General features: G+C 72.1%; 49 protein-coding genes (1 of these 49 running past the window's edge). 26 read left to right on the top strand and 23 right to left on the bottom strand.

Features of this window, described 5'->3' with window-relative positions:
* Positions 1-372, bottom strand: the 5' portion of a protein-coding gene (locus tag AC1DQF_RS04700) for a PaaI family thioesterase (protein WP_477524048.1). It extends 69 nt beyond the left edge of the window; 372 of the gene's 441 nt are visible here — the first part of the coding sequence; its start codon is at positions 370-372; the stop codon falls past the left edge of the window.
* A gap of 100 nt (positions 373-472) precedes the next feature.
* Here AC1DQF_RS04700 and polA point away from each other — a divergent pair, with 100 nt between their 5' ends.
* Positions 473-3172 carry a DNA polymerase I gene (gene polA, locus AC1DQF_RS04695; protein WP_477524047.1) on the top strand — a complete coding sequence of 900 codons (2700 nt, stop codon included), beginning with the start codon at positions 473-475 and terminating at the stop codon, positions 3170-3172.
* 44 nt (positions 3173-3216) lie between these two features.
* Here the strand turns inward: polA and AC1DQF_RS04690 are convergent, their stop codons facing one another.
* Positions 3217-4467 (bottom strand): lipopolysaccharide biosynthesis protein, encoded by a 1251-nt coding sequence (locus tag AC1DQF_RS04690; protein WP_477524046.1) that lies wholly within the window; start codon positions 4465-4467, stop codon positions 3217-3219.
* Between the two features lie 85 nt (positions 4468-4552).
* Between AC1DQF_RS04690 and AC1DQF_RS04685 the strand changes: the two genes are divergently transcribed.
* Positions 4553-6271 carry an MmpA family trehalose lipid delivery protein gene (locus tag AC1DQF_RS04685; RefSeq protein WP_477524045.1) on the top strand — a complete coding sequence of 573 codons (1719 nt, stop codon included), beginning with the start codon at positions 4553-4555 and terminating at the stop codon, positions 6269-6271.
* Positions 6272-6357: 86 nt separating this feature from the next.
* A complete protein-coding gene (locus AC1DQF_RS04680; RefSeq protein ID WP_457208385.1) occupies positions 6358-6516 on the top strand; it encodes a DUF2613 family protein in 159 nt (52 codons plus the stop codon).
* Positions 6517-6582: 66 nt separating this feature from the next.
* Here the strand turns inward: AC1DQF_RS04680 and AC1DQF_RS04675 are convergent, their stop codons facing one another.
* Positions 6583-7740, bottom strand: coding sequence for a glycosyltransferase family 4 protein (locus AC1DQF_RS04675; protein WP_477524044.1), 1158 nt, complete (start codon positions 7738-7740; stop codon positions 6583-6585).
* Between the two features lie 40 nt (positions 7741-7780).
* Between AC1DQF_RS04675 and AC1DQF_RS04670 the strand changes: the two genes are divergently transcribed.
* A complete protein-coding gene (locus AC1DQF_RS04670; RefSeq protein ID WP_477524043.1) occupies positions 7781-8557 on the top strand; it encodes a class I SAM-dependent methyltransferase in 777 nt (258 codons plus the stop codon).
* The gene (locus tag AC1DQF_RS04665) at positions 8524-12645 is read left to right on the top strand and encodes an alpha-(1->3)-arabinofuranosyltransferase domain-containing protein (RefSeq protein WP_477524042.1); all 4122 of its coding nucleotides are present in this window, start codon (positions 8524-8526) and stop codon (positions 12643-12645) included. The genes AC1DQF_RS04670 and AC1DQF_RS04665 overlap by 34 nt, the downstream gene beginning before the upstream one ends.
* On the opposite strand, the gene AC1DQF_RS04660 is transcribed toward AC1DQF_RS04665, so the two are convergent.
* Positions 12537-13745 (bottom strand): acyltransferase family protein, encoded by a 1209-nt coding sequence (locus tag AC1DQF_RS04660; RefSeq protein ID WP_477524041.1) that lies wholly within the window; start codon positions 13743-13745, stop codon positions 12537-12539. The genes AC1DQF_RS04665 and AC1DQF_RS04660 overlap by 109 nt on opposite strands.
* Positions 13746-13762: 17 nt before the next feature.
* Positions 13763-15634 (bottom strand): hypothetical protein, encoded by a 1872-nt coding sequence (locus AC1DQF_RS04655; RefSeq protein ID WP_477524040.1) that lies wholly within the window; start codon positions 15632-15634, stop codon positions 13763-13765.
* Between the two features lie 150 nt (positions 15635-15784).
* Here AC1DQF_RS04655 and AC1DQF_RS04650 point away from each other — a divergent pair, with 150 nt between their 5' ends.
* Positions 15785-16675, top strand: a complete 891-nt coding sequence (locus AC1DQF_RS04650; protein ID WP_477524039.1) for a PorA family protein — start codon at positions 15785-15787, stop codon at positions 16673-16675.
* 76 nt (positions 16676-16751) lie between these two features.
* Here AC1DQF_RS04650 and AC1DQF_RS04645 read toward each other — a convergent pair whose 3' ends face one another.
* Positions 16752-18542, bottom strand: a complete 1791-nt coding sequence (locus tag AC1DQF_RS04645; RefSeq protein WP_477524038.1) for a hypothetical protein — start codon at positions 18540-18542, stop codon at positions 16752-16754.
* 103 nt (positions 18543-18645) lie between these two features.
* Here AC1DQF_RS04645 and AC1DQF_RS04640 point away from each other — a divergent pair, with 103 nt between their 5' ends.
* Positions 18646-20763: an aryl-sulfate sulfotransferase gene (locus AC1DQF_RS04640; RefSeq protein ID WP_477524037.1), complete on the top strand. Its 2118-nt coding sequence runs from the start codon at positions 18646-18648 to the stop codon at positions 20761-20763.
* Positions 20764-20768: 5 nt separating this feature from the next.
* Here the strand turns inward: AC1DQF_RS04640 and AC1DQF_RS04635 are convergent, their stop codons facing one another.
* Positions 20769-21584, bottom strand: coding sequence for a class I SAM-dependent methyltransferase (locus tag AC1DQF_RS04635; protein WP_477524036.1), 816 nt, complete (start codon positions 21582-21584; stop codon positions 20769-20771).
* 191 nt (positions 21585-21775) lie between these two features.
* Here AC1DQF_RS04635 and rpsA point away from each other — a divergent pair, with 191 nt between their 5' ends.
* Positions 21776-23266, top strand: a complete 1491-nt coding sequence (rpsA, locus tag AC1DQF_RS04630) for a 30S ribosomal protein S1 (RefSeq protein ID WP_477524035.1) — start codon at positions 21776-21778, stop codon at positions 23264-23266.
* A 130-nt stretch (positions 23267-23396) separates the two neighbouring features.
* The gene (locus AC1DQF_RS04625) at positions 23397-23948 is read left to right on the top strand and encodes a DUF1707 SHOCT-like domain-containing protein (RefSeq protein WP_477524034.1); all 552 of its coding nucleotides are present in this window, start codon (positions 23397-23399) and stop codon (positions 23946-23948) included.
* A 27-nt stretch (positions 23949-23975) separates the two neighbouring features.
* On the opposite strand, the gene AC1DQF_RS04620 is transcribed toward AC1DQF_RS04625, so the two are convergent.
* A complete protein-coding gene (locus AC1DQF_RS04620; protein ID WP_477524033.1) occupies positions 23976-24137 on the bottom strand; it encodes a hypothetical protein in 162 nt (53 codons plus the stop codon).
* A gap of 82 nt (positions 24138-24219) precedes the next feature.
* Here AC1DQF_RS04620 and AC1DQF_RS04615 point away from each other — a divergent pair, with 82 nt between their 5' ends.
* The 3 genes from AC1DQF_RS04615 to AC1DQF_RS04605 all read left to right on the top strand — a co-directional run bounded on the left by AC1DQF_RS04615 (position 24220) and on the right by AC1DQF_RS04605 (position 27404).
* The gene (locus AC1DQF_RS04615) at positions 24220-25182 is read left to right on the top strand and encodes a helix-turn-helix domain-containing protein (RefSeq protein WP_477524032.1); all 963 of its coding nucleotides are present in this window, start codon (positions 24220-24222) and stop codon (positions 25180-25182) included.
* A 73-nt stretch (positions 25183-25255) separates the two neighbouring features.
* Complete coding sequence (locus AC1DQF_RS04610) at positions 25256-26539, top strand: aspartate aminotransferase type Ic (protein WP_477524031.1); 1284 nt, start codon at positions 25256-25258, stop codon at positions 26537-26539.
* Positions 26532-27404 carry a sulfotransferase domain-containing protein gene (locus AC1DQF_RS04605; RefSeq protein ID WP_477524030.1) on the top strand — a complete coding sequence of 291 codons (873 nt, stop codon included), beginning with the start codon at positions 26532-26534 and terminating at the stop codon, positions 27402-27404. The genes AC1DQF_RS04610 and AC1DQF_RS04605 overlap by 8 nt, the downstream gene beginning before the upstream one ends.
* Positions 27405-27407: 3 nt before the next feature.
* On the opposite strand, the gene AC1DQF_RS04600 is transcribed toward AC1DQF_RS04605, so the two are convergent.
* Positions 27408-29222, bottom strand: coding sequence for an ABC transporter ATP-binding protein (locus AC1DQF_RS04600; protein WP_477524029.1), 1815 nt, complete (start codon positions 29220-29222; stop codon positions 27408-27410).
* Positions 29223-29376: 154 nt separating this feature from the next.
* Here AC1DQF_RS04600 and AC1DQF_RS04595 point away from each other — a divergent pair, with 154 nt between their 5' ends.
* From AC1DQF_RS04595 to AC1DQF_RS04585, 3 genes are read left to right on the top strand one after another with little or no spacing between them, the layout of a single operon-like run.
* On the top strand, positions 29377-29787 hold the full coding sequence (locus AC1DQF_RS04595; RefSeq protein ID WP_477524028.1) for a MarR family winged helix-turn-helix transcriptional regulator: 411 nt from the start codon (positions 29377-29379) through the stop codon (positions 29785-29787).
* Positions 29784-30374 carry a dephospho-CoA kinase gene (gene coaE, locus AC1DQF_RS04590; RefSeq protein ID WP_477524027.1) on the top strand — a complete coding sequence of 197 codons (591 nt, stop codon included), beginning with the start codon at positions 29784-29786 and terminating at the stop codon, positions 30372-30374. The genes AC1DQF_RS04595 and coaE overlap by 4 nt, the downstream gene beginning before the upstream one ends.
* A 10-nt stretch (positions 30375-30384) precedes the next feature.
* Entirely contained in the window at positions 30385-31701 is a 1317-nt protein-coding gene (locus tag AC1DQF_RS04585) for a glycoside hydrolase family 3 N-terminal domain-containing protein (RefSeq protein WP_477524026.1), read from the top strand.
* A 218-nt stretch (positions 31702-31919) separates the two neighbouring features.
* On the opposite strand, the gene AC1DQF_RS04580 is transcribed toward AC1DQF_RS04585, so the two are convergent.
* Positions 31920-32906 (bottom strand): sigma-70 family RNA polymerase sigma factor, encoded by a 987-nt coding sequence (locus AC1DQF_RS04580; protein WP_477524025.1) that lies wholly within the window; start codon positions 32904-32906, stop codon positions 31920-31922.
* A 579-nt stretch (positions 32907-33485) separates the two neighbouring features.
* A complete protein-coding gene (locus AC1DQF_RS04575) occupies positions 33486-34790 on the bottom strand; it encodes a DNA polymerase IV (RefSeq protein ID WP_477524024.1) in 1305 nt (434 codons plus the stop codon).
* 159 nt (positions 34791-34949) lie between these two features.
* On the opposite strand from AC1DQF_RS04575, the gene AC1DQF_RS04570 reads away from it, so the two are divergent.
* The gene (locus AC1DQF_RS04570; protein ID WP_477524023.1) at positions 34950-35912 is read left to right on the top strand and encodes a DUF4192 domain-containing protein; all 963 of its coding nucleotides are present in this window, start codon (positions 34950-34952) and stop codon (positions 35910-35912) included.
* A gap of 76 nt (positions 35913-35988) precedes the next feature.
* Complete coding sequence (locus tag AC1DQF_RS04565) at positions 35989-37455, top strand: glutamate-cysteine ligase family protein (RefSeq protein WP_477524022.1); 1467 nt, start codon at positions 35989-35991, stop codon at positions 37453-37455.
* 16 nt (positions 37456-37471) lie between these two features.
* On the opposite strand, the gene AC1DQF_RS04560 is transcribed toward AC1DQF_RS04565, so the two are convergent.
* Entirely contained in the window at positions 37472-37939 is a 468-nt protein-coding gene (locus AC1DQF_RS04560; protein WP_477524021.1) for a hypothetical protein, read from the bottom strand.
* Positions 37940-38071: 132 nt separating this feature from the next.
* On the opposite strand from AC1DQF_RS04560, the gene AC1DQF_RS04555 reads away from it, so the two are divergent.
* On the top strand, positions 38072-38473 hold the full coding sequence (locus AC1DQF_RS04555) for a universal stress protein (RefSeq protein WP_477524020.1): 402 nt from the start codon (positions 38072-38074) through the stop codon (positions 38471-38473).
* 31 nt (positions 38474-38504) lie between these two features.
* Here AC1DQF_RS04555 and AC1DQF_RS04550 read toward each other — a convergent pair whose 3' ends face one another.
* Together AC1DQF_RS04550 and AC1DQF_RS04545 are read right to left on the bottom strand one after the other, a co-directional pair.
* Positions 38505-39503, bottom strand: a complete 999-nt coding sequence (locus AC1DQF_RS04550) for a zinc-dependent alcohol dehydrogenase family protein (protein WP_477524019.1) — start codon at positions 39501-39503, stop codon at positions 38505-38507.
* 22 nt (positions 39504-39525) lie between these two features.
* Entirely contained in the window at positions 39526-39741 is a 216-nt protein-coding gene (locus AC1DQF_RS04545) for a hypothetical protein (RefSeq protein WP_477524018.1), read from the bottom strand.
* Positions 39742-40125: 384 nt separating this feature from the next.
* Between AC1DQF_RS04545 and AC1DQF_RS04540 the strand changes: the two genes are divergently transcribed.
* From AC1DQF_RS04540 to AC1DQF_RS04530, 3 genes are all read left to right on the top strand, one after another.
* On the top strand, positions 40126-40323 hold the full coding sequence (locus tag AC1DQF_RS04540; RefSeq protein ID WP_477524017.1) for a DUF1918 domain-containing protein: 198 nt from the start codon (positions 40126-40128) through the stop codon (positions 40321-40323).
* 21 nt (positions 40324-40344) lie between these two features.
* A complete protein-coding gene (locus AC1DQF_RS04535; protein ID WP_477524016.1) occupies positions 40345-40917 on the top strand; it encodes an HhH-GPD-type base excision DNA repair protein in 573 nt (190 codons plus the stop codon).
* A 163-nt stretch (positions 40918-41080) separates the two neighbouring features.
* A complete protein-coding gene (locus tag AC1DQF_RS04530) occupies positions 41081-43060 on the top strand; it encodes a hypothetical protein (RefSeq protein ID WP_477524015.1) in 1980 nt (659 codons plus the stop codon).
* A 2-nt stretch (positions 43061-43062) separates the two neighbouring features.
* Here the strand turns inward: AC1DQF_RS04530 and AC1DQF_RS04525 are convergent, their stop codons facing one another.
* Positions 43063-44064, bottom strand: a complete 1002-nt coding sequence (locus AC1DQF_RS04525) for a TerC/Alx family metal homeostasis membrane protein (RefSeq protein ID WP_477524014.1) — start codon at positions 44062-44064, stop codon at positions 43063-43065.
* A gap of 304 nt (positions 44065-44368) precedes the next feature.
* On the opposite strand from AC1DQF_RS04525, the gene AC1DQF_RS04520 reads away from it, so the two are divergent.
* Positions 44369-45865 carry an RNA polymerase sigma factor gene (locus AC1DQF_RS04520; RefSeq protein WP_477524013.1) on the top strand — a complete coding sequence of 499 codons (1497 nt, stop codon included), beginning with the start codon at positions 44369-44371 and terminating at the stop codon, positions 45863-45865.
* A 121-nt stretch (positions 45866-45986) separates the two neighbouring features.
* Positions 45987-46523, top strand: a complete 537-nt coding sequence (locus AC1DQF_RS04515; protein WP_477524012.1) for a hypothetical protein — start codon at positions 45987-45989, stop codon at positions 46521-46523.
* 18 nt (positions 46524-46541) lie between these two features.
* Here the strand turns inward: AC1DQF_RS04515 and AC1DQF_RS04510 are convergent, their stop codons facing one another.
* The 3 genes from AC1DQF_RS04510 to AC1DQF_RS04500 all read right to left on the bottom strand — a co-directional run bounded on the left by AC1DQF_RS04510 (position 46542) and on the right by AC1DQF_RS04500 (position 48203).
* Positions 46542-47369 (bottom strand): EamA family transporter, encoded by an 828-nt coding sequence (locus AC1DQF_RS04510; protein ID WP_477524011.1) that lies wholly within the window; start codon positions 47367-47369, stop codon positions 46542-46544.
* On the bottom strand, positions 47369-47848 hold the full coding sequence (locus AC1DQF_RS04505; RefSeq protein ID WP_477524010.1) for a DUF456 domain-containing protein: 480 nt from the start codon (positions 47846-47848) through the stop codon (positions 47369-47371). Before AC1DQF_RS04505 ends, AC1DQF_RS04510 begins: the two co-directional genes overlap by 1 nt.
* A gap of 109 nt (positions 47849-47957) precedes the next feature.
* A complete protein-coding gene (locus AC1DQF_RS04500) occupies positions 47958-48203 on the bottom strand; it encodes a DUF7455 domain-containing protein (RefSeq protein WP_457208178.1) in 246 nt (81 codons plus the stop codon).
* A gap of 241 nt (positions 48204-48444) precedes the next feature.
* Between AC1DQF_RS04500 and AC1DQF_RS04495 the strand changes: the two genes are divergently transcribed.
* Both AC1DQF_RS04495 and AC1DQF_RS04490 read left to right on the top strand, forming a co-directional pair.
* Positions 48445-50517, top strand: a complete 2073-nt coding sequence (locus tag AC1DQF_RS04495; protein WP_477524009.1) for a DNA gyrase/topoisomerase IV subunit B — start codon at positions 48445-48447, stop codon at positions 50515-50517.
* The gene (locus AC1DQF_RS04490) at positions 50514-50894 is read left to right on the top strand and encodes a hypothetical protein (protein ID WP_477524008.1); all 381 of its coding nucleotides are present in this window, start codon (positions 50514-50516) and stop codon (positions 50892-50894) included. Before AC1DQF_RS04495 ends, AC1DQF_RS04490 begins: the two co-directional genes overlap by 4 nt.
* Before the next feature lie 67 nt (positions 50895-50961).
* On the opposite strand, the gene AC1DQF_RS04485 is transcribed toward AC1DQF_RS04490, so the two are convergent.
* The 3 genes from AC1DQF_RS04485 to AC1DQF_RS04475 are packed head-to-tail and all read right to left on the bottom strand — an operon-like array spanning position 50962 to position 53063.
* Positions 50962-51324: an SdpI family protein gene (locus tag AC1DQF_RS04485; RefSeq protein ID WP_477524007.1), complete on the bottom strand. Its 363-nt coding sequence runs from the start codon at positions 51322-51324 to the stop codon at positions 50962-50964.
* Complete coding sequence (locus AC1DQF_RS04480; RefSeq protein WP_477524006.1) at positions 51324-51818, bottom strand: beta-class carbonic anhydrase; 495 nt, start codon at positions 51816-51818, stop codon at positions 51324-51326. Before AC1DQF_RS04480 ends, AC1DQF_RS04485 begins: the two co-directional genes overlap by 1 nt.
* 27 nt (positions 51819-51845) lie before the next feature.
* Positions 51846-53063 carry a sigma-54-dependent transcriptional regulator family protein gene (locus AC1DQF_RS04475; RefSeq protein ID WP_477524005.1) on the bottom strand — a complete coding sequence of 406 codons (1218 nt, stop codon included), beginning with the start codon at positions 53061-53063 and terminating at the stop codon, positions 51846-51848.
* A gap of 88 nt (positions 53064-53151) precedes the next feature.
* Between AC1DQF_RS04475 and AC1DQF_RS04470 the strand changes: the two genes are divergently transcribed.
* Complete coding sequence (locus AC1DQF_RS04470) at positions 53152-54987, top strand: NAD(P)-binding domain-containing protein (RefSeq protein ID WP_477524004.1); 1836 nt, start codon at positions 53152-53154, stop codon at positions 54985-54987.
* 15 nt (positions 54988-55002) lie between these two features.
* Here AC1DQF_RS04470 and AC1DQF_RS04465 read toward each other — a convergent pair whose 3' ends face one another.
* Together AC1DQF_RS04465 and AC1DQF_RS04460 are read right to left on the bottom strand one after the other, a co-directional pair.
* A complete protein-coding gene (locus tag AC1DQF_RS04465; protein WP_477524003.1) occupies positions 55003-56766 on the bottom strand; it encodes an MFS transporter in 1764 nt (587 codons plus the stop codon).
* Complete coding sequence (locus tag AC1DQF_RS04460) at positions 56763-57506, bottom strand: LppX_LprAFG lipoprotein (protein WP_477524002.1); 744 nt, start codon at positions 57504-57506, stop codon at positions 56763-56765. The genes AC1DQF_RS04465 and AC1DQF_RS04460 overlap by 4 nt, the downstream gene beginning before the upstream one ends.
* Positions 57507-57671 lie beyond the last annotated feature (165 nt).

Below are 57671 nucleotides of genomic sequence, written 5' to 3'. Positions count from 1 at the left end.
CACGACCTCCCACGTCGCCATGCTGCGCCCGATGTGCGCGGGCGTGGCCACGCCGGTGACGGTGCCGGACGTCGCCGAGCGGTGGTGGGTCGCGCTGATGTCCACGCCGACCGCGATCCGGTCGGGTGCTGCGGCGATCGCCGACCCGACGGAGCCCAGGCTCTCGGCGAGCACGACCGACGCACCGCCGTGGAGCAGTCCGTAGGGCTGGGTGTTGCCCTCGACCGGCATCGTCGCCACGATGCGCTCGGGGCTGATCTCGGTGATCTCGATGCCCATCTTCTCGTTCAGGGCGCCCATCCCCTCGGGCATCTGGGCCAGGACGGCGTCGACGGAGGAGAGGGCCGGGTCGGTGGGGGGCTGGTCGCTCATGGGCGCCATTGTGGCCGACGCGTCCCGCCACGTCGGGAGGGCCGTCGTACGACGGGCACGGGTGGGTCCCGGTGTCGGCGGCGACGGCTAGAGTCGCTGCGTGTCGCAGACGAATGACTCTCGCCCCCGGCTCCTGCTCCTCGACGGTCACTCGCTGGCCTATCGCGCTTTCTTCGCCCTCCCGGTGGAGAACTTCGCGACCGCGACCGGGCAGCACACCAACGCCGTCTACGGCTTCACCTCGATGCTCGTCAACGTGCTGCGTGACGAGGTGCCGACCCACGTCGCGGTCGCGTTCGACAAGTCGCGGCAGACGTTCCGCCTCGAGGAGTACGCCGAGTACAAGGCCAAGCGCAACAAGACGCCAGGCGAGTTCAGCAGCCAGCTGCCGCTGATCAAGCGCGTCCTCGACACGCTGCACATCACCCACCTCGAGCTCGACGGCTACGAGGCGGACGACATCATCGCCACCCTCGTCACCCAGGCGGTGGCCGAGGGCATGGAGGTGCTGATCCTCACCGGCGACCGCGACTCCATCCAGCTGGTGACCGAGACCTCCACGGTGCTCTACCCGATGCGCGGGGTGAGCGACCTGGCACGCCTCACCCCCACCTACGTCGAGGACAAGTACGGCGTCCCGCCCTACCGCTATCCCGAGCTCGCCGCCATCGTGGGGGAGACCTCCGACAACCTCCCCGGCGTGCCCGGGGTCGGGCAGGGCTATGCCGCGAAGTGGATCAACCAGTACGACGGCCTCGACAACGTCATCGCCCGCGCGGACGAGATCACCGGCAAGAAGGGCGAGGCCCTGCGCGAGCACCTCGGCGACGTGATCCGCAACCGTCGCCTCAACGCGCTGGTGCGCGACCTGACCCTGCCCGTGCGCCCCGGCGAGACCGCCCGTCAGCCCTGGGACCGCACCGCCGGCCTCGAGCTCCTCGACGAGCTGGAGTTCCGCGGCGAGCTGCGCACCCGCCTGATGGACACCATCGACCCCGACCCGGCCGGCGCCGAGGCCGCCGAGGGTGGCTTCGAGCTGGACGGCGAGCGGCTGACCACCGGCACCGTGGCGGCGTGGCTCGACGCCCACGTCGCGGCGGGGGAGCGGGTCGGCGTGGCCGTCCAGGGCTCCTGGCGCGCCGGCACCGGAGAGGTCGTGTCGCTGGCCGTCGCCACCGCGGGCGGCGCGGCGGCCTGGGTCGACGTGACCGAGGTGTCGCCGGAGGACGACGAGGCCCTTGCCACATGGCTGGCCGACCCGCAGCGCCCCAAGGTGCTCCACGACGCCAAGGGGCCGATCCTGGCCCTGGCCGCCCGTGGCTGGCAGCTGGGCGGGCTCGCGGTCGACACCGCGCTCGCGGCGTACCTCGTCCAGCCCGACCAGCGCTCCTACGACCTGGCCGACCTCACCCTGCGCTACCTCAAGCGGGAGCTGCGCCAGGACACCGCCGACAGCGACCAGCTCACCCTGGACGCGCTCGACGACACGGGTGCCAGCGACGTGGCGATGCTGACCGCCAAGGCGGTGCTTGACCTCGCGGAGGCGCTCGACGCCTCCGTGGAGGAGCACGGCGGCACCCAGCTGCTGGCCGACGTCGAGCTGCCGCTCATCGACACGCTCGTGCGCATGGAGCAGACCGGCATCGCAGTCGACACCGGCTACCTCGAGGGCCTCGAGTCGGAGTTCGGCGACCAGGTCCGCGCGGCTGCCCAGGACGCCTACGACGTCATCGGCAAGGAGATCAACCTCGGCTCGCCCAAGCAGCTGCAGGTGGTGCTCTTCGACGAGCTCGACATGCCCAAGACCAAGCGCACCAAGACCGGCTGGACCACCGACGCGGATGCCCTCCAGCAGCTGTTCGAGAAGACCGAGCACCCCTTCCTGCAGCACCTGCTGCGCCACCGCGACGTGATCCGGCTGCGTCAGACCGTGGAGGGCCTGCTCAAGACGGTCGCACCCGACGGGCGGATCCACACGACGTACAACCAGATCATTGCCGCGACCGGTCGGCTCTCCAGCACCGATCCCAACCTCCAGAACATCCCGATCCGCACCGAGGCCGGCCGCCGCATCCGCGAGGGCTTCGTGGTCGGTGAGGGCCACGAGTGCCTGATGACCGCCGACTACAGCCAGGTCGAGATGCGGATCATGGCGCACCTGTCCGAGGACGCCCTGCTCATCGAGGCGTTCCGCTCCGGGCAGGACTTCCACTCGATCACCGCCGCGCGTGTGTTCGGGGTCGATGCCGACGCGGTGAGCACCGAGCAGCGGGCCAAGATCAAGGCGATGAACTACGGCCTCGCCTACGGCCTGTCGGCGTTCGGGCTCTCCCAGCAGCTGCGGATCAGCACGGGCGAGGCCGCCGGACTGATGGACGAGTACTTCGAGACCTTCGGCGGAGTGCGCGACTACCTCGGCGGCATCGTCGACGAGGCGCGCCGCTCGGGGTTCACCGAGACCATCATGGGCCGGCGCCGCTACCTGCCCGACCTGACCAGCGACAACCGGCAGCGCCGTGAGACCGCCGAGCGGATGGCCCTCAACGCACCCATCCAGGGCTCCGCGGCCGACCTCGTCAAGGTGGCGATGCTGGGCGTCGAGCGTGCCTTGGCCGAGCAGGGGCTGCGGTCGCGGATGCTGCTCCAGGTCCACGACGAGCTCGTCTTCGAGGTCGCCACCGGGGAGCGGGAGGCCCTGGCGGCCCTGGTGCGCGAGCAGATGGGCGCTGCCGCCGACCTCGCGGTGCCGCTCGACGTCTCCGTCGGGACCGGGCGCAGCTGGCACGAAGCCGCCCACTGAGGGCCGCGGCCCGGCGAGCGCACCCGCCGCTCACGCCCGGGGGATCAGGCGGTCCGGGCCGACTCCCGGTCCGGGACGTCGTGCTCACGCTGGAAGTAGACGGCGGCGGCGAGCAGGAGCAGCAGCAGCAGCGCATCGACCACCACGACCGTGGTCGCCAGGCCCAGGATGGTGTCCTGGGTGAGGCCGATGCCGATCACGCAGGCCAGGGCGACCCAGACGGCCAGCACCGTCCACCGGCCCTGGCGGGCCAGCACCGAGTAGACCAGCAGCTGGATCATCGACAGCAGCGTGCCGAGCAGCGCGAAGAGCCACAGGTAGGGCTGGATCTCGGCGAAGCCGGCGCCCCCCGCGAACACCATGGCCACCGGGGCCAGCAGCCACGCGGCCAGCGTGCCCACGACGCCGAGCCCCGCGATCAGGGTCAGGCTGCGGACCATCGCGCGCTGGCGCTCGTGGGCGGTCGCCAGGGACGGGAAGGCGACGACCACCACGAACTGGGGCAGGAAGAGCATCGCCTTGGTGATGATCAGGCCCGCGGCGTACAGGCCGGAGTCGTGGTCGGAGAGCACGTTGCGGGCCACGATGATGTCGACGTTGGAGAGCGCGAAGAAGGCGAGCAGGGCCTGTGAGTTGTGCAGGCTCTCCTTGAAGATGGCTCCCCCGCGGTGCGCGTCGCTGACCTCCCCGGGACGCCGCTCGGTGCGCAGCGCCCACCAGCCGACCACGGCGGGGGCGAAGGCGCTGATGGCGACACCGAGCAGGGCGGTGAGCTCGCCGGGGGACCACAGCACCAGCGCGGTGGCGATGACCAGTCGGGGGACGCCCGCCGCGATGTACACGAGGCCGAGGGGACCCCAGCGGCGCTCGCCCTGGAGGATGCCCGCAAGTCCGCCCATCACGGTCAGCGGGACCGCCGCGACCGCGATGAGGGCGGTGGTCGCCAGGCTGTCGAGCCGCAGCAACCGGTCGATGAGCGGGGTCAGCGCGAGCAGCAGCAGCCCGAGGGCCAGGGACGCGCGGTAGGTGACGCGCATGATGGAGCGCTCGATCTGGGCGACGTGGCCGGGATCGGCGGAGATGCGCCTGGCGGCGGTGGCCTGGAGCCCGAGGGACAGGACGCTCACCACCATGAGGAAGTTCATGGCCGCGATCAGCGCGCCGTAGTCCTTGGGGCCGAGCAGGTACGTCGCCAGCATCGTGAAGCCGTAGGTCGCGACGTTCATGATGCCCATCGCGATCGCGATGCCGGCGCTGGTCTGCGCCAGGCTGCGGACGCGATCGGTGACTGCCACGCAGGGGAGCCTAAGGGGTCGGCGCCCAGTAGGGTCGGACGCCCGCCTGCTCCGCCGGAGCGTCGGCGTGCTGGAGGGAGCACCGGTGTCCGCGAGCAGTCCCGTCGCTCCTGTCGTCGGTGCCTCGCGCGGCCGCGCCACGGACTGGCTCCCCGCCGGCTGGTCGCTGCTGCTGTCCCTGCTGGTGCTGGGGCCGGCGCTCGGCTGGGGCTACGTGCTGAGCTACGACATGGTCTGGGTGCCCCGGCTCGACCTGCGCGCCGACACGCTCGGGCTGGGCAGCGCGCTGCCCCGGGCCGTGCCCTCCGACGCGCTCGTCGCGGTGCTGGACGACGTCGTGCCCGCCATCGTGCTGCAGAAGGTCGTGCTCGTCGGGGCCCTGGCGATGGCCGGTGCCGGGGCGGCGGCGCTCGTCCGGGACCGGTCCACCCCGGCACGCCTCGTTGCCGCGACGGTGGCCGTGTGGAACCCGTTCGTCGTCGAGCGCCTGGTCATCGGGCACTGGCCGCTCCTGGTGGGGTACGCCGCGCTGCTGTGGGTGGCGGTCGTGGTCCGGGACCCGGGCGGCGGGACCCGACTGCCCGCGCGGCTCCCTGTCCTCCTTCTCCTGGGCAGCCTGAGCGCCAGCGCCGGGCTGGCGACGGCGGTCGCCGCGCTGGCCCTCGGCGTACGCCGCTCGGACCCGCGACGCACCCTGGTCCTGATCGGCTGGCTGGCTGCCGCCAACGCACCGTGGCTGGTGGCCGGCCTGGTGCAGTCCTCGTCCGCGACGTCCGACCCCGCGGGGGCGGAGCTCTTCGCCACCGCCGGGGAGGGGTTGCTGCCCGGGGCGCTGGCGGCGCTGTCGTTCGGCGGCATCTGGAACGCCGAGGTCGTGCCGACCTCGCGCACCGGCTGGGCCGGACTCGTGATGACCATCGTCCTGCTGGCCGCTGCGGTCGTCGGCCTCGTGCGCGTGGTCCGGGGCCGCGCGCACGTGGTCGGGCTCGGCGGGCTGGTCGTGGGCTGGGCCGTGGGGACGGGACTGGCCGTGCTCAGCTGGGCGGCCCCGGGGGTGCTCGGCCAGCTCGCCGCCCACGTGCCCGGGGGCGGACTGGTCCGTGACGGGTCGCGCCTGCTGGGGCTGGCGGTCCCGCTGGTGGTCGTGCTGGTGGCCGTGGCCGTCGACGCCCTGCTCGACCGTCTTCCGGACCGCGCGACACGCCTGCTCGTCGGCGGCGTGCTGGCCCTGGTGCCGCTCAGCCTGATGCCCGACGCGGCGTGGGGCGTGGGTGGCCGGCTCGACGCCGTGGCCTACCCCGCGGCGTACGACGACGCACGTGCAGCGGTCTCGCGCGCCGCGGCCGGCGACGCGGTGTCCCTGCCCTTCGTGAGCTACCGCGCGCCGGCGTGGAACGACGGGCGCCGGGTGCTGGACCCCCTGGGTCGCTACCTGGACCGGCCGGTCGTCGTCAACGACGAGCTGGTCGTCTCCGGCGCCAGGATCGCGGGGGAGGACCCCCGTGCCGCCCTGGTGGCGGCCGCGCTGGGGGCCGACTCGCCCGGGGCGCGCTCCGCGCAGCTGCGCGAGGCAGGGGTCTCGGTCGTGGTGGTGGAGGAGATCGAGGGATACCCGGTGCCGGAGCTGGCCGGCACGACCACGCTGGACGGCGACCTCGCCGTCATCGAGCTCGGACCGGCCGATGCCTCGCAGCCGTCTCGGGGCCGGAGGGCACTCGTGGCGGCGGCCTGGATGCTCTGGTTGCTGGTGCCGGTGGGGGCTCTCGCCGGAGGGGTGCGACGCCGCCGACGGGCCCGTCCCTGATGTGCGGGAGATTCGGGTGCGCAAATGGCACGCGGGGGCGTACCGGCTGGTAGGGTCCGCGACGTACCTGAGGAGGGTCATCCACTATGGGATCTGTCGTTGCGCCGCTCGTGAGCATCGTTGCTGGTGCTGTTCTTGGTGTCACCACGCTGATGGGCGTCATCTCGTCCCAGACGGGTGCCCCCGACCAGTCCCCGGCCAACGCCGAGGCCCCGGCCCTCGAGTACGGCACCGTCGCGGAGTGACCCACGGGCGCGGCTCGTCGCTGCGCCCCCCGTCAGGCCTCCCGGCCTGACCCCTGCCCGCGAGGTCTACTCCTCGTCCGGGTCCTGGCTGTCGATCGTCTCGCCGCGCAGCGCGCTGGCCACGACGTGGGCGAACGACTCCTGCGCGTGACCCCAGGTGAACTGGTGGCTCATCGCGTGGGCACCCTCGCCGAGCCGGGCCCGCTCGTCGTGGTCGTCGACCAGACGGCCCAGGGTCGTCGTGAAGGCAGACTCGTCGTCGACCAGCACCCCCGAGCGTCCGTCGGCGACCGACTCCCGGGTGCCGCCGGCCGACCGGTAGGCCACCGTCGGGGTCCGGTGCATCCCGGCCTCGCCGATCACCAGGCCCCAGCCCTCCTTGAGCGACGGCAGGGCCAGCAGCCACGCCCGCTCGTAGACCTCGTGCTTGCGCCGCTCGTCGACGTGACCCTCGAACACCACCGTGTCGCCGGCGTTGCGCGACGCGGCGTACTCGTGGAGCTCGGCCTCCCACCACCCGCCGCCCACGACGTGGAGCCGCAGGTCGGGGTGGTGGACCCGCAGGGCGAGCGCCGCGTCGATGGCGTGCTCCACCTGCTTGTGCGGGACGAGGCGGCCGACGACCGCAATCATCGGGTACGCCGCCTTGCCCACGCCCACCGGGACGACCGGGTCGGTGCCGTTGTGGACGACTGCGATGCGCTCGCGGTCGACGCCGAGGTCGACGAGCTCGCCGCGGGTGGCGCGGGACACCGCGACGTACTGGCAGGCCCGGTAGAGGCGGGGGGCCAGGCGCCGCTCGATCCACCAGCCGACGCGGCCGCTGAGGCCGGGGTAGACCACCGGCCACTGCTCGCGGTGCACGTGGTGGACGAGGACGACGACGGGCCGGCGGGTGGCGAGGCGGGTGAAGAACGGCAGCCCGTTCTGGACGTCCACGACGGCGTCGACGTGCCCCAGCTCCCGGCGCAGCAGGGCCGAGACGCCCTCCTTGTAGACGGTCAGCTTGGTGCCGCGGCGCAGGAACCGGACGCCGTCCACGGTCTCGTCCGGGGGTGCGGCGGCGTGGGCCGCGCAGAGGATCGTGACGCGGGCGCCGCGGGCCACCAGACCGTCCGCCATCTTCTCGAGGTAGCGCTCCGCGCCGCCGCCCTCGGGGTTGTGGGTGTCACGCCAGCTGAAGAAGGCGATGTGGCGGCCGTTGAGGTCGTGGACGTCGGACATTGCGGCACACCGTACAGCTACTGCGGGGTAGGGTCTGCGCGTGCCGAGCCAGACCCGTCCCACCGAGGTGCCCCCCGCCTCCTCGGGGCAGCGACCCTGGCGGGCCGACCTGCGACGCTCGCTCCACCTCTTCACCGAGTTCCGCTACGAGCAGCCCGACCCGGCGCGCTTCTACACCGCGCTGGCCCAGGACTCGGCGGCCCAGGTCGGGCACTACGCCGACCTCGACGGTGCCGTGCTGCTCGACGTGGGCGGCGGGCCCGGCTACTTCCGCGACGCCTTCCGCGCGGCCGGTGCGACCTACCTCGCCCTCGACTCCGACGTCGGCGAGCTCGCCGGCGCGGGTGACATCGGGGCCGGCACCGTCATCGGCAGCGGCATGCAGCTCCCGTTCGCGGACGACTGCGTGGACGTCTGCTACTCCTCCAACGTCCTCGAGCACGTGCCGGACCCGTGGCGGATGGCCGAGGAGATGGTCCGGGTCACCCGCCCCGGTGGCCTCACCTTCGTCAGCTACACGACCTGGTTCGGCCCGTGGGGCGGCCACGAGACGTCGCCGTGGCACTTCCTCGGCGGTCGCCGGGCCCGCCGGCGGTACGCCGCAAAGCACGGTCACGAGCCCAAGAACAAGTACGGCGAGTCCCTCTTCGCCGTCACCGTCGCCGACGGCCTGCGCTGGGCCGGCACCCAGCAGCACGCCGAGGTCGTGCACGTCCTCCCGCGCTACAACCCCTGGTGGAGCCGCTGGCTGCTCCGTGTGCCGGTGGTGCGAGAGGTGGTGACATGGAACCTCGTGCTCGTGCTGCGGAAGAAGTGACCCAGGACGGCTCGCGGTTCCGGTGGCGGCTCCTCGCCGCCTGCATGCTGCTCGTCGGGGTGGCCCTGACCCAGTCACCGGGGCTGCTGGTCGCCGACACCAAGCTGGACCTGGCGATCGCCCCCCTCGACTTCCTGGGTCGGGCGGCGCACCTCTGGGACGGCGAGGGGGCCTTCGGCCAGCTCCAGAACCAGGCCTACGGCTACCTGTGGCCGATGGGGCCGTTCTTCGCCCTCGGCGGCCTCGTCGACCTGCCGGGCTGGGTCGTCCAGAGGCTCTGGATGGCCCTGGTCATGTGTGTGGCCATGGTCGGGTCGGCCAAGGTGGCGCGGGCCATGGGCGTGCGCTCGGACCTGGCCTGCCTGCTGGGCGGCCTCGCGTTCGCGCTGTCCCCCCGCATGCTCACCGTGCTCGGCCCGAGCTCCATCGAGGTGTGGCCGAGCGCCCTCGCGCCGTGGGTGCTGCTGCCACTGGTGATCGGTGCCGAGCGGGGCTCGCCCCGCCGGGCGGCCGCCCTCTCGGCCCTGGCGATCGCCATGGTCGGTGGCGTCAACGCGGCCGCCACCAGCGCCGTCCTGCCCCTCGGGGCACTGTGGCTGCTGACCCGCACCCCCGGCCCGCGTCGTCGGGCGATGATGCTGTGGTGGCCGGTCTTCACCCTGCTGGCCACGCTGTGGTGGCTCGTGCCGCTGTTCCTGCTCGGCAGCTACAGCCCGCCCTTCCTCGACTTCATCGAGTCCGCGGGGATCACCACGATCCCGACCAACCTCGTCGACACCCTGCGAGGCACCTCCAACTGGGTGCCGTACGTCGACTCGGGTGCCCGCGCCGGCACCGACCTGGTCCGCGACTTCTACCTGCCCGTCAACAGCGCCTTCGTCCTGATGGCCGGCGTGCTCGGCATCGCGCTGCGTCGTACGCCGCACCGGCTGTTCCTCATCAGCGGCGTCGTCGCCGGCCTGTTCCTGGTCTCCATGGGGCACATCGGCGCCGTGCAGGGCTGGTTCGCGCCCGGCCTCCAGGACCTCCTCGACGGCGTGCTCGCCCCGCTGCGCAACGTGCACAAGTTCGACCCGGTGCTCCGCCTGCCCCTGGTGCTCGGGCTCGCCTGGCTCGTGGACGCACTCGTCGCCCACGCCCGCGACGCGGCCACCGCGCGCCCCGACCGGGTCAACTACCGCATCGTCGCGGGCATCGTCGCCTTCGCCGTGCTGGCCGCCGCGACGCCCGCCGCCGCCGGCCGCATCACTCCCGCCGGCGGCTTCGAGGAGGTCCCGGACTACTGGACCGAGGCGGCGGCCTGGCTCGCCGACGACCAGGACTCCGGCGTGGCGCTGCTCCTGCCCGGCACCATGTTCGGCAGCTACGTGTGGGGGTCCCCGCGCGACGAGCCGTTCCAGGCCCTCGCCTCCACCCCGTGGGCGGTGCGCAACGCCGTACCCCTCACGCCGGCGGGCAACATCCGGATGCTGGACGCCGTCGAGGACCAGATCGCCCAGGGCGAGGGCTCGCCCGCACTCGCCGACTACCTGCGGCGCAGCGGGGTGAGCCACGTCGTGGTGCGCAACGACCTCGCGCGCGGCGACGACAACCCCGACCCGGTGCTGGTGCACCAGGCCCTCGACGAGTCGGACGGGATCGAGCTGGCGGCGACGTTCGGCCCGGTGGTCGGCGGCGGCGCCCACCTCGACGGGGAGCTCGGCAGGGCCCTCATCAACGGCGGGTGGCAGAACGACTACGCCGCCGTCGAGATCTACGCCCTCGACGAGCCGCCGGCCGCCGGGACCGGTGCCAGCGTGGCGCCGGTGGTGGTCGGCGGGCCCGAGGACCTGCTCGACCTGACGGCGCTCGGGGTGATCGACGACGTGGTCCCCACCCGGCTCGCGGCGGACCTGGGCGACGAGGAGGTCGGCGACGCGCCGCTCGTCCTCACCGACGGCTACCGGTCCGTGGTGCGCCACTTCGGTCGCATCCACGACGCGACCTCGCCGGTACGCACCCGCGAGCAGGCCGAGGCGCCCCAGGAGACCGTGCCGGACTACCAGCTGCCGGGCACGGACCGGTGGTCGACCTTCGTCGAGTACGACGGGATCGACGGGGTCCGTGCGTCCAGCTCGCTCTCCGACGCCGGACCCGGGCCGTCGGCGCCCGGGCGGCTGCCCTTCGCCGCGGTCGACGGCCACCCCTCGACGTCCTGGCAGAGCTCGCGGTTCACCGACGACGAGCACTGGTGGGAGGTCGACCTCGAGGACGACGTCGTTCCCGGGTCCGTCGTCGTGACCGGCGCCCTGGTCGGTGACCAGGAGATTCAGCTCTCGACCGACGACTGGACCAGCGACACCATCGTCCTGCCACCGGACACCCCGACCCGCATCACGGTGGGGGACACCGAGTCTGACGTCCTCCGGATCACCGATGTCTCCGGACGTACGAGCACCCCGCTCGGTCTCGCCGAGGTCGAGATGGAGGGGGTGACCCCGACCCGGCGCCTGGCGTTGCCCGAGGTGCCGGACGGAGCGGGCGCCCCCGACGCGATCGTGCTGCGGGCACTCGGCGACGAGCGCACCGGGTGCGCGGTCGTCGACCTCGACGTGCGCTGCGTCCAGGGTCGCGAGGTCGCCGCCGAGGAGCCGCTGGGGATGGCGCGACGTGTCAGCCTCCCGCAGGCCGCGGCGTACGACGCCTCGCTGCGCGTGCGGGGAGTGCCGGGCCGTGCGCTCGAGACGCTGATCCGGCAGGACTCGTTCGTGGACGTGCAGGCCTCGTCGAGCGGCATCGCCGACCCGCGGGGCTCGGTGCTGGCCGCCGTGGACGGCAACGACGCCACCACCTGGTCGGCCGACCTCTCCGACGTGCGACCGAGCGTGGACCTGAGGTGGCTGCGACCGCAGACGATCGACTCGCTCGAGATCAGCGTCGACCCCGACACCGCGGCGCGAGCACCCCAGTCGCTGGAGCTGCGCTGGCCCGGCGGGAGCCGGAGCGTCGAGCTCGACGAGGACGGCACCGCCACGTTCGCGCCCATCAGGACCGACGAGCTCACCCTCGACGTGGTCGATGCCGAGCCGGCCACCACCGTGGACTTCAGCGGCGCCACGGGTGCGGTGCCCGTCGGCATCACCGAGCTGCGCCTGGGAGGCGCCCAGGGCCTGCCGGCCCTCATCACCGACGAGCCGCTCGAGCTGCCGTGCGGCACCGGCCCGGACGTGGTGACCAACGGGGTGCGGCTGCGGACCTCCGTGAGCGCGTCCGCCCTCGACCTCTTCAACGGGGTCGTCGTGCCGGCCAACCCGTGCGGGGTCGGGACGCTCTCGCTGCGCGCCGGCGACAACGACGTCGTCCTGGCTGCCTCGGACGCCTTCACCCCGGTGTCGGCGGTGCTGAGCCACGCAGCACTGCCCCTCGGCGACGGCGGGACGATCCGGGGCAGCTCGGACGGCACCGGCGGCGAGCGGCTCCTCCCCGAGGCCGGCCAGCGGCTCGTGGCCGGGCACGAGAACACCAACCCCGGCTGGGAGGCGACGCAGGACGGAGCGGACGTCTCCCCGGTCGTGGTCGACGGGTGGCGCCAGGGGTGGCGCGCCTCCGGTGAGCCTTCGGAGGTCGTCGCGACGTTCGCGCCGGGCACGACGTACCGCTGGTCCCTTCTCGGCGGGGCGCTGGGCGTGCTGGCCCTGCTCGTCCTGCTCCTGGTCGGTCGACGTCGGCGCGCAGGCAGTGAGCTCCCGTCGGTCGGCGAGCGTGCGCTGCCCCCGCTGGTGCCGCTCGTCCTGGCCCCCGTGCTGGGGGCGCTCCTGGCCGGCCTTGCCGGCGCTGTGGTCGCCGTGGTGGCGACCCTGGCCGTGTGGCTGGTGCGACGCGTCCATGCCGGGGTGGCCAGGGGTCTGGTGGCGGCACTGGTGATCCCCGCGGTGGGGGTCTACGCCTTCCTCCCGTGGGGAGGGTTGGACGACTGGGCGGGCAGCCTGGCGTGGCCGTCCTACCTCGTGGTGGCGGTCGTCTCCGGCCTGCTGGTCCTGCTGGACGCGGACTCGCGACGACGGAGCCGGCCCTTGAGGCGCAGCGCCGGCAGCTCCACCACGCGGTAGAGGACCTCGGCGGCGAGCAGCGACATCACCACCGTGAGGGCCCAGACCCGCAGGCCCTGACCCGTGAAGACCTCGATCCCCGTCACCCGGAACACCGCGGCCAGCAGGGCGAGGTGGACGCAGAAGATGCTGTAGCTGATGTGGCCGAGGTGCCGCAGGGGCTGCCAGGTCATGGCGTACCGGTAGGCGCCGGGCAGCGTGAACACGCCGCTGAGCACGAGCAGCGTGCCGACGAAGGTGTAGAGCACGTGCTTGGTGATCGACTCGGCGACGGTCGGGGCCTCGAGCAGGGTCGGGCCGGCGAGCGGGGTCGCGGCCACGAGCATCAGCCCGGCGGCCAGGGCCCAGCACACGCCCGGCTGGCGTCCCAGCGCCACGACCTGGTCGACGACGCGCGACGTGGTCCCACGTTGGTGCAGCACGTGGACGAGGGCGAGGCCGATGCCCGCGGCGAACCACGTGAGGTACGCCGGCAGCCACAGGCCGGGGGAGCCCGCGACGTGGGCGTCCAGGCGCGGTGCCAGGACCTGCCACGTGATGCTGGTGGCCGCCATCGCCGCCAGGACCACCGCCACCCGCCGTCCACGCAGGCGACGGCCGGCGGCGAGGAGCATGAGGGCCGGCAGCACCAGGTAGAAGCTCACCTCGACGGCCAGGCTCCACATGTGGGTGAGGCCGTAGGGGAGCGACTTGTCGACGAAGGAGTCGATCAGCGCGAACGACGCGAGCCAGTCCTTCGGCCCGGCGTCCTCGTTGCCGCCGACGAAGAGGTAGGCGATGACCACCACGACGAGATAGACGGGGAGGATCCGCAGGGCGCGCTTCTCGTAGTACGTCGCGAGGCCGGGACGGGGCATGTCCAGGGCCCTCCGGGCGAGGTAGGGCCGGGCCAGCAGGAAGCCGGAGAGCACGAAGAAGATCGACACGCCGACGTCGAGGCGGGCCAGCAGGGTGCCGCCGACCCCGTTGCCGAGGTACTCCCCGGTCTGGAAGGACGTGTGCGTCGTCAGCACGGCGAGCGCGCCGACGGCGCGCAGGGTGTCGAGCACGGGGAACTGGGGAGCGACCTCAATGCTCGCTGGGGTCGTCGGGGTGGTCACGGACTCTCGCGTGGTCATCACAGGGCTCCCGGCTCGGCGGTGCCGACCTCGATCACGTCGACGCACAGCGTCGTCCCGGGCGCCAGCCCGGAGATCCGTACCTCGTCGAAGGCCCCGGTGGCCTGGACGAACAGGCTGCCGATGCCGGGGTTGACGGTGGTCTCGCGGCTCACGTCGCCCGCGGTCACGGTGAGCTCGGTGCGCTGCGAGGAGAGGTAGCCGATCCGCAGCCACCAGTCGACGTCGATGGTCCCGGTCTCGAGGGGGATCGAGCGCCCGCTGGCACCCACCCGCCACCCGCACTCCTGCGTCGGCCCAGGGCGCGACGTCACCGCAGGGTCGATCACGGTGGGGGCCACCGTGCCGTCGTCGGTGACGGAGTGCAGCGTGCTGCTGATCGGGGGGAACTCGGCCCGGCTGGTGTAGAGCGGCACCAGCTCCTCGAGGGTGTTGTAGGGGAAGGAGTAGCCCGGCATCACCTCCTGCGGCACCGTGCCGCCGGTGAGGTCGAGCGATCCCGCCGCGTCGACCGCGTCGCTGACCCGGTGCAGGTAGACGGCGCCCGGGTTGTCGGTGTGCCAGATGTGTGCGTACGACGCCGTGCTGACGACGGCGCCGACGAGGTAGGCACTCGTGAGCACCCCGGCCAGGGCCTGTGTCGGTGCGACGCCGAGCAGGGGTCGCGGGCGGGGCTCGCTGCACTCGACGGAACCGCGCAGCGGCAGCCAGGCCAGGCCGAGGGCGAGCACGAGCGCACACACGGTCTCGGTCAGGTAGCGCATCTCCAGGCCGATGCCGGCGCCGGCGACGGGAGCACGCGTGGTCAGCAGCAGGACGAAGGCGCCGGCGAGCGACAGCGCGAGGAGGAGCCACGCGCGGCCGGTGCGACGACGCAGCAGCGCTCCGAGGACCACCAGCCCGACCAGGACCACCCACGCCAGGTGGACCGACCAGGCCGGCGGGTCGGCGTACCCGGTGGGCGGGTTGCGGGTGTCCCAGCGCCACGGACCGCCGACCGCCGAGCTGCCGAAGGCGGTGCCCAACATCGTGTCCGCCAGCGCACCGGCGAGGCCGGTGCCGCGGTCCTGCTCGACGAAGGGCTGGGGCACGGCGACGGCGTAGTAGACGACGTACAGGAGGGCGGTTGCGCCACCGGCGACGGCGGCCGGCCAGTAGCGCCGCAGGACGGTCGTGAGGCGGGAGACCAGCCCGCCGGAGGCGAAGTAGCCGAGCGCCACCAGCGCCAGGACCGGGAGGACGAGCAGCACCTTGACGTAGCAGAGCAGCCCGACGACCAGCAGGGCCGTGGTGATCGCCAGCCAGCCGAGCCGCCGACCGCGCAGGTGGTGCACCCACGCCGCGACCGCCGCGAACCAGAGGGTCTGGAGCGGGAGCTGGTTGAGCCCGGCGGCCCACCACATGAGCGCCGGAGCACTCAGCGCGCTGAAGAGGTAGAGCGCGAAGAGGGGCAGGACCTCGAGCCGGGCGCCGAAGAGCGTGACCAGCATCCACCAGCACGCAAGGGCGGCCAGCGTGGACGAGAGCATCGTGAGGGTGACGGCCGTTCCCCAGCCGGTGGCCACCTCGCCGGAGTTGCTGACCACCCAGGCGACCAGCCGGCCGACGGGCATGAACTGGCTGTCGAAGGGGGAGGTGAGGTAGTCGAGGTCCAGGGCCTGGCCCCGCGACTGGGCGAGCAGCCGGTAGTCGTCGGTGTAGAACCAGCTGCCGAGCAGCATCCAGCAGCGGAGCGCCACCTGGCCGACCAGCAGGACGAGGGCCACCACGTGCACGCTGGCGGCGTCGAGGGCGAAGCCCGGACGGCGGGTGCGGGAGTCCTCATCCGCGTCCTCCGCGACGTGGAAAAACCACGGCCATACCTTGTCCACGGGCCCTCCTCGGGCGGGAACTATGCCACAGGAGCACCGCTCTTCCGGCCCCGTCGGACACGTTCGCGCGGCTGTGCGGGAACGGCCCCCCACAAGACCTACCTGCTGGTAGCCTTCGGCGACTCATCGACTTCTGGGAGGACTTTCGTCGTGCGCAAGATCATTGGTTGGGTGCTACTCGCGCTCGGCGCCTTCTTGTTGGTGGTCGGCCTGATGGCCTCCATCTGGGCTCCGGGCCAGGTGAAGCGGACGCCGCTGGACACCGACAGCACCACCCGCCTGGCCGGGAGCGCCGACAAGCTCAACCCGGCGAGCGGGGAGGTAGAGAGCCTGGACGTCAAGGCCACCAGCATCACCAAGGCCGACTCCAAGCGCTCGGACGACAACGTCGTCGTGTTCGTCAACACGGTCTGCCTCGTCATCGACGAGGGCGACGTCCCCGACTGTGTCGACGCGGACGACCCGGAGGGTCGCCTGATCACGGCCTCGACCGACGTCTTCGCCACCGACCGCTCGACCGCGGAGGCCGTGAACGGCAAGTACCTCCCGGCCGGCGCCGAGGAGAAGGAGGGCCTGATCAACAAGTGGCCCTTCGACGCCGAGAAGAAGGACTACCCCTACTGGGACGGCCTGCTCGGCGCGCCGGTGGACGCGGTCTACGACAGCACCGAGACCCTCGAGGGCCTCGAGACCTACAAGTACCACGTGGTCGTCGACCAGCAGTCGGCCGAGGTGGTCGACGGCATCCAGGGCGTCTACTCGCAGGACAAGTACCTGTGGATCGACCCCGTGACCGGGTCGATCATCAACCAGACCCAGCAGGAGCTGCGCACGCTCGAGAACGGTGACGTGCTGCTCGACCTGGACCTCGCGTTCACCGACGAGCAGGTCTCGGACAACGTGGAGTCGGCCAAGGACTCCGGCAGCAAGATCGACCTCATCACCCGCACGGTGCCGCTCGTCGGCTTCATCGGTGGGGCCCTGGCCCTGCTGGCCGGCGCCTACCTGGTCTTCGCCGGGCGCAAGGACGAGAAGGCCTGAGACAGGCCCCGCAGTCACCACGAACGGCCCGCCGGCCTCGCCGGCGGGCCGTTCGTCATCTCGAGATCACACGGGGTCACCCGGGAAGAGGCGCCGGATTCCCGATGATGACGTCGCTGACGCAGATGGTGCCGTGCTGGTCTGGCGTGGAGATCGTGATGGAGCCGGGAACGTCGGTCACGACCTGAGCCTGCTGCTGGCTCACCCCGGGCAGCACAGGCACGACGGTCGAGGTGTCGCCCACCTGCACGAGGAGTGAACCGCCCTCCCCGCTCACGGTGTTGACCTGGACCACCCAGTCCCAGAAGTAGAGGTCCTCGGACAGCGGCACCTCCACGGTGGAGGCAGCGCCCAGTGCGAAGCCGCAACCCTCGTCGGGTCCTGGCAGGGCGTGAGACTGGCCGTCCACCTGGACGGGACTCAGCTGCCCACGGTCGTCGGCGATGCGCAGGCGCTCCGCCGGGCCGCCGAAGGCCACGCGCCCGCCGTACGGTGAAAGCACCTGGGACAGGCGCGCGTAGTCCGGGAAGAAGACCGGGGACAGGACGCGGTCGGGAGTGTTGGCGTCCACGAGCGCGACGGGATCGCCGGCGGCGCCCACCTGCCGGTCGAGGGCAGCGACCCAGCCCTTTCCGGGATGCACGCCGATCCGATGCACCCCGGCCACGTTGGCCACGACGAGCGAGGCTGCCAGCAGCGCGCCGCCTCCCGCGAGGAGTGCCCGGCGCCCGACAGTGATGGGGGCTCGGACCGAACGGGGTGAGGAGAGCAGCATGACTCCCGCCAGCACCGCGACGGAGAAGTTGTCGACGTGGTACCGCTCGTCGTTGATGGCCCGCATCTGCATGTGGTCGAACCTGACCGAGAAGAGCACGAGACCCCATGAGAGGACCAGATAGCCACCCGCCATCGCGAGGGGCAGCCACGCACCGCGTCGACGGCGTGCGACCAGACCCAGGACCGTGATGACGACAACCAGGCTGGCGACGGCGAGCCAGAGCGGAGGACGCGCGAAGGAGTCCGTGGCCAGTGGCATGGAGCCCCACGGGCCACCCAGCAGTGCCGGGGCGAGGAGGTCGCTCATGCCCCGGAAGTAGAAATCTGCCACCTGACCGACGGAGCGGTCGGCGCCCAGGGTGACCCCCATGTTCTTCTCGGTCTCCTGAGGGTCGATCAGTGCGGCGTACACGGCGAGGTAGGCCACCGACGTCGCTGCCAGGGTGGCGACGGGCATCACATTGGCCCGCAGCCTCTCCCGCATCGTCCCCGGAGTCAGGTGCACGAGGACCGCCACTGCGGGGATGACGGCGAGAAGCGCCTTCTCCCAGAACGCCAGCCCCAGCAGCAGAGCGGCCACGAGCAAGCACAGCGACCTTCTGGAACGCTCACGAACGTGGTGTGCGGCCGCAAGGACGAGCAGCGCCATGCAGATCTGGAGCGGCACGACCTGCAGGGCGGATGCCCACCACATGGTCGGACGCAGAAACAGGGGAGACAGGGCGATGAGGGCCAGCGGGGCCAGCAGCGCCACCCGCTCCCCGGTGATCGCGGCCAGCGCACGGGCCCACGCGAGCACCGCCGCGGCACTGCCGAGCGCCACCAGCGCGACAGCCCACCTGAAGTCCAGTGGATCGACGACGGTGATGGCCCGCGTGACGAGGAACTGTCCGGGCATGAGGTGTGCGTTGTAGTCCTGGAGCATGTAGTCCACCAGGCCCATCGTGTGGGCGTCGGCCAGGTACAACCAGTCATCGTCCTGCCACGTCCAGCGCGAGACGGTCCATCCCCGCCACAGGAGGGTGACGAGCACCAGTGCGAACACGCAACGGCGGTAAGGAGTCGCGACGAGCGCGCGGGGTGAAGGCACGGCGGCGATGGTAGTGCGGGGCATCGCAGCGCGACGCAACATCAGGGCGCGCCCTCACCGAATCCCCGGACGGGGGAGCCGGTCTAGACATACCGTGTCGCGCATGCGACGACACGGGGCCCCGGTCCTGACCACCACGATCCTCCTGCTCCTGCTGGTGGGACTGCTCCCTGTGACCGGGACGACGGCGAGTGCCGCCGACGCCCCGCAGCACTCCGTGGCCGTGGTGGGCGACGGTGCCGTGACGTTCCCGGCGTTCTCGCCGTCCRTCGAGCGCTACGCGGTGCGCCCGGGCACCGGGGCGTCCGGCTCGCTGACCGTGCGGGCCTCCACGTCCGACCCCGCGGGGACCGTGCGGGTCAACGGGAGCACGGTCGTCGGCGGCTCGACGGTGGTCGACGGGCTCGAGGCCGGGGACGAGATCTCGGTCCTCATCGACGACGCCGGCGGCGCCGCGGCGTACTCCTTCGTGGTGCTGCCCACCAGCTTCCCGGTCCTCGAGCGGACCACCCCCAGCACCGACGCCACCCAGGACGGCATGGTGCTGCTCACCCTCGGCAAGTGGATCGAGGCCGGGCCGTTCTTCGAGGCCGCCGTCGACGAGAACGGGGTGCCGTCGTACGTCCTCCAGACCCCCAACTCGATGGACCTGCACAAGCAGCCCAACGGGAACTACTCGGTGGCGCGCGGCGGGGCGAACGGTGCGGACATCGTCGAGCTCGACGCCCAGTTCCGTGAGGTACGTCGGCTGCGCACCAAGGGCCTGGTGCACACCGACGGGCACGACGCGATCCTGGAGCCCGACGGCTCCGCCTACCTCATGTCCTACGAGCCCGACGCCGCGACCGGCTGGACCGACGCCGTCATCCAGCACCTCAGCCCGACCGGAGAGGTGCTCTTCGCGTGGAACAGTGCCGACCACGTCGACATCGCGGCCGAGACCGTCATCAACGCCGGCAACCGCGACTACGCGCACATCAACTCCTTCGAGGTGATGGACGACGGGGACCTCCTCGTCTCCTTCCGTCACCTCAGCTCGGTGTTCAAGATCGCGCGCGAGGCCCACGACGGCTTCGACCAGGGTGACGTCGTGTGGAGGCTGGGAGGCAGGAAGAGCGACTTCACCTTCGTCGACGCCGACGGGGCGCCCGACGAGGGGCCGTGCGCGCAGCACACCGCGACCCAGCTCGCCGACGGCCACGTCATGGTCTTCGACAACCGCGCCTGGGAGTACGACCCGCTGTGCGTGAACCCGGACGACCCGTCCGCGCCGCCCGTCGCGCGCAAGCCCAGCCGGATCGTGGAGTGGTCGCTCGACGAGACCACCATGGAGGCGAGGGAGGTCAAGGACCTCCGGGTGGGCGACCGCTACGCGATCTTCGCCGGCTCCGCCCAGCGCCTCGACAACGGCAACACCATGGTGGGCTGGGCCGCGGAGACCCGGGCCGTGGCCAGCGAGCTCTCCCCGACGGGTGAGGTCCTGTGGGAGCTGAGGGCCCCGGAGAGCCCGAAGTACTTCACCTACCGCGCCCTCAAGGCCGACGTGCCGGACGCGATCGCCCCGGAGGTGGAGGTGACCGCACCCGCTGAGGCCGTCACCGTCGGCGACACCGCGGCGCCCCGACCCTCGTGCACCGACCGCGGCGGGAGCACCCTCCGCTCGTGCTCGGTCACGGGGTGGGACACCTCGACCCCCGGCGCCCGGACCTTCGCGGTCACGGCACGCGACGGCGCCGGCAACGAGACGGTCGCGCGGCGCAGCTACACCGTCGTCGCCGGACCGCTCCCGACGCCGACCCCGGTTCCCACCCCGACGCCCACCGCCTCGACCCCGGCGGGCGTGACCCACCTCGCCGACCTGCACCTCAAGGCCGTGGGACACCCGTGGCACGGCCGCGACGTGCACGACGTACGCCGCGGGCAGACGGTGCACACGGCGAGCGCGCTGCGGCGCTCGGTGTTCCGGGTGCGCGTCCAGAACGACGGCACCACGGCCGAGCGCTTCCTGGTCCGGCTCCGGACCCGTGCCGACGTCCTGGCGCCCCGGTGGTCCTCGCCCGTGCGGCGCACCCCACGCCTCGCGCCGGGGGAGTCGACTACCTTCCGGCTGGTGGTCCGCCGGGAGGTGCGCCAGCGCCGCGCCGCGGTGACCGTCATCGCGCGGTCCGACCGGGACCCCGCGTCGCGGGACCGGGTATGGGCCCGCACGACCTGGCGCTGACCGGGTCAGGCCAGGTCGGCGACGAAGATCGCGGTGCCCGGGGTGAGCAGGCCGCGGGTGCGCGACCACCCGCCCCAGACCCGGTCGTGGTCGGCGGGCCACTCCGGCTCGACGAGGTCGACGAGGGTGAAGCCATGGCCGGACAGCAGTCGCACCCAGTCGCCGAGGGTGCGGTGGTGCTCGACGTACGCAACCACCCCCGTCTCGTCGTCCACCTCGACGTACGGCGTGCGGTCCCAGTAGGACTGCGACGCCACGAGGCCCCCCTCGCCGGGGTCGTCGGGGAACATCCAGCGCGTCGGATGGGTGACGGAGAAGGCGTAGCGCCCCCCGGGCCGCAGGACGCGCGCCGTCTCGGCGACCGCGTCGGCGATGTCGTGCACGAACTGCAGGGCGCCGAAGGAGCAGAAGACCACGTCGAAGGACTCGTCGGCGAAGGGCAGGTGGGTGGCCGTGGCCCGCACGGACGGCACCACCACACCGGTGATCTCGTCGATGCGACGGCAGTGCTGGAGCTGGCGGTGCGACAGGTCGAGCCCGACCGCGCGGCCGCCCCGGGTGCGGACCCAGCGCGAGCACTGCCCGGCGCCGCTTCCGACCTCGAGCACGTCGCGACCGGTGACGTCGCCCAGGACGTGGAGGTCGTCCTCGGTCTGTCCTTCGGGCCCCCACACGAAGCCCGCGTCGCCGAGGAACTCCCCGTGGGTGGCCTGGTACTCGTCGGCGTAGCGGTCCCAGTCGGGACCGTTCGCGCTCCGGGACTCGGACTCGTCGACGGGGCGGCGCTCGACCCGGACGGCCTGGGGGAGGTGGTCCTGCACCGCTCCACGGTACTGCGCGGTGCTCGGGTTGGACGCTCGAGGGCGGGGCCGCGTAGGCTGCAGGGTGCGCCAGAGGTCTGCCTGGGTTCCATACGGAGCGGACCCACGCTCGTCACCCTTCATCGGTGGTGAAAACAGGGCTTCTGCGCGTGTCCGGACGACTTCTGACCATCCAAGGAATCACTTCCCTTATGACGAGCACCATCTCCTCTACTTCCGCATCTGATTGGGACTTCGACGCTCCCCAGGTGGCGGTCAACGACATCGGTTCCGAAGAGGACTTCCTCGCGGCGATCGATGCGACCATCAAGTACTTCAACGACGGCGACATCGTCGAGGGCACCATCGTCAAGGTGGACCGCGACGAGGTACTCCTCGACATCGGCTACAAGACCGAGGGCGTCATCCCCTCGCGCGAGCTGTCCATCAAGCACGACGTCGACCCCTCCGAGGTCGTTTCCGTGGGCGACAAGGTCGAGGCCCTCGTTCTCCAGAAGGAGGACAAGGAAGGCCGTCTGATCCTGTCCAAGAAGCGCGCCCAGTACGAGCGCGCCTGGGGCACCATCGAGCAGGTCAAGGAGGAGGACGGCGTCGTCGAGGGCACCGTCATCGAGGTCGTCAAGGGCGGCCTCATCCTCGACATCGGCCTGCGCGGCTTCCTGCCGGCCTCGCTGGTGGAGATGCGTCGCGTCCGCGACCTGCAGCCCTACGTGGGCCAGACCCTCGAGGCCAAGATCATCGAGCTCGACAAGAACCGCAACAACGTGGTCCTGTCGCGCCGTGCCTGGCTCGAGCAGACCCAGTCCGAGGTTCGCCACGGCTTCCTCACCCAGCTCCAGAAGGGCCAGATCCGCAAGGGTGTCGTGTCCTCGATCGTCAACTTCGGTGCCTTCGTGGACCTCGGTGGCGTCGACGGCCTCGTGCACGTCTCGGAGCTGTCGTGGAAGCACATCGACCACCCGTCCGAGGTCGTCACCGTCGGTGACGAGGTCACCGTCGAGGTCCTCGACGTGGACATGGACCGTGAGCGTGTCTCCCTGTCGCTGAAGGCGACGCAGGAGGACCCGTGGCAGCACTTCGCCCGCACCCACCAGATCGGCCAGATCGTCCCGGGCAAGGTCACCAAGCTGGTGCCCTTCGGTTCGTTCGTCCGCGTCGAGGAGGGCATCGAGGGCCTGGTGCACATCTCCGAGCTGGCCGAGCGCCACGTGGAGATCCCCGAGCAGGTCGTCCAGGTCAACGACGACGTCATGGTCAAGATCATCGACATCGACCTCGAGCGTCGCCGGATCTCGCTGTCGCTCAAGCAGGCCAACGAGACGGCTGCCGCGTCCGACGTCGAGGAGTTCGACCCGACGCTGTACGGCATGACCGCCACGTACGACGAGCAGGGCAACTACGTCTACCCCGAGGGCTTCGACCCCGAGACGGGCGAGTGGCTCGAGGGCTTCGACGAGCAGCGCGCGGTCTGGGAGGACCAGTACGCCAAGGCGCACGCGCGCTGGGAGCAGCACGTCAAGCAGCAGGCCGACGCCAAGGTCGCCGAGGCCGAGGCCGGCGAGGCCACGTCGTACTCCTCCGACGGTGGCGACACCGGCGCCGAGGAGTCGACCAGCGGTTCGCTGGCTTCCGACGAGGCGCTCCAGGCGCTCCGCGAGAAGCTGACCGGCGGGGCCAGCTGACCCCACTGCGTCACCCGCAGCACACGTACCACCCAGGAGGCCCGCCGGTTCGCCGGCGGGCCTTCTGGCCTGTCCGGGGGCCGCGGACGTCGTGACACGGCCCGTTGCCGGGCGGTGCTTGGATGGGCCCATGGCTGCGCGCGACCGTGATGTGCGTGCCGGGGACGCCGACCGGGACGAGGTCATCAACCTGCTCGGGGACGCGTTCGCCGAGGGGCGCCTCGACTACGAGGAGCTGCACCACCGGCAGGAGCTCGCCGCCCGCGCCCGGACCATGGGCGATCTGCGCCCCCTCGTGCGCGACCTGCCGACGGGCCGGGGCCGCGGCGAGGACGACCTCGTGCTGGTGGCCGGTCTCCGCAGCCAGCGGCGGGCCGGGCCGTGGTCGGTGCCGCCCCGCCTCGTCCTCGGGGCCGCGGTGGCCGACGTTCGGGTCGACTTCCGTCACGCCCTGTGCGCCCACCGGGTCGTGGAGGTCTGGGTGCGACCCGGACTCGGGCGTGTGGTGCTCGTGGTCCCCCGGAGCTGGGGCGTGCGGGTCGAGGAGCTGCGGACCGGCTGGGGCGTCGTCCGCAACGACCACCGACCCGAGCCCGAGGGCGACCACCCGGTGCTGGTGGTGCGGGGGAGCCTCGGGGTCGGTCGCCTCCTGGTGAGGCGACCCCGGTGGTTCGGCCTCTGAGCGCGTCCAGCGGGCCTGGGACGTGGATCAGGCGCGACGCGGGACCAGGTGGCGGCGCAGGTCGACCGGTCCGAGCTCGTCGTGGTCGTCGGCCCGCAGGGCGGCTCCGGCGAAGTGATCGTGGCGTGCGTACCGCACGAGAAGCGCGCCGAGGGCGAGGATGACGAGGACGAATGCGAACGTGGTCATGGCAGTAATCATGCGCCCGAATTGATCCCGCCACGAGTGGCAGCAATGCCGTGGTCCGTTGATTTACTGCCACGCATGCGTCATGCTGACGAACGTGCTCACCAACGTCGCTGTCCTGGTCTGGGACGAGGTCGCCATGTTCGAGCTGGGGGTGCTCTGCGAGGCGTTCGGGGTCGACCGCAGCGACGACGGGCTCCCGGTCCTGGACTTCGCGATCTGCGGCGTCGAGCCCGGGCAGGTGCGGACCTCGCTCGGCTTCGAGATGCAGGTGCTGCACGGCCTCGACCGGCTGGCCGAGGCGGACCTGGTCTGCGTGCCGGCGATGAACCGCCACGGCAGCATCCCCACCGCGGTCGTGCGCGCCCTCCAGGACGCCGTGGCGCGCGGGGCCCGCGTGCTGTCGGTGTGCACGGGCGCGTTCGTGCTCGGCGAGGCCGGCCTCCTCGACGGCCGCGAGGCGACCACCCACTGGAAGCACACCGACGAGCTCGCGGCCCGCTTCCCGCTGGCCCGCGTGGTCCCCGAGGTGCTCTATGTCGACGCCGGCCAGGTCGTCACCAGCGCCGGCTCGGCCGCCGGCCTCGACGCCGCGCTGCACCTGTGGCGCGAGGAGCACGGCGCCGCCGCGGCCAGCACGGTCGCCCGTCGGATGGTGGTGGCCCCGCAGCGCCCTGGCGGTCAGGCCCAGTTCATCGCCCGCCCGGTGCCGGAGTGCACCTCCGACTCGCTGGCCCCCCTGCTCGAGTGGATCCAGGGCAACCTGGGCGAGGAGCTCAGCGTGGACCTGCTCGCGCGGCAGATCCACATGTCGTCGCGCACGTTCGCACGCCGCTTCAAGGACGAGACCGGCGCCACGCCCTACGGCTGGATCCTCGCGCAGCGGGTGCAGGCCGCGCAGGAGCTCCTCGAGCAGTCCGACCGCTCGATCGAGTGGATCGCCTCCGAGGTCGGCTTCGGCAACGCGGCGACCCTGCGCCACCACTTCACCCGGGTGCGCGGGGTCAGCCCCCAGCAGTACCGGCGCACCTTCGCGTGTCCTGCGTGACTCCTGGAGTCGCCCCGGGCCCGGGGCTGGACGCCGTGGCCCGTCGCCACGTCGCGCTCGGTAGCCTTGCCGCGTGACGCACACGCCGCTCCCCGACCTGTCCCGTGACGACCTCGCCGCCCTGCGCGACGAGCTGCAGGCGACGTACGACGAGCTCCGCGGCCGCGGCCTCGCCCTCGACCTGACCCGGGGCAAGCCGTCGTCGGCCCAGCTCGACCTGTCCGACGCGCTGCTCACCCTGCCGCGCGGTTGCCGCGACAAGAGTGGCACCGACGTCCGCAACTACGGCGGGCTGGCGGGCCTGCCGGAGCTGCGCGAGATGTTCGCCGAGCTCCTGTGGGTCGAGCCCGAGCAGGTCGTCGCGGGCGGGAACTCCAGCCTGAGCATKATGCGCGACGCGCTGGTCTACCTGATGCTCTTCGGTGCCGTCGACAGCGACCGGCCCTGGGGCAAGGAGGGCGTGGTCAAGTTCATCTGCCCGGTCCCCGGCTACGACCGGCACTTCACCCTGCTGGAGTCGCTGGGCATCGAGATGATCACCGTCCCGATGAACGACGACGGCCCCGACGCGGAGGCCACCGCCCGGCTGGTCGCCGAGGACCGGTCCATCAAGGGCATGTGGGTGGTGCCGACGTACGCCAACCCGGCCGGCTCCGTCTGCACCCAGGAGGTCGCCGCTCGGCTGGCCTCCATGGAGACGGCCGCCCACGACTTCAAGATCTTCTGGGACAACGCCTACGCGCTGCACCACCTCACCGAGGAGGAGGCCAAGAGCGCCGACATCCTCACCCTCGCCGCGGCGAGCGGGCACCCGCACCGGCCCATCATGTTCGCCTCGACCTCCAAGATCACCTTCGCCGGCGCGGGGGTGGCGTTCCTCGCGGCGTCGGTCGAGAACATCGCGTGGTACCTCGGGCACCTCGGCAAGGGCTCCATCGGGCCGGACAAGGTCAACCACCTGCGCCACGTGCAGTTCTTCGGGTCGGCGCAGGGCGTGCGCGACCACATGGGGAAGCACCGCCAGATCATCGCGCCGAAGTTCGCCGAGGTGGACCGGGTGCTCACCGAGCGCCTGGACGGTCGAGGCGTGGCGCGGTGGAACCGGCCCCGCGGCGGCTACTTCGTCAACCTGGACGTCATGCCGGGGACCGCGTCGCGGGTGGTGGGACTGGCCAAGGACGCCGGCATCGCGCTGACCCCGGCCGGCTCGTCGTTCCCGCACGGGCAGGACCCGAACGACGAGAACATCCGCCTGGCCCCGACCATGCCGCCGCTGCAGGAGGTCACCGAGGCCATGGACGGTGTCGCCACCGCCGTGCTCCTCGCCGCCGTGGAGAAGCTCCTCGATCGTGGCTGAGTCGGCCGGCGCGGGCTTCCAGCCGTTCACCTTCTCGATCGTCGGGGTGCAGAAGGCCGGGACGTCCACCCTGCAGTGGATGCTCAACCAGCATCCCCAGGTGGCGCGTCCGCCGCGCAAGGAGATGGGCTGGTTCGACGTCGACGAGGCCACGTGGCTCGAGGTCGACCACGCGTCGTACGGCGTGCAGAGGACGTCGTCCCTGCAGTGTGCCCTGGGGGACGCGACCCCGCGCTACCTCGTGATGCCGGGCACGCTGGAGCGGATGCGCGACCGGCTCCCCGACCTGCGGCTCATCGCGATCTTCCGCGACCCGATCGACCGCCTCGTGTCCCAGTGGGTGATGGTGCGCGGGCGGCAGCCGGGCAAGGCGCCGGACTGGCCGGAGATGATCGCATGGCGGCCCCCGACCTTCCCGACGATCCTTCCCGAGGACTACACCGGGGCCGGGGGGCGGGCCCGCTTCCTGCGTGCCTCCGGAGTCGTCCGGGGCTACTACGGCGGTCAGGTGGAGCACGGGCTGAGCGTCTTCCCGCGTGGGCAGTGGCTCTTCCTCGACTTCGCGTCCCTGCTGGCCGACCATGCCCGGCACCTCGACCTGGTCACGGACCACCTCGGCATCGACCGCTTCCGCACGCACCCGCCGCTCAAGAGGCTGATGGCCGGCTCGCCGACCATCAGCGGCACCGCGCCCACCGGCGCCGACCTGATGGCGCTGGCCCGGGCCCTGGAGCCCGAGCTCGCGCAGTACGTCGCACTCACGGGGCTGCCGGTCGAGCACTGGACCACCGAGCGACTGCTCCGCGGTGACCTCGACGCCGACGAGCAGGCGGAGGCATACGCCCGCAAGGCCGGGCTGGCCTGAATCTCAGGCCGCCTCGGCGCCGAGCCCGCCACGGACCAGGGAGGCGTAGCGACGGCCACGGAGCAGCAGCTCCTCGTGGGTGCCGAGCTCGACCACCCGACCGCCTGCCAGCACCGCGATCCGGTCGGCGTCGCGCACGGTCGAGAGCCGGTGCGCGATGGTGATGGTCGTGCGACCCTCGGCGAGCACGTCGAGCGACTCCTGGACGGCCCGCTCGGTCTCGTTGTCCAACGCACTCGTCGCCTCGTCGAGGACCAGCACCGCCGGGTCGCGGAGCAGCGTCCGGGCGATGGCGAGCCGCTGCTTCTCGCCGCCGGAGAAGCGGTGCCCGCGCGAGCCGACGACGGTGTCGTAGCCCTGCGGGAGGCGGCTGATGACGTCGTGGATCCGGGCGCTGCGACAGGCCTGCTCGATCTCGGCCTCGGTGGCGTCGGGACGAGCGTGCAGCAGGTTGGCGCGGATGCTCGTGTGCATCAGGTAGGTCTCCTGGGTGACCATCCCGACCCGGCCGGCGAGGTCGGCGGTCGACACGTCGCGCACGTCGACGCCGTCGATCAGCACCCGGCCCGAGGTGGCGTCGTGCAGCCGGGCGACCAGGCCGGCGAGCGTGGACTTGCCGCTCCCGGTCTCACCGACGAGGGCCAGGCTCGATCCGGCCGGCACGACGAGGTCGATGCCGTCGAGGACCGGGGCATCCGGGTCGTAGGCGAAGCGCACGTCCTCGAAGCGGACCTCACCGCCGGAGGAGGGCAGGGCGACCGGGGTCGTGGGCTCGGGGAGGTCGACCGGGAGGTCGGCGTACTCGAAGATGCGGGAGAACAGCGCCATCGACGAGGTGATGTCCACGCCCACGTTGAGCAGGCCCATCAGGGGGCGGAACAACGTCCCCTGCAGGGCGACGAAGGCGACCAGGGTGCCGACGGTCATCCCGCCGGACGTGGCCGGCAGTCCGGCCGCCAGGTAGATCGCGGCGGGCACCGCGGCGAAGACCACGTTCATGGTGGCCATCCGCCAGCGCCCGGCCAGGCGGGAGCGGATCTCGAGCCCCACCAGGTCGGCGGAGGTCTCCTCGAAGCGGTCGCTGAGCGTGCCCGCGGCGCCGAGCGTCTTGGTGAGGAGCACTCCGCTGACCGACAGGCCCTCCTCGATCTGCACGTGCAGGTCGGCGAGGCGACGCTGGCGCTGGGCCGTGATCGCGTGCCGCATCCGCGCGACCTGGCGCGTGAGGAGCACGGCCGAGGGCAGCACGACCAGGGAGAGCAGCGCGAGGCGCCAGCTCAGGGCCGCCATGGCGATCGCGGTGCCGACGACCACGGTGACGTTGGCGGCGATGGAGGTGGCGGTGCTGGTGACGACGCCCTGCATGCTGCCGATGTCGTTGACGAGGCGGGACTGCACGTCACCGCCGCGGGTGCGGGTGAAGAACCCCAGGGACTGGCGCTGGAGGTGGGCGAACAGGTCGCTGCGCAGGCGGTGCATGACGCGCTGGCCCACCGAGGTGGAGAGCCAGGTCTGCACCACGCCGATGGCCGCGGTCGCCACCGCGACGCCGAGCATGGCGGCGACGAGCAGGGCGAGGAGCCGGACGTCCTGCTGGGGGAGGGCCACGTCGATGACGTGGCGCACCAGGAACGGCTGGGCGAGACCGATCAACGAGCTCAGCACGATGAGGGCCATGACGATCGCCAGGGTGCCGCGGTGGGGCGCGAAGAGTCGCGCGACACGGGCGAGGGGTACGGGGTGGTCCGCGAGCTGCCGCCGGTCGGCGGGGTCGGGACGGTCGGTGCGGGATCGGCGGGAGCCTGTGGAGTCCTCCATGCGACCAGCTCCTCTCGGTGGTGTGGGTCCGGTGGTGTGGGTCCGGTGGTGTGGGTCCGGTGGTGTGGGTCCGGTGGTGTGGATCCTGGGGTCGAAATGTCGTGAGGTTGCCTCACTATGAGGGTGCAACGTGGTGTCGGCTAGGTTTGTTCCCGTGAGCGAGCAGACGGGCGACCTGCTGATGGCGGCGGCGCGACGCGTGCGACGTGAGTACGCCGAGGCGCTGTCGGAGTTCGGCACCACACCGTCGCAGTCCCGCGCGCTGCGCGTGGTCGCGGCCGAGGAGCCGGTGCGTCCCTCCGTGCTCGCCGAGGCTCTCCGCATCGCCCCGCGATCGGCCACCGAGGTGGCCGACGCCCTGGAGCAGAACGGTTGGGTGTGCCGGTCACCCGACCCGAGCGACCGTCGTGCCACGTCGTTGACGGTGACCGACGAGGGGCGCCGGGTGCTCGCGCACATGGACGAGGCACGGCGGGGAGCGGGGGAGCGGGTCCTGGGCGCGCTCGGCGACAGCGACCGTCGTACCCTCGACCGCATCCTGAGGACGTTGGGGGAGCACTCATGACCGTTCGCGTCGGCCTGACCGGTGGCGTGGCCTCCGGCAAGAGCACCGTGTCGGCGATCCTCGCCGAGCTGGGCGCCGTCGTCATCGACGCCGATGCCCTGGCGCGCGAGGTGGTGGCCCGGGGGACGCCCGGGCTCGATGCCGTCGTGGCCGACTTCGGGCCCTCGCTGCTCACCCCCGAGGGCGACCTCGACCGACCGGCGATGGGGCGCCTGGTCTTCGGCGACGACTCGGCCCGCGCGCGGCTGGAGGCGATCATCCATCCCCTGGTGATCGAGCGGATGGCCGCGCTGGAGGCCCTCGCCGGTGAGGACGACGTCGTCGTGCACGACATCCCGTTGCTGGCCGAGGGGGGCCGTGCCGACACGTTCGACGCCGTCGTCGTGGTCGACGCCCCGCGTGACCTCCAGGTCCAGCGCATGTTGTCCGAGCGCGGCTGGACCCGCGAGGACGCGGAGTCGCGGATCGCCGCCCAGGCCACCCGCGAGGAGCGTCGTGCGATCGCCACCCACGTCATCGACAACAACGGCTCGCTCGAGGACCTGCGGACCCGCGTCGAAGCAGTCCTCGACGAGCTGCGCGGGTAGCCTGCGGGCCGTGCGCCTGTCTCTCCTGACCACCGCCGCCGCCCTCACTGCGGGCGCGCTGCTCATCGGCGGGTGCGCGGCCACGCCGGAGTCCGGGGACGCCCCGGAGTCCGGTCGCGGCGGCAGCAGCAGCAGCAGCCCGGCCGCCGAGGCGGAGCCCTCGGCACCGGCCGAGACGACCGACCCGGACACTCCGCTGGGGTGGGGTCCGACCGTCGGCGAGCTCGAGGCGGCCCAGGCCCTGGTCGCCGGGTGGACCCCCGAGCAGCTGGCCGGACAGGTGATCGTCGGCCGCTACCTGGGCACCGACCCGGCCGAGGTGGCCGCGATGGTCCGCGAGCACCACCTCGCGGGCGTCTCGGTCACCAACGGCAACGTCGTCGACGAGGCGCAGGTGCGCGCGACGACGGCGGCCGTGAGCGAGGCCGTGGCCGCGGACGGCCGCGACTTCCCGGCGGTCATCGGGGTGGACCAGGAGGGCGGCTACGTCTCGCACCTGCGCGGCATCGCCACCGAGTTCCCGGCCTTCGACGCCGCCGGCGCGGCGATCGCCGCCGATGGCGCGACGGGTCGCGAGGTCGTGCGCCAGGCGGCGTACGCCACCGGCATGGAGGTCCGCGACCTCGGCTTCACCTGGGTCTTCGCCCCGGTGGCCGACGTGACCATCGGTGCGGCGGATCCGACCATCGGCACCCGTTCCGCGAGCGAGGACCCCGCGATCGCCGCCAAGGCCACCGCCACCGCGGTCCGCGGCTACGACGCGGCGGGCGTGGTCTCCACGATCAAGCACTTCCCGGGCCACGGCGCCGCGACCAGCGATAGCCATGACACCCTCCCGGTGCTCGACTCCTCGCTGGCGGAGATCGAGTCGCACGACCTGCCGCCGTTCGAGGCCGCGATCGCCAGCCACGCCCCCGCGGTGATGATGAGCCACCTCGACCTGACCGCCATCGCGCCCGGCGTGCCGGCATCCTTGGCCCCCGAGGTCTACGACCTGCTGCGCGACGACCTCGGCTTCGAGGGCGTCACCATCACCGACTCGCTGGGCATGGGCGCGGTGGCGGCCACCTGGAAGCCGGCCGTGGCGGCCCTCAACGCCGGTGCCGACCTGCTCCTGATGCCGGTCGACACCGTCGAGACCCATCGCGTCCTCACCCAGGCGATCGTCGACGGGGACGTCACCCGCGAGCGTGCCGAGGAGGCCGCCGCCCGCGTGGTGGCCCTGCAGATGTGGCAGGGGCGGATGGCCGAGCAGCTCCCGGTGCCCGACGACGTCACCACGATCGCCGGCGACGCGTCCGCGGCGCTCACCTCTGCGGCGTACTGACCTCGGCCCCCGATTCCGCCCGCCCCCGGGCCCGTGGCGGTGAGTGAGCGACATCCTGAGTCCAGCGAACGTGGCTGGCGCACCTCTCGGGTGGTCGGACTCGTGTCGTCACCGCTTCGACACCCGACCCCGCGTCGTACGTCGACGCCCGGAACGCGCCGAGGCCCACCCCGACAGGTGTCGGAGCGGGCCTCGGGTGGGTGCTCGGGTGGTGCGCCTCAGGCAGCCGTGCCGGTCGCGAGGTCCGGGTCACCGATGCGGCGGAGCTTCTGCAGGGCCTCCCGCTCGAGCTGGCGGACCCGCTCGGCGGAGATGCCGTGCTTGGCGCCGATGTCGGCCAGCTTGTGCTGGCGACCGTCGGTGAGCCCGTAGCGGGCGCGGATGATGTCGGCGGCACGCTCGTCGAGGTGTCCGACGAGGTCCTCCAGACGCTGACGCGCCTCGACGTCCAGGAACTCCAGGTCGGGGCCGGGGGCCGTCTCCTGGGCCATCAGGTCGCCGAGCGACGTGTCGCCGTCCTCGTCCACCGGGGTGTCGAGGGAGACGTGGTCGCGTCCCCACGACATCAGGTCCAGGACCCGCTCGACCTGCATGCCGAGCTCCTGGGCGATCTCCTGCGGCTCCGGGTCACGGCCGAGCTGACGCTCGAGCGTGCGGCGGGCGCCGCTCACCTGGTTGAGCTCCTCGACCACGTGCACGGGCAGCCGGACCACGCGGGCCTGCTGCGCGATGCCGCGCGTGATCGCCTGCCGCACCCACCAGGTGGCGTACGTCGAGAACTTGTAGCCCTTGGTGTAGTCGAACTTCTCCACGGCGCGGATCAGACCGGTGTTGCCCTCCTGGATCAGGTCCAGCATGGGCATCTGCGAGCGGCCGTACTTGCGGGCGATGGAGACGACGAGGCGCAGGTTGGCGGAGATGAACTGGTCGACGGCGCGGCGGCCCTCCTCGGCCAGCCACTCCAGCTCCTCCTGGTTGGCGCTCATCGGGGCGCCGCCCTTGCGGCGACCGATGCGACCCTCCTCGAGGAGCTTCTCGGCCAGCAGGCCGGCCTCGATGGTCTTGGAGAGCTCGACCTCCATGGCGGCGTCGAGAAGGGGAGTGCGGGCGATCTCGTCGAGGTAGAGCCCGACGCTGTCGCGTCCCTCGATCTCACGCGTGGTGCTCGTGCGGGTGCTCCTGGCGGTGCTCTGTGCGGTGCTCATCGTCGTCTCCTCCTCCGTGGCGTTGCGCCGATACCTCGCCACGTCTTCTCCAACGGCCTGCGTGGTCGAGAGATTCCCCGCCTCGCGCGCTCGGCCCTTCACCTGACTCGACGTCCCGACGAGCACAAGAGTTGCCTCCCAGCGCAACTCTCAGGGACTTCTCAGACGTGGTTCGGAGACGTGGTCGGGAAGGATTGGGAGCGGGTCGTCCAGGATCCGTCATCCACAGGACGATCCACAGTTGTGTGGAGAACCCGGTGCCGACTGTGGAGCAGTGGCCGCCACCTGTGGACGCGCCTGTGGGACCGAGGGAATGTCGGACGAATACCTTGCGCCGGGTCGCCCGTGGGCATAGAACTCTCCTACCAGCACCGCTCGCGGAGCTGGGGATCGGACAGGCAGAGAGATCCGTACGGCGACCTGGTCGTCGCGGGGGCCCGGTGGCGGGGACCTCGGGATCCGACTGCAGTCCAGGTCGATCGGACGTCACCAAGCCGGTCACACCGAGGGGCTCCAAGCGCTCATACCGCCTGGAGCCCCTCACCTCATTTCCCCTCCGACTGCTCCTCGGTCGTCGGGTCAGTCCTCCGTGTGCACCTCGGCCGGTGACAGGGCCGGGTCGTCCACGGCGTACGAACGCACCGGCCCGGGGGCGGTCTGCGCGGTCTCGAAGCGCACCGTGACCACGCCCCGGCCCGACCCCCAGACCCACCCGGCCCCCATCTCCTGGTGCACGACGTCCATGCCGGGGGAGAAGTGCCGCGGCACCGGCGTCGGATCGGGGGCCACGACCTCCTCGGGCTCGGGCTCGGTCTCCCCGAACAGGTCCTCCTGGATCCAGTCGGCCAGTCCCGAGACGCCCACCCCGAGCAGCCGGACGCCGCCCGAGGTGTCCAGGTCGGCCAGCAGGGCACGAGCGAGACGGGCGATGGTCGCGCCGCTGTCGGTGGGGCTGGGCAGCGTCGAGGAGCGGCTCAGGGTGGTGAAGTCGTGCAGCCGCACCTTGATCGTCACCGTGCGTCCCGAGAGCCCGTGCTTGCGCAGGCGGGTGCCGACCTGGACCGCCTGGCGGGTCAGCAGGCCCTGCATCAGGGTGCGGTCGGTCAGGTCGGTGTCGTAGGTGCCCTCGCTGCTCACCGACTTGGTCTCCCGGTCGGCGACCACGGCTCGGTCGTCCTCGGCGCGGGCCAGCTGGTGGAGCCCGTGCCCGTGCGCCTTGCCCAGCAGGCGCACCATCTCGTCCTCGGGGATCGCCTCGAGGTCGGCGACCGTGTGGATGCCGGCCCGCCGGAGCCGCTCGGCCGTGGCCGGTCCGACACCGGGGATGACCGTGACCTTCATGGGGCGGAGCAGGTCGCGCTCGGTTCCCGGGGGGACCACGGTCAGCCCGTCCGGCTTGTCGAGCTCGCTGGCCACCTTGGCGATGAACTTCGACGTGCCGATGCCCACGGTGCCGGTGAGCCCGCCGGTCACCTCGCGCACCCGGGCCCGCAGCTCGTGGCCGAAGGCCGTCACCGTCTCCACCTCGAGGTCCGGCAGGTCGGCGCGCTCGAGGTCGACGAACGCCTCGTCGAGCGACAGTGGCTCGACCAGGGGGGAGGCGGCACGGAGCACCTCCATGACCCGTGCGCTCGTCTCCCGGTAGGCGTGGAAGCGTCCCGAGAGGAAAGCCGCGTGCGGGCACCTGGCGCGCGCCTCGCGTCCGGACATGGCCGATCGGACGCCGTACACCCGGGCCTCGTAGGACGCGGTGGCGACGACGCCGCGACCGCCGGTGCCGCCGACGATGACAGGCTTGCCGCGCAGGGAGGGCTTGTCGCGCTGCTCCACGGCGGCGAAGAACGCGTCCATGTCGAGGTGCAGGACCGAGGCGGTACGACGCATCAGGCCTGGGTGTCGCCCGGGAGGAGGGCGGTCCCGGCGCGGCTCACCTCGTCATTGTCGCAGGCCGGTTGGCGTCCACAGGGGTGAGTCGACGGTGCGTCGTCCACAACCGTGCGACGGGCAGGTGGGAGCGTCGGTGGGCCGGGGGACGGTCCTCCCATGACATCGACACCCCACCCCGCACCCGCCTCCCTGGTCGCCCGCACCCCGGAGGACCTCCTGGCCTTCGTGCCGATCGCCCTCGGCTTCGTGCCCGAGTCGTCCGTGGCGATGCTGACGTTCGGCGAGCGGCCCTCCTTCCACGCCCGCGTCGACCTGCCCGAGGACCCCGGCGACGTCGACGAGGTCGTCGACGCGTTGTTGCGTCCCAGCCTCAAGCACCGGGTCCGCCAGGTGATCTTCGTGGTCTACGACGACGACACGGTCGTGGCCGACGAGTCCGCCTGGTCGTTGCACGAGGCCTTCACCGAGCGCGGGATCGACGTGATCGACGTGCTGCGTGTGCACGGGGACCGGTGGTTCGCGGTGCTCCCCGGTCGCCCGCCCGAGGCGTACGACGGCGTCCCGTTCGACCCGGGAGCCCACCCGTTCACGGCGCGCGCCGTCTTCGACGGGCGGGTGACGCGCGGCTCCCGGGAGGAGCTGAGGGCCACCCTGGACCCCGTCCCCGGGGCCGTGGGGGAGTCCGCGGCCGTGCTGGCCACGGCGCCGCAGCCCCTGTCGGCCCGGCGGGTGCGTGAGACCGTGGCCCGGCACACCGAGGACTCGTCGCCGTGCCCGGTCGAGGTGCTCGTGCCGCTCGCGCTGGCGCTGCGCGACCCCGCCTCCCGCGACGAGGCGTGGTGCGGACTGAGCAGGGCGGTGGCGCGTGCGCACGTCGAGCTGTGGAGCGACGTCGTACGCCGCGTGCCCGACGAGCTGGTGCCCGGCCCGGCCGCCGTGCTGGCCGTGGCGTCGTGGCTCGCCGGCGACGGTGCCCTCGCGTGGTGCGCGGTGGAGCGGTGCCGGGCCGTCGAGCCCGCCCACTCCCTGGCGCGCCTGGTCGCCGACCTCCTCGACGACGCCTGCTCACCCGACCTCTGGGAGACGTTCCGGGCCGGGCTGGACCGCGGAGCGGCCTGAGGGAGAGGACGACTGCGTCCATCCCACGGGGGGTGACGCCTGTCCGCGGAGGCTCTCGCGTGGCTAGGGTCCTCGCATGGGAGAAGAAGTCGAGCAGCAGGAGTTCTCGCGGGCCGACCGGACGCGCCACCGCGAGAAGGTGCGACGCAACCTCGACGTCTTCGCCCGGATGCTGCGCGAGGCTCGTTTCGACACCGACGACCCGATGACCGGGCTGGAGGTCGAGCTCAACCTGGTCGACGACCGGGGGGACCCGGCCCTCAAGAACGCGGAGGTGCTGGAGGCGATCGCCCAACCCGACTTCCAGACCGAGCTGGGCCAGTTCAACATCGAGATCAACGTGGCCCCGGCCACCCTGCGCGAGGGCGGGCTGACGACCTTCGAGGACAGCCTGCGGCGCTCGCTCAACGACGCCGAGGCGGCCTCCAGCGAGGTCGGCGCCCACCAGGTGATGATCGGCATCCTGCCCACCCTCGCCGAGGGGCACATGGCCCGCGCGTCGCTCAGCGCCAACCCCCGCTACAAGCTGCTCAGCGAGCAGATCCTCGACGCCCGGGGCGAGGACATCACGATCAACATCTCCGGACGTGACCGGCTGTCGACGACGGCGGACTCGATCGTCCCCGAGGCGGCGTGCACCAGCACCCAGTTCCACGTCCAGACCGCGCCCGACGACTTCGCGGCGTACTGGAACGCCTCCCAGGCGATCGCGGGCGTCCAGCTCGCGGTGGCCGCCAACTCGCCGTACCTCCTGGGCAAGGAGCTGTGGCGCGAGACCCGCATCCCGTTGTTCGAGCAGGCCACCGACACCCGCAGCGAGGAGCTCAAGGTCCAGGGGGTGCGCCCGCGCGTGTGGTTCGGCGAGCGGTGGGTGACCTCGGTGTTCGACCTGTTCGAGGAGAACGTCCGCTACTTCCCGGCGCTGCTCCCCATCACCGACGCGGAGGACCCGCTCGAGGTGCTCGAGTCCGGCGGCACTCCCGAGCTCGCCGAGCTCCGGCTCCACAACGGCACCATCTACCGCTGGAACCGCCCCGTCTACGACATCGCGCACGGAGTTCCGCACCTCCGCGTCGAGAACCGGCTGCTCGCCGCGGGCCCGACGGTCGCCGACACCATCGCGAACGCAGCGTTCTACTTCGGCCTGGTCCGCCACCTCGCGGAGAGCGAGCGGCCGCTGTGGTCCCAGATGTCGTTCTCGGCCGCCGAGGAGAACTTCCACGTCGCCGCACAGCAGGGCATCGACGCCCAGATCTACTGGCCCGGCATCGGCCAGGTCCGTGCCACCGAGCTGGTGCTGCGACGGCTGCTCCCGATGGCCCACCAGGGACTCGACGCGTGGGGGGTCCAGGCCGACGTCCGCGACCGCCTGCTGGGCATCATCGAGCAGCGCTGCCTGCTCCAGATGACCGGCGCCGACTGGTTCGTCGGCCAGATGCGCCAGCGTTCGGACATGGAGACCTACGACGCACTGCGCGCCACGCTCCAGGACTACCGGGCCCGGATGCACACCAACGAGCCCGTCCACACCTGGGTCGACTGAGGGCTCGGCCCACGCCTCAGCGCGGCTGCGGGGGAGACCCCGAGCGGCGTCGCAGCCGCCGCCACTCGCGGCGGACTCCCGTGACCGGGTCAAGCCAGCCGTCCCGCGTCACCACCACGAAGGTGGCGTCGAGCCCGGCCTCGGTGTACGCCGCCCGGGTCGCCCCCGACCACAGCACGTCGGCGTCGTGCGCGGCCAGGGAGCCGGCGCGGGTCAGCCAGGCGAGGGGCGCCGCGGGAGTGGTGCATGACGCCGCACCGGGCTCGCGCCGGGCGCGTTGCAGCAGCGCGGCGACGATGTCCGCGGCCATGGCGGCGTCGGTGCCGGTGCCGGGCTCGTCCACGAAGCAGGCCGGGTGGCGTCCCGGGATGCCGACGTGCACGGTGGGCGGGGGCCGGCGTCGGTGCTCGGACTCCCGGAAGGCGAGCACCGCCTCGCGCAGTGCGAGGTGGGTCGCGCGCGAGATGGGGGCCAGCACCGGCATGGAAACAGCCTGCCCGCACGGGGCGGTTCGTGCGCGTCGTCGTCCACAGCCTCCCGCTGGCCGCCGGGATTGGGTACGGTGCCAACCACCCGTCCCGCACCGATGCTGGACCGGTCTGCAGAAGGAGACACCATGGGTACCGTCGTCGTCGGATACGTTCCCAAGCCGGAGGGCGAGGCCGCGCTCGCGACCGCCATCTCCGAGGCCAAGCTGCGAGGCAGCAGGCTCGTGGTGGTCAACTCGCACCGGGGTGGGCACGACTACGACGAGTCGAGGGCCAAGGCGGCCGACGCAGACATGGAGAGCGTCCGCACGAAGCTCGACGCGTCCGGTCTCGAGTACGACATCCGTCAGCTGGTCCGCGGCTTCGAGCCGGCCGAGGACCTCATCAGCCTGGCCGAGGCCAACTCCGCCGAGCTGATCGTCATCGGCCTGCGCCGTCGCTCGCCCGTCGGCAAGCTGATCCTGGGCAGCAACGCCCAGCGCATCCTGCTCGACGCCCACTGCCCGGTCCTGGCGGTCAAGGCCGACTGACGGGCCGCACCTGCCCGCGTGGGCGGCGACCTCACCCGACGCGTACCACGGCGGCCCCCGTCACCGCACCGCCGGCGAGGTCGGCGAGCGCCCGGTCGACGTCCTCGAAGGAGTACGTCGACACGCGCGGTCGCAGGTCGAGCAGGTCCGCGAGGCGAAGCAGCTCCTCCCCGTCGGCCCGCGTGTTGGCGGTGACACTGGTGAGGGTGCGCTCGCGGAACAGGTCGCGCTGGTAGTCCAGGGCAGGGATGTCGGACAGGTGGATCCCTGCCACCGCCAGGGTGCCGCCCTGGTCCAGCGCCGCGAGGGCCGTCGGCACCAGCTCGCCCACCGGGGCGAAGAGGATGGCCGAGTCGAGGAGCACCGGCGGCCGTCCGTCGGCGGGACCGACCGAGGCCGCGCCGAGCTCGGTGGCCAGGGTCCGGGCCGCGCTGTCGCGGGTCAGCACGTGCACCTCCGCTCCCTGCGCGAGGGCCAGCTGGGCCGTCAGGTGGGCGCTGGCTCCGAAGCCGTAGATCCCCAGCCGCCCGCCGGGGGGCAGCGCAGCCCGCTTCAGCGCGCGATAGCCGATGATCCCCGAGCACAGCAGGGGAGCGGCCTCCTCGTCGCTGAACCGGTCGGGCAGGGAGTACACGAAGGCCTCGGGAGCGACGGCGTACTGCGCGAAACCGCCGTCGCGGTCCCAGCCGGTGTACTGCGAGGACCGGCACAGGTTCTCGCGGCCGCGGCGACAGGCGCTGCAGCTCCCGCACGTCCGCCGCAACCAGGCGACCCCGACGCGGTCCCCGACCGCGAAGCGCCCGGCATGCTGCCCGAGCGCGGCGACCCGGCCCACGACCTCGTGCCCGGGGACAATCCGCGCTGAGCGGGGCGCGAGCTCGAGGTCGGCCAGGTGCAGGTCGGTGCGGCACACGCCGCACACGCTCACCTGCACCAGCACCTCGTCCGCGGCCGGGAGCGGCACGTCGCGCACCACGTGCTCGAGGCGACCCGGGCCGCCGGGGCGACCGCTCACCACCCACGCCCGCATCTCGCTCCCCTCGCCGGGCATTTCAGTCCCCGGTGGTGCGCGGCCGCAACGCCCTTGTCGGGGTGGCGGTGCGCCAGGGCTGGATCCGGTGCTGGACCTGCGCGACGACGAGGTCCGCCGGGGGTCGCATGGCCTCCGGCAGGTCGCGACGCAGCTGCACGAGCTCGCTCGACGTGCGCTCGGCCAGGGCCGCGGCCAGGTCGCGCGCGGGGACGTGGATCTCGGGGGCCGACATCATCAGGGGTCGAGGTGGACCCGGGCGTGGACGTTGCCCCCCACCAGGTAGAGCTCGATGTGCCAACGCCTGCTCTCCAGGGCGGTGCTCGCGGTGGTGCCCATGACGGTGCGTCCTCTCCGTGCCGGGTCTGCCCGGTCCTGTCCCCAGCCTCCGTCGGCCTCGCCGCCGGGGTCGAGGGCGCAAGGTCCCCACCCGGCGCTCGAAGGTCCCCCTGCCGGCAGGTCGGTCCCGCGAGACGTGACCTCTGGCCCTGCACGGGACCCGAGGGGGAGCGAACAATCGAGGCACCGCGGTCCCCGCCACGGGGCCCACACCCGAGGAGGACGTGCCATGGACACCGTGACCCGACGCATCCCGATCCAGGCCGAGGACTGAGGACCCGCCGTGTACGCCGCCGTGGGGGACAGGTTGATCGTCCACAGCCAGCACGTCGACGAGCCGGTCCGTGACGGGGAGGTGCTGGAGGTGCGGCACCCCGACGGCAGCCCGCCGTACCTCGTGCGCTGGGGGGACACCGGGCACGTCGGGCTCGTCTACCCCGGGCCGGATGCGGAGGTGCACCACGTCGAGCACCCCGCCTGAGGGGTGCGGGATACTGCGGTCATGGCCCTCAACATCACCGGTGACCCGACCGCCGACAAGGTCCTCGACGAGTCCCCGTTCGCCCTGCTGGCGGGGATGATGCTCGACCAGCAGTACCCCATGGAGCACGCGTTCCGCGGTCCGGCCAAGGTCCTGGACCGCTTCGGCACCATGGACCCGGCGGCCATCGCGGCCGCGGACCCCGAGGAGTTCGCCACGATGGCGGCGACCACGCCGGCCATCCACCGATTCCCGGGCTCCATGGCCTCCAAGCTCCAGGAGCTGGCCCGGATCGTCACCGACGAGTACGACGGCGACGCCTCGCGCATCTGGACCGAGGCCGACGACGCCCGGGACCTGCTCCGGCGGATGATGGCGCTGCCGGGCTTCGGCAAGCAGAAGGCGCAGATCTTCATCGCGCTGCTCGCCAAGCAGCGTGGCGTGCGGCCAGAGGGCTGGGAGGCCGTCGTGGGGGACTACGCGCTGGACGGCCACCGCTCCGTGGCCGACGTCGTCGACGGAGCCTCCCTGCAGAAGGTGCGCGACTTCAAGAAGCAGAAGAAGGCGGAGGCCAAGGCGGCCGGTCCGTCCTGAGGGCCCTCCCCGGGGTGGCCCGAGAGCGGCAGCGGCGGGCCTACCCGGTTTCGGCGATGTCGGCCTGACGCGAGGGCCGGGCGGCCCCGGGTACGTCACGGTCGTGGTCAGGACGCGCGCGCCGTCCGGGCGCGACCCCGTCCTCGACCACGAGGAGCCCGGGATGCACCGTCGAACCCTGAGGGTCGCGGCGCTGCTCGCGGCCTCCCTGTCGCTGCTGGCCGCGACGTCGATCCCCGCCGGCGCCGTCAACGCAGACCACGGCAACCGTGTCGTCTCCGCGAACCCGGCGGACAACACGCCGCACGCCATGAACGGGGCGGTCATCGCGATCACCCAGGTCGGCAACACGATCATCGCCGCGGGGACCTTCACGTCGGTGAGCCCGGCCGGCACCTACGCCAACACCGGCGACGACCTGGTGCGCAACCGGATCTTCGCCTTCGACGCCACCACGGGCGCCATCGACCCCACGTTCAACCCCGACCTCGGTGGCGCCGTCAACTCCCTCGACACCGACGGCACCTACATCTACGCCGCCGGCGCATTCAGCTCCGTGGGCGGCAACACGGCGATCAAGCGGGTGGTCAAGCTGACCTCGACCGGTGCCGTGGTGCCGTCCTTCAACGCCGTCCCCAACGCCAAGGTCAACGAGGTCGTCGTCCGCGGGCCCCGCGTCTACATCGGGGGCGCGTTCGTCAGCGTCAGGTCCGCGGGAGTCACCACCAGCCGCGCCGCCCTCGCCGCCCTCGACCCGGCGACCGGCGCCGTGCTCGCCGACGTCAACGTCGGCTTCACCGGCGTCTACGACCCCAACAACGCCGGCGGGGGCACGACCAACGTCAAGCGGTTCGACGTGACCGCGGACGGCTCGCGCCTGGCTGCCATCGGCAACTTCTCCACCGTCGGTGGCCTGCCGCGCGTGCAGGTCGCCGTGCTCGACACCAGCGGGACCATCGCGACCGTCGCGCCCTGGGCGACCAACCGCTACGACCGGGCGCACAACCGCTGTGCCGGTGTCTTCGACTCGTTCACCCGCGACATCGACTTCTCCCCCGACGGGTCCTACTTCGCCATCTCCGCCACCGGGGCCTTCGCCGGCGGCGCCGCGGCCGGGACCATGTGCGACACCGTCAGCCGCTGGGAGACGGCCAGCACGGGCAACGACCCGACCTGGTCGGACTACACCGGCGGCGACACGACGTACGGCGTCGCTGTCACCGGCAGCGCGATCTACGTCGGCGGCCACATGCGCTGGCAGAACAACCCGTTCCAGGGCGACCAGGCCGGCCCCGGGGCTGTGCCTCGCGAGGGCATCGCCGCCCTCGACCCATCCAACGGCCTGCCCCTGTCCTGGAACCCCGGTCGGGCGCGCGGCGTCGGTGCGCAGGCGCTGTTCGCCACCTCCCAGGGCCTCTGGGTGGGCAGCGACACCACCACCATCGGCAACGAGAGGCACGGCCGGATCGCCCTGATGCCGCTGGCGGGTGGCACCACGGTGCCCGCCGTCGCTGCTGCCAGCCTGCCCAACGACCTGTTCGTGGCGCCTCTCGCGACCGGCGCCAACGGCGGTGCGCTGCAGCGGCGCGCGGTCAACTCGTCCGGGGCGCCGACCGGTTCGCCGAGCGTCGCCAACACGACCATCAACTGGTCGACGGTCCGCGGCGCGTTCCTCCTCAACGGCACCCTCTACTACGGACTCGCCGACGGGGCGCTGTACAAGCGCACGTTCGACCGGACCTCCGGAGCGGTCGGCACCCAGCGCGTGGTCAACCTGTACGACGACCCGGACACCGGCACGCGCATCCCGTTCGCCATCGCCAGCCTGACCGGGATGTTCTACGACCCCTCGACCCACCGGATCTACTACACCGTCTCGGGCGACAGCCGGCTGCTCTACCGGTACTTCACGCCGGAGAGCGAGGTCGTGGGCGCCGAGACGTACGTCGAGGTCGCCAGCGGCACCACGTTCGGGTCCGTGGCCGGCATGACCCTGGCCTCCGGGCGGATCCTGTTCGGCTCATCGAGCGACGGTGCCCTGCGCAGCCAGCCCTTCGCCAACGGCCGTGCCACGGGTGGGGCATCGGTCGTCAGCTCCGACGGGACCTGGCGCTACCGTGCGATCTTCGTCCCGAACTCCTGACCCTAGCCGGCGTCGACGGACTCCGGTTGCGGGTCGCTCTGGGCCGCGTCCTCCGTACGTCGCGAGGCGATCAGGCTGGTCGTCGTGGTGAGCGCCAGGATGCCGAGGATGACGGCGAGCGAGGCCAGGGTGGGCACCGAGGGGATCGACGGCCACACCTCGTGGGCCCAGTGCAGGACCAGCTTGATGCCGATGAAGCCGAGGATCGCGGCCAGGCCGTAGGAGAGGTGGACCAGCTTGGCGAGCGCGCCCTGCAGCACGAAGTACAGGGCCCGCAGGCCGAGCAGCGCGAACGCGTTGGTGGCGAAGACGAGGTAGGGGTCGCCGGTGATGCCGTAGACGGCGGGCACCGAGTCGACGGCGAAGACGACGTCCGTGGCGAAGACGGCGATCACGACGAGCGCGAACGGGGTCAGCCAGCGCTTGCCCTCGCGGCGTACGACGAGCCTGGTGCCCTCGTAGTCGTCGGTCACCGGCATGACCCGGCGGGTGAGGCGCACGATGCGCATCTCGTTGACGTCCATGTCGTGGTCCTGGCCCGACACCGCGTCGCGCAGCAGCTTGAGACCGGTGAGGAGCAGGACACCGCCGAAGACCAGGAAGACCCAGTCGAACCGGTCCAGGGCCGCGGCTCCGGCAGCGATGAAGATGCCGCGCAGCACGAGGGCGCCGACGATGCCGTAGAGGAGCACCCGCTGCTGGAGCGCCTTGGGCACTGCGAACGCGGCCAGCAGCAGCATGAAGACGAACAGGTTGTCGACGCTCAGCGTCTTCTCGACCAGGTAGCCGGTGTAGTACTCCAGGCCCCGGTCGGCGCCGTGGGCGTTCCAGACGTACAGCCCGAAGAGCAGGGGGAGGGCCACGTAGAAGACCGACCAGGCCACGGCCTCCCGCATCGAGACCTCGTGGGGCTTGCGGGTGGCGATGAAGTCGATCACCAGCAGGCCGATGACGGCGCCGATGGTGACCCACCACAGGGTCGGGGTGGCAATGGTGTCGAGCACGGAGTTCTCCTCGAGATCTCAGGACAGGTTGCATCTGGGCCTGAGGTCTCCCTCGCCGTCTGCCACGATCGACGTCCGGCGCCCACCCGAGGCGCAAGTCGTCGCGCCGTACTGACCGGGTGGTCTTGGTGAGGTACTCCCCTCGGGAGGAAGTGTACGGATCCACTCAAGTATGGCGCCGAACCCCGCCCAGCCGCGCCCACGAGGACGCAGGTTCGAGCACCCGAGGGGGGCCGTGGCAGAATGACAGTGCGGCTCTTGACTTAACCGGGCCTCGCCGCGCCCCGAAGTCTTCCGACGAGAGGTGTTCGTGTCCTCGCACGCACGCAAGTTGCTCCCCGCAGAGGTGCTCGCGCACCCGGCCATCGTCTCGCTCATCGAGCGAGGCACCCCCGTTGGCAGCGTGACCACCCACGACCTCCGACAGGCCAGTGACGACGCCCAGGTCGAGCCACGCCACCTGAAGGCCTTCCTCGGCCACCTCAGTGGCCTGGGCATCTCGGTCGAGATCGGCGCCGACACCTCGCGCGCCGTCGCGGCCACCTCGGGTGCCCGCAAGACGACCACCGCGGCCACGGCGAAGAAGACGGCGACCAAGGCCGCCGCCGCCAAGGAGGCCGAGCCCAAGGCACCCGCCGCCAAGAAGGCTCCGGCCAAGAAGGCGCCCGCGAAGAAGGCCGCCGCTGCCGGCGCCCCGGTCGACCTCGAGACCGAGCTGGAGCCCGCGGCCATCGGCGCCGACGGCAAGAAGATCCTCCCCGACGTCCCGGACGAGCAGTTCGAGAAGGACGTCAAGGTCGATCCCACCATCAAGGAGGACGAGAAGCAGGCCTTCACGGTCTCCGCGTCCGACGACACCGACGAGCCCGAGCAGCAGGTCATGGTCGCCGGCGCGACCGCCGACCCGGTCAAGGACTACCTCAAGCAGATCGGCAAGGTGCCCCTCCTCAACGCCGAGATGGAGGTCGAGCTCGCCAAGCGGATCGAGGCCGGCCTCTTCAGCGAGGAGAAGCTCGCCAAGGGCGGCAAGATCACCCCGAAGGTGCTCGAGGAGCTCGAGTGGATCTCCGAGGACGGCCGCCGCGCCAAGAACCACCTCCTCGAGGCCAACCTGCGCCTCGTGGTCTCGCTGGCCAAGCGCTACACCGGCCGGGGCATGCTCTTCCTGGACCTGATCCAGGAGGGCAACCTCGGTCTGATCCGCGCGGTCGAGAAGTTCGACTACACCAAGGGCTACAAGTTCTCGACGTACGCCACGTGGTGGATCCGCCAGGCGATCACCCGGGCGATGGCCGACCAGGCCCGCACCATCCGCATCCCGGTGCACATGGTCGAGGTCATCAACAAGCTGGCCCGCGTCCAGCGGCAGATGCTCCAGGACCTGGGCCGCGAGCCCACGCCCGAGGAGCTCGCCAAGGAGCTCGACATGACCCCCGAGAAGGTCATCGAGGTCCAGAAGTACGGCCGCGAGCCCATCTCGCTGCACACGCCCCTCGGCGAGGACGGCGACTCCGAGTTCGGTGACCTCATCGAGGACTCCGAGGCCATCGTGCCCGCCGACGCGGTGTCCTTCACGCTCCTCCAGGAGCAGCTGCACGCCGTCCTCGACACGCTCTCCGAGCGCGAGGCGGGCGTGGTGAGCATGAGGTTCGGCCTCACCGACGGCCAGCCCAAGACGCTCGACGAGATCGGCAAGGTCTACGGGGTGACGCGCGAGCGGATCCGGCAGATCGAGTCCAAGACGATGTCCAAGCTGCGCCACCCGAGCCGGTCGCAGGTCCTGCGCGACTACCTCGACTGACGTCCCGCACGTCGCACCGCAGCCGTCCCGAGTCCTGGGGCGGCCGCGGTCGCACGTCCGGCACCGCTAGCCTGAGCGCGAGGCACGGATGCGACCGCTCGCGATCCCAGGGGGAGCCGACATGAAGCACACGATGGCCCGGTGCGGGCTCACGCTCGCCACCCTGGCCGTGGTCCTGATCCCCACGGCAGCCCGGGCGACCACCCAGACGCTGCCGGATGCCGCTGAGACGTCACAGTCGCGCACCGACATCCTCTCCACCACGGTGCGCCACTCCGGGACCGCGGTCGTCGTGCGGGTCCACTTCGCCGACCTGCGTCGACGCAACGACGCGGGCCTGGGCACCTACGTCGACGCGGACCGCGGCCGACGCGGTCCGGAGTACGTCCTGAACACCGGGCTCAACGACGGCACCGACTACCAGCTGGCGCACGTGCGTCGGTGGCGGGCGGTCGGCGCCCCGCTGCAGTGCGAGCACTCGGTCCGGCTGCGCTGGGCCGCGGACGTCGCCGTCATGCGCATCGCGCGCCAGTGCCTCGACGATCCCTCCTCGGTGCGCGTCAGCGTCCTGATGACCGACCTGTACGACGGCGTGCACGCGGTCGTCGACTGGACTCCCGCCACGCGCCGCTTCGGCACCTGGCTCGCGCCCGGCTGAGCCCGGACCGCGACGGCGTCAGCCCGCCGCGACCAGCGCCACCGCGACCCCGCAGCACGCGAGGCCGACGCCCTGGGCTGCGTGGATGTGCTCGCGCAGCACGGTGGCCGCGAGCAGGATCGTGACCGCCGGGTAGAGCGAGGTGACCACCGCCGCGATGGTGAGCAGCCCGCTCTGGGTCGCCAGCAGGAAGCAGACCACGGCCGTGGTGGCGAGCACGCCGGCCAGCAACCCCCACAGGTCGGCGCGGTGCCGTGGGACCCAGGCGGCCCGCAGCACGGAGGCGGTGACGGCCACGGCGACGAGCGCGACGGCCTGCGCGAGGGCGGTCGGCCACCAGCCGGCCGCCTCGGGGACCTGCCCCATGGCGGCGAAGAGCAGCCCGAATCCAGCGCCGGCGAGGACGCCGTCCACCAGCCCGTCGGCGAGCCCGCCGTCGTTGTCGGGCTCCCGGCTGACCAGCCAGATGCCCGGCACGGCGGCCGCGATGCCGATCCAGACCAGGGTCGAGGGGCGTTCGCCGGTGGTCACCGCGACCACCACCGGCACGAGGGCGGCGCCCACGGCCGAGACCGGGGCGACCACGCCCATCCGACCGGCGGCGAAGCCCCGGTAGAGGAAGGCGCCACCGGTGCCGCTGCCGATACCGGCCAGGGCGCCCCACGCCAGGTCGGTCCCCGTCGCGTGGCCGGGCACGGCCACGGCCAGGGCGACCGCGCCGACGAGGGACCCGACGGCGGCGACGAAGGCGACCGACCACGCCGACGTACGACGCGACGCGAGTCCGCCGATGAAGTCCGACAACCCGTAGGCGAGCGCCGCGCCGAGGGCCAGGAGCACGCCCATCAGGGCGTCACCACGACGCCCACGACCCACGTGAGAGCCGCGAGGACGGCCGCCAGGGCCTCGATCAGGATGGAGATGCCCACCGCCTTCAGTGCGTGCACCGTCGCCGGCCAGGCGGCTCGGGCCCCGAGACGGTGCCGCTCGGAGAGGTAGATGCCCAGCACGAAGCCGGCGACGAGCCCGACCACCGGCACCACGAAGAAGCCGACGAAGCCGAGCAGGGCGCCCATCAGCAGCGTGGAGCGGGGGACCCCGGCCGTCTGCAGTCGACGACCGGGCAGGACGTACTTGACCACCGCACCGGCCACGAGGAACGTCGCGGCGACCGCGAACACGATCCAGGCACGCGACGTGCCCACCTCGCTGGCCCAGACCAGTATCGCGCCGAGGACCAGGATGGAGCCCGGCAGGACCGGGACGATGATGCCGATCACACCGACGCCGATGAGGACCGCGATCAGGACTTCGAGGGGGGTCACCCGCCGGAGCCTTCCACAGCCGTCGATCGACCGGGCACACGGCGAGGGAAATGAGGAGCGGCCCCGGACGAGGTCCGGGGCCGCTGTGGTGGTCTGGGGTCGGGGGTGATCAGTCCTCGGTGGTGGCGGGGCTCGCCGAGAGCTTGTGGGTCTCGTCCTGCACGGTCGAGGCCACTTCTCGCAGCTTGTCGCCGTGCTCCCGGGCGTGGTGGGCGCAGAACAGCAGCTCGCCACCGGTCTGAAGCTCCACCCGCAGGTAGGCCTGGGCACCGCAGCGGTCGCAGCGGTCGCCTGCCGTCAGGGCGGCGGGCTGGGGGGCAATGGCAGTGGTCACATCGGCCTCTTTTCTCTCCATCGGTGTCTGGCCCAACGTAGCCCCCGGGGAAAAGATTCCCCGCAGGTGGTTCGGTACTGACCCATCCATCCTTGCACTGATGTGGCTGTCCCGTGGTGGTTGTTCGTCACCGTGGGACGAGCGGATCGGTGCGGTCGTGCGTACTGCCTGTGTGAGGTATGACGCTAGCCGTGCCCCGGACGGTTGCGTGGCAGCGTGCCGCGCGTCGTCGTACGGCGTGTCGCGGGTAGGTTCTTCCCTTGTGGCAGCACCGGCGGACAACACCTACAACGCAGCGCACCTCCTCGTCCTCGAGGGGCTGGAGGCGGTGCGCAAGCGGCCCGGCATGTACATCGGGTCGACCGACACCCGCGGCCTCATGCACTGCCTGTGGGAGATCATCGACAACGGCGTCGACGAGGCCCTGGCCGGCGTCGCGCACCGCGTCGAGGTGACGCTGCACCCCGATGGGTCCATCGAGGTCCACGACGACGGCCGCGGCATCCCGACCGACAAGGAGCCCAAGACCGGGCTCCCGGGCGTCGAGGTGGTGGCCACCAAGCTTCACGCGGGCGGCAAGTTCGGCGGCGGTTCGTACGTCGCGACCGGCGGCCTGCACGGGGTCGGCCTCTCGGTCGTCAACGCGCTCTCGTCGCGGATGGACATCGACGTGGACCGCTCGCCCTCCCAGCAGGGCATCTCGTTCCAGCGGGGCGTGCCGGGCACCTTCGACGGCGACGGCCCCCAGGCGCCCTTCACGGCCGCGTCCGGCATGTCCCGCAAGGGCAAGCGGGTCGCGAAGGGGAAGACCGGCACCCGGATCCACTTCTGGCCGGACCGGCAGATCTTCACCAAGGACGCGACTGTCGAGTTCGAGGGACTGCTCGGCCGGGCCCGGCAGACGTCGTACATCGTCCCGGGCCTCGAGCTGGTGATCCGCGACCAGCGGGGGCCGGAGCTGGTGGAGGAGAAGTTCCTCCACGAGGGCGGCATCTCGGAGTTCGCCGACTACCTCTCGGCGGGGGAGCCGGTCACCGAGATCCTGCGGCTCCAGGGCAGCGACACCTTCACCGAGACGGTGCCGCTGCTCGACGACCACGGCCACATGACCCCGCAGGAGGTCGAGCGTGAGCTGATGGTGGACGTGGCGCTGCGCTGGTCGCAGACCTACGACACGCAGGTCCGCTCCTACGTCAACGTGATCGCCACGCCCAAGGGCGGCACCCACCTCAGCGGCTTCGAGCAGGCGGTGACCGCGACGTTCAACGACGTGATGCGCTCGGCCAAGGTGCTCAAGGTCAACGACGACAACGTCATCAAGGACGACGTCCTCGAGGGCATGACCGCCGTCGTCACCGTGCGACTGGCCGAGCCCCAGTTCGAGGGCCAGACCAAGGAGATCCTCGGCACCCCGGCGGCGCGCACCGTCGTGCGCAAGGTGGTGGCCGCGGAGCTCAAGGAGTTCCTCACCTCCTCCAAGCGGGCCGAGAAGGCCCAGGCCAAGCTGGTCATGGAGAAGGTCGTCGGTGCGTCCAAGACCCGGATCGCCGCCAAGCAGCACAAGGAGACGCAGCGGCGCAAGAACGCCCTGGAGTCCTCGGCGCTGCCGGCCAAGCTCGCCGACTGCCGTGCCGCCGACAACGAGCGCACCGAGCTGTTCATCGTCGAGGGTGACTCCGCGCTGGGCACGGCCAAGCTGGCCCGCAACTCGGAGTACCAGGCGCTGCTGCCCATCCGCGGCAAGATCCTCAACGTCCAGAAGGCCTCGGTCGGCGACATGCTCAAGAACGCCGAGTGCGCCTCCATCATCCAGGTGGTCGGGGCCGGCTCCGGCCGCACCTTCGACCTCGACGCCGCCCGCTACGGCCGGATCATCTTCATGGCCGACGCCGACTCGGACGGCGCACACATCCGCTGCCTGCTGGCGACCCTGTTCTTCAAGTACATGCCCGAGCTGGTCACCTCCGGGCGTGTCTTCACCGCGGTCCCGCCTCTGCACCGCATCGAGATCTCCAACCCCAAGAAGGGGATGGACAAGTACGTCTACACCTACTCCGACGACGAGCTGCAGCGAAAGCTCGCCGAGCTGAAGAAGAAGAACGTGCGCTGGAAGGACCCGGTGCAGCGCTACAAGGGTCTGGGCGAGATGGACGCCGACCAGCTGGCCGAGACCACCATGGACCCGCGCCACCGCACCCTGCGCCGCCTCACCGTCGACGACGCAGAGGTCTCCGCGCACGTCTTCGAGCTGCTCATGGGCTCCGACGTCGCGCCGCGCAAGGAGTTCATCGTCCAGGGGGCGTACGACGTGGACATGGAGTCGCTCGACGCGTGAGCCGCTTCGTCCGGTTCCAGCACGTCGAGCCGTCGGCGCGGGGGATCCACGTCGGGGTCTTCGGGCTCGTCAACGTGCTGGGGCGGGGCGGCGGTCTCAGCGACGTCGACGAGGCCTATCGGGTGCGGATGAACCGTTGGTTCGATGCCGCCTACACGGACCCGTCGACGGTCGACCCCCGCGTCTACGACCGCGAGGTCAACCCGCTGGCAGTGGCGTGGTTCAAGGTGCCGGCGGCCGACCACCTGGTGGAGGCGACCCGGGGACACCTCGAGATCCTCGACAGGCACGGCGTGGCCTGGGAGCGGGTGGAGTCCGAGGACCCCGGCCGGGTGGTCTACGAGGACGACCACCAGGTCGTCGTGGTTCCGCGATGACGAGCCACAAGGCCCCTGCGGCGGGTGTACTTCGACGCAGACGCGTGGACGTGCGGCCTGCGTCGTGTCAGTCGGGCAGGGTGCGGTTGATCGCGAGCACGGCGCCGAGCACGGTGCCGAGCACGGTGGCGATGCCCGCCAGGCCGAGCCCGAGGCCGAGCGGCACGGTCAGGCCGGCCCCCACGGCGACGAGCGCGGCGACGGCGATGACGCCGGCGGCGTACCGGCCCGCGAGGGTCCAGGGGAGCGCGACCTGGTGGCCGCGCACCCAGCCCTCGTCGGAGGCGAGGGTACGGCGCGTCCGGATGCCCATCGTCCGGTTGCGGACGATGCGGCCGGCCGCCGCCTCCCGGGTCATCCACCACACGAGGGCGGCGACAGCGGCGGCAACCACGGCGAGGGTGGTGGCGGCGACCTCGGCGTCGGCCATCAGAACTGCTGGTCCAGCAGCCCGGTGTCGACGTGGTAGATGAACCCGCCGACCTTGACCGTGTCGGGGATGAGCGGGTGCGAGCGCACCTTCTGCACGTCCTCCTGGAGCGCGGCAACCTGGTCATCGATCACGTGGAACTTCTGCCAGGAGGCGTCGGCCCCGGCCGAGGCGCCGATCCGCTCCCGCAGCTCGGCCTCGGTGTGGGAGGCCATCGCGCACCTGGTGTGCGGCACGATGAGGATCCGCTCGACGCCGAGCAGGTGGACGCCGAGCACCAGTGCCTCCAGGGCCGCGCCCGTGACCCGGCCACCCGGGTTGCGGAAGATCTTGGCGTCGCCGTGCTGGAGCCCGAGCATCCGCAGCGGGTCGATCCGGCTGTCCATGCACGTCACGATGGCCACCCCGGCGTGCGCGACGCCGTCGAAGCCGCCGAGCTCGAAGGAGTCCGCGAAGGACCGGTTGGCCGTGATCAGGTCGGTGAAGTCGTCCACGACCGCTGAGGGTAGCGGAGCCGGGGGCTACCCGGACGCGACGGCCACGGAGCTGGACTCGCCGATCCCCGGGCCCGCGTCGGGGAGCAGCATCGCGGCCCGCACCGTGGGGGAGATGCGGTAGGGCCTGGCCTGGAGGATCGGGCCGAGGGTGCGCCGCAGCCGAGACATCTCGGCGCGGACGGTGACCACCCGGCCGGGGTCGGCGAACAGCGCGTCGGCGAGCTGCGCGGCGGTGAGGCCCTCGGGTGCGCGGACCAGGGCCAGCAGGATCTCGGTGTGCCGGGGACTGGGGTGGTGCCGCCAGTCGTGGCTGGGGGTGCTGACCCGCAGCTCCGGTCGTCCTCGGAGGTCCAGCACCAGCTCGGTGGCCGTGGGGTGGTCGTCGCCCAGGCGCAGCAGCCACCCGCCGGGCAGCGGCTCCACGCTCACGGCGCCCAGGGCCGGGAGCCACGTGGACTCCGGGGACAGGTCGGCAGGGAGCAGCAGCCGGTCGGGGGCGGTGCAGCCGCTGACGGCCGCAACGTGCCCGCTGGGGTCGACCGCGAGCGTGCGGCCGCCCACACGGGCGACCACGGGCGCGGCGTACGCGCGCAGCCGCTCCAGGGAGGCTGCGTGCTCGCTGCGCACCTCGGCCCCGGCCAGCCGGGCGGTGACCCCGACCAGGGCGAGGACGGAGCGTCGTACGGCGTACGCCGGCCCGCTGATGTCCACGGCACCGAGGYTCGCCCCGGTCCACGGGTCGAGGACGGGGGAGGCGGCACAGCTCCAGCGGGTGTGGGACTCCACGTAGTGCTCGGGACCGTGGATGTGCACCGGCTCGCCCACGACCAGGCAGGTGCCGATGGCGTTGGTGCCGACGTTGGCCTCGGTCCACGCCGAGCCCGGGACGAAGCCGAGCCGGTCGGCCAGGCGACGCACCCCGCCGCGGCCCCGGCGCCACAGGACCCGGCCGTCGGTGTCGGTGACCACCACCAGCAGGCCGTCGTCGACGACGGGGGACAGCGAGGAAGTGATGCTCGGCAGGAGGGGGGCCAGCGCGCTGGCGGCGCGGCGGGACTCGACCTCGCCCTCGGTCAGCGGGGCGACGGCCGGCTCGGCGCCCGGGGCCAACCCTCCGGCCCGGACCCGGCGCCAGGAGGCGCTGATCTCGGGACGGGCCAGCTCGGCGGGGGCGCTGCCCGACAGCGTCCGCTCGCGGGTGACCCGCTGCGCGTGCTCGTGCTGACGCTCGTCGCGGGCCATCACCCCTCCTGACGGTTGCAACCCCGTGCAACCCTGCCGCCGATCCTACGGGCGGGTGTGTCGTGGGTCACGTCGGAAGGAGACACCCGTGACCCAGACCCTCGACGCAGCCGAGGCCACCCAGACACCCGACCCCAGCGCCGTGGCCACGGCTTGGCTTGACGACCTGGGGGCCGCGCTGGCGGCCCGGGACGTGCCGGCGGCGGCCCGGCTCTTCGCCACGGAGTCCTACTGGCGGGACCTGGTGGCCTTCAGCTGGAACCTCACCACCGTGGAGGGACGCCAGGGCGTCGGCGACCTGCTGGAGGCGACCCTCGCCACCACCGACCCGTCCGGGTTCGCGCTCGACGAGCCCGCCGACGAGGCGGACGGGGTGGTGACGGCATGGTTCCTCTTCGAGACGGCCGTCGGCCGCGGTCGCGGTCTCCTGCGCCTGGTCGAGGAGGACGGCGAGCGGCGGGCGTTCACCTTCCTCACCACGCTCTACGAGCTCAAGGGGTACGAGGAGCCGCGCAACGAGCACCGTCCGCGCGGTGCCGAGCACGGGGCGGACCGGCAGCGCCGGACGTGGCTGGAGCGCCGCCAGGACGAGGCCGAGAGCCTGGGCAGCACCACGCAGCCCTACGTCCTGGTGATCGGCGGCGGGCAGGGCGGCATCGCGCTCGGCGCCCGGCTGCGACAGCTCGGCGTACCGAGCCTGGTCATCGACAAGCACCCGCGGCCCGGCGACCAGTGGCGCAACCGCTACAAGTCGCTGTGCCTGCACGACCCGGTCTGGTACGACCACCTGCCCTACCTGAAGTTCCCCGACAACTGGCCGGTCTTCGCCCCCAAGGACAAGATCGGCGACTGGCTCGAGTCGTACACCACGATCATGGAGGTGCCGTACTGGTCGAGCACGACCGCCACCAGCGCGTCGTACTCGCAGGAGACGGGGCAGTGGACCGTCGAGGTCGAGCGCGAGGGCCGGCCGGTGACGCTGCGCCCGACCCAGCTGGTCTTCGCGACCGGGATGAGCGGCAAGCCCAACATCCCCGACGTGCCCGGCACGGACGTCTTCACCGGCGACCTCCACCACTCCTCGGCACACCCGGGGCCGGACGCCTATGCCGGCAAGAAGGTCGTGGTCATTGGCAGCAACAACTCCGCCTTCGACATCTGCGGTGCGCTGTGGGAGAACGACGTCGACGTCACGATGGTGCAGCGCAGCTCGACGCACATCGTCAAGAGCGACAGCCTGATGGAGTACGGCCTCGGCGACCTCTACTCCGAGCGGGCCCTGGCGGCCGGGGTCACCACGGAGAAGGCCGACCTGATCTTCGCGTCGCTGCCCTACCGGATCATGCACCGCTTCCAGATCCCGGCCTACGAGGCGATGGYGGCGAAGGACCAGGACTTCTACGACCGTCTCGAGGCCGCCGGCTTCGACCACGACTGGGGCGACGACGGCTCGGGACTGTTCATGAAGTACCTCCGCCGGGGCTCGGGCTACTACATCGACGTCGGTGCGGCCGAGCTGGTGGCCAACGGCGACGTCAGGCTGGTCAACGGCCAGATCGACCACCTCACGGCCGACGCCGTCGTGCTCGCGGACGGCACCGAGCTGCCTGCCGACGTCGTGGTGATGGCGACCGGCTACGGCTCCATGAACGGATGGGTGGCCGACCTGATCGACCAGGAGACGGCCGACCGGCTCGGCAAGGTCTGGGGACTGGGGTCCGAGACGACCAAGGACCCCGGACCGTGGGAGGGCGAGCAGCGCAACATGTGGAAGCCGACGCAGATCCAGAACCTGTGGATGCACGGCGGCAACCTCCACCAGTCACGGCACTACTCGCTGTACCTCGCCCTCCAGCTGAAGGCGCGGTTCGAGGGCATCGACACCCCGGTGCACGGCCTCCAGGAGGTGCACCACACGAGCTGACCCCCCTGGCCCGGGTCAGTGCGCCGACAACGCGTCGCGCGCACTGACCCGGTCGGTGCGCGCCCCCGCGAACAGCACGAGCGCCAGGATCCCCGCCACCACGGCGCAGCCCGCCGCGCCCCAGAACACGGCGTGCTCCTGGGCGATCCCGGCGAGCTTGAGCAGCCGGCTGAACTCCGGACAGCGGCTGGACCCGCCGCAGACCTCACGGACGGGGGGCACGTCGGCCTGCTCGGCGTAGTAGCGCCGCAGCCCGACCACGGTCAGCGCGGAGATCCCCACGAGCATGCCGACCATCCGGGCGACGACGACGAAGGCGCTGGCCACCCCGTGCACGTCGTCGTCGGTGTGGGCGAGGAGGGCGGCGTTGACCGGCGCCAGGGCGAGGCCGAAGCCGAGGCCGCCGAGCACCAGGGCGACGGTGGCCGACCAGTGCGACAGGGAGGTGAGGTCCCACCGGGTCATGAGCACGAAGCCGACCGCCGCCAGCGCCATGCCGGCCGCGGTGACGACACCGGGGGAGACGCTGCGGATGAGGAACCCCCCGAGGACGGCCCCGACGGGGAGCGCGACCAGGAAGCGCACCAGCACCAGCGCCGCGAGGAGCTGGGAGTCGGGGTAGACCGTCGTCCGGGCGAACAGCGGGATGTCGATCAGCGCGGCGATGAGCGCGGCGCCGATGAAGAAGCTGACGAGCAGCGCGCCCCAGGCGGGGGTACGCCGCAGCGCCCCACGCGGGACCAGCGGTGCCTCGGCCCGGCGCAGGTGCACCACCAGCAGGACCGCAGCGACGGCCGAGCCGAGCAGGAACCACAGCCCCTGGTCGGAGAAGACCTGCACCTTGGGGTCCGCGGTGGCGAAGGCCAGGATCACGCCGGCCAGCGCGAGCGCGAGGAGCAGCGCGCCGACGAGGTCGGCCTCGCGGAGGGCCGCGACCCAGCGGCGTACGTCGAGGAGGGGGGCGCTCGCGAGGGTGCACCAGGCGAGGAAGGCCACGCCCGCGCCCATGGCGACCACGCCGACCGGGGTGAGCCAGCGACCGTCGGCGGTGAAGGGGATGAACGCCTGGCCCCACGTGAGGTCGCGCAGCAGCGGGGGCGGGCGCAGCATGACGAGGACCCCGGCCAGCAGGGTGGTCCCGAKGAGGACGATCCCGACGACGTCCACCCGGCGCCGGGCCGCGCGGGGGGCGGGTGCGACCCGGCGGATGGCCACGGCCAGCAGGAGCCCGACGGCGAGGTTGATCGCGAAGATCACCCGCCAGTCCGTGAACGCGAGCACCGCAGCGCCGAAGAGCGGACCGATGACCGAGCCGACCTCCTGGACGGCCGAGACGACGCCGAGGGGTACGCCGCGCCGGTGCGGCGGGTAGAGGTCGGCGACCAGGGCGAGGGTCGCGGGCACCAGGCCACCGCCGCCGACCCCCTGCAGGAAGCGCCCGACGACCATCGAGGGCATGTCGTAGGCGAGTGCCGTCACCAGCGACCCCAGCGCGAAGAGCACCAGCGAGAACACCAGCACCGGGACCCGGCCGCGCAGGTCGGCCATCCGGCCGATGAGCGGGAGCATCGCGACGTACCCCAGGAGGAAGCCGGAGATGATCGGCGCGGCCCGCTGGAGCTGGTCGATGGGCACGCCCACCGACGTCATCATGTCGGGCAGGGCGAGCACCACGACGTAGGTGTCGGCGGCGGCGAACGCCACCGCGACCGCCGCGAGGCCGAGCAGGACGCGGGCGGAGCCGGTCCCGGACGTGTCCGGTCCGGCCGCCCGGCTCATGGGGCGACGATGTCGCGGGTCGTGCCGTAGTCGGCGAGGTCCACGGTGTAGGTCATCTCGGCGCTGTCCGGGTAGAAGACGCCGGTCAGCACGGCCTGGCGCAGCTCGCCGTCGTCGCTGACGAGGTACTCGGCGTCGAAGGTGTCGCCCGACGAGCTCGGGATGACCTTCTTCATGGCCGCGCCCGGCACCGTCCCGGTGTAGGTGGTGAGCACCTCGGTGTTGTCGGCGCCGCCCCGCACGCTGTCGCCCTCCTCGAGGCCCTCGGTGACCGACAGCAGGGAGCCGAAGCCGGTCTCGTCGCTGACCAGGGCGGCCGGGTCGGGAGCGCCGTAGTCGCCGGGGTCGATGTCCTGGTAGCCGGTGGTGAAGGGCAGCTGGGCGTAGACGACCTTGTCGACGGCGACGACGGGCACGTCGACGCTCTGACCGGCGTAGACGACCGTGATGGTCCCCTCGAACGCGGGTGCGTCGGTGGCGATGCCGTCGGCGCGGGTGATGCCGGAGACGCCCTTCGGCAGGTTCTCGGTCGACAGCGTGAGGTCCACGCCGCTGGTCGCGGCGAGCGTGTCGGCGGCCGCGGCGAGGACCTCCTCCGGCGTCTGCTGGTCGGTGGCCTGGCTCTTGTCGCCGCCGGAGCAGCCGGCCAGGAGGACGACACCGACGAGGACGCCGGGGAAGGCCCCGGCGAGCGTGCGCATCGGCGTACGTCGCGAACCGGGGGCCGAGGAGAAGGTCATGGCTTCAGCCTTCCACACCGTCRGTGGAGGCCACGGCCTCGTCGGCCGGGCTCGCGCCGGACACGGCGGCGGCGACCGGCCCGGCCACGGCGGCGATCGGCTGGGGCGCCGGGAGGCCCGACCCGTCGCGCCGTCCGGTGGGCTCGGGGAGGTCCACCGGCGAGC

It is taken from the genome of Nocardioides sp. P4_G4, from assembly GCF_056401085.1.
Note: the sequence above shows the minus strand (reverse complement) of the source record. Positions and strands in the feature narration are given on the sequence as shown.

What these genes read in the sequence shown, in the direction of transcription:
- AC1DQF_RS04675 (WP_477524044.1), bottom strand. Translation starts at nt 7,740, where the DNA reads ATGTCCGACGTCCACGACCTCAACGGCCGCCACATCGCCTTCTTCAGC.
- AC1DQF_RS04620 (WP_477524033.1), bottom strand. Translation starts at nt 24,137, where the DNA reads ATGACCACGTTCGCATTCGTCCTCGTCATCCTCGCCCTCGGCGCGCTT.
- AC1DQF_RS04510 (WP_477524011.1), bottom strand. Translation starts at nt 47,369, where the DNA reads ATGGGCGTGCTCCTGGCCCTCGGCGCGGCGCTCGCCTACGGGTTGTCG.
- AC1DQF_RS04575 (WP_477524024.1), bottom strand. Translation starts at nt 34,790, where the DNA reads ATGCGTCGTACCGCCTCGGTCCTGCACCTCGACATGGACGCGTTCTTC.
- AC1DQF_RS04625 (WP_477524034.1), top strand. Translation starts at nt 23,397, where the DNA reads ATGGCTGCGCGCGACCGTGATGTGCGTGCCGGGGACGCCGACCGGGAC.
- AC1DQF_RS04560 (WP_477524021.1), bottom strand. Translation starts at nt 37,939, where the DNA reads ATGCCGGTGCTGGCCCCCATCTCGCGCGCGACCCACCTCGCACTGCGC.
- AC1DQF_RS04485 (WP_477524007.1), bottom strand. Translation starts at nt 51,324, where the DNA reads ATGGCCGACGCCGAGGTCGCCGCCACCACCCTCGCCGTGGTTGCCGCC.
- coaE (WP_477524027.1), top strand. Translation starts at nt 29,784, where the DNA reads ATGACCGTTCGCGTCGGCCTGACCGGTGGCGTGGCCTCCGGCAAGAGC.
- AC1DQF_RS04545 (WP_477524018.1), bottom strand. Translation starts at nt 39,741, where the DNA reads ATGATGTCGGCCCCCGAGATCCACGTCCCCGCGCGCGACCTGGCCGCG.
- rpsA (WP_477524035.1), top strand. Translation starts at nt 21,776, where the DNA reads ATGACGAGCACCATCTCCTCTACTTCCGCATCTGATTGGGACTTCGAC.
- AC1DQF_RS04615 (WP_477524032.1), top strand. Translation starts at nt 24,220, where the DNA reads ATGCTGACGAACGTGCTCACCAACGTCGCTGTCCTGGTCTGGGACGAG.
- AC1DQF_RS04550 (WP_477524019.1), bottom strand. Translation starts at nt 39,503, where the DNA reads ATGCGGGCGTGGGTGGTGAGCGGTCGCCCCGGCGGCCCGGGTCGCCTC.
- AC1DQF_RS04555 (WP_477524020.1), top strand. Translation starts at nt 38,072, where the DNA reads ATGGGTACCGTCGTCGTCGGATACGTTCCCAAGCCGGAGGGCGAGGCC.
- AC1DQF_RS04515 (WP_477524012.1), top strand. Translation starts at nt 45,987, where the DNA reads ATGAAGCACACGATGGCCCGGTGCGGGCTCACGCTCGCCACCCTGGCC.
- AC1DQF_RS04680 (WP_457208385.1), top strand. Translation starts at nt 6,358, where the DNA reads ATGGGATCTGTCGTTGCGCCGCTCGTGAGCATCGTTGCTGGTGCTGTT.
- AC1DQF_RS04460 (WP_477524002.1), bottom strand. Translation starts at nt 57,506, where the DNA reads ATGACCTTCTCCTCGGCCCCCGGTTCGCGACGTACGCCGATGCGCACG.
- AC1DQF_RS04665 (WP_477524042.1), top strand. Translation starts at nt 8,524, where the DNA reads ATGGAACCTCGTGCTCGTGCTGCGGAAGAAGTGACCCAGGACGGCTCG.
- AC1DQF_RS04535 (WP_477524016.1), top strand. Translation starts at nt 40,345, where the DNA reads ATGGCCCTCAACATCACCGGTGACCCGACCGCCGACAAGGTCCTCGAC.
- AC1DQF_RS04530 (WP_477524015.1), top strand. Translation starts at nt 41,081, where the DNA reads ATGCACCGTCGAACCCTGAGGGTCGCGGCGCTGCTCGCGGCCTCCCTG.
- AC1DQF_RS04500 (WP_457208178.1), bottom strand. Translation starts at nt 48,203, where the DNA reads ATGGAGAGAAAAGAGGCCGATGTGACCACTGCCATTGCCCCCCAGCCC.
- AC1DQF_RS04565 (WP_477524022.1), top strand. Translation starts at nt 35,989, where the DNA reads ATGGGAGAAGAAGTCGAGCAGCAGGAGTTCTCGCGGGCCGACCGGACG.
- AC1DQF_RS04570 (WP_477524023.1), top strand. Translation starts at nt 34,950, where the DNA reads ATGACATCGACACCCCACCCCGCACCCGCCTCCCTGGTCGCCCGCACC.
- AC1DQF_RS04580 (WP_477524025.1), bottom strand. Translation starts at nt 32,906, where the DNA reads ATGAGCACCGCACAGAGCACCGCCAGGAGCACCCGCACGAGCACCACG.
- AC1DQF_RS04600 (WP_477524029.1), bottom strand. Translation starts at nt 29,222, where the DNA reads ATGGAGGACTCCACAGGCTCCCGCCGATCCCGCACCGACCGTCCCGAC.